The organism is Mesorhizobium sp. CNPSo 4688 (assembly GCF_057784295.1).
In genome coordinates, this window is record NZ_JBWLUY010000006.1 from 55,840 (window position 1) to 110,363 (window position 54,524).

Genomic DNA, 54,524 nt, shown 5'->3' on the forward strand with positions numbered 1-54,524 from the left:
CTGCGAGGCATCGACCCGATCTCCCTCCGGCCACAGATCGCCCTTGGTGGTCGCCGACGCTTCGGCAGGGATTGTCGTGCGCCGTACCTTGCCGACATCGCCATCGGGAACCGAGGCGCAACCCAAGCCGTGGCGCGCGACGGCAACGCTCTTGCCGAGGAAGCCGAGCAGCCGGGCCGAGACGGTCCCCCTGTTCTTGTCGACTGACACTTTCATCAGCCTGAGCAGTGGATGGCCCGGTGCCTGCACGTCGACGGCAAGCACCTCGTTGGGCTCACGCCCGGCGATAAAAACATTCGAGCAGACGATCTTGGCTGAATAGCCCGAGCCAACGCGGATCAGTTCCGGCGGCGCGATGTAGAGCCAGGCAAACAAGGCGGCGACCGCCAGCACGACCAGGCCAAGCAGCCATTTGATGATCTTCACGACGACCCGCATCTTTTAGTCCCCGCTTTTCCGCTGCCCGGTGGCTTGCGGCTCGATCTATGTCATCGATTTGCCGCCATTGCTTCCGCAAAATCGGTGTTCTTGTTGAGCGCCGTCAACCTGTTATCAACCATGATCGGCGATCACTGGAGAATCGGGCGATGCTGTGGGGCGATCGTCTGGTCTGGTGGGGCCACCCGCAACAACAAAACCCAACAGCGACCGGCTGATTCCGGCTCGGGAAATGCGATGCGCCGTTTCGCGGCCCTCATCACGTTGACGCTGCTGGCCGCCTGCTCGACCGCCGGCGATCTCGTGCCGTCGATGTCGCCTTCGAGCAGCCCGACGGTTGCGGTGCGCGCACCGCGCTTCGAAGACTCCAAGCCGCATGAATGGGACAGCGGCGCGCCCTGGAATTACGCCGTGCACGGCACCGATGTCTCAAAGTACCAGACGTCGGTCGACTGGCCGACAGCCAAGGCCAACGGCATCTCCTTCGCCTTCATCAAGGCGACCGAGGGCGGCGATCGTTTCGACGAGTATTTCAACGAGCATTGGACCCGCACCAAAGCCAATGGCATTCCGCGCGCGGCCTACCATTTTTTCTATTTCTGCACGCCGGCCGCCACCCAGGCGCGCTGGTTCATCGAGAACGTGCCCGTCGACCGTTCGGCCATGCCGCCGGTGCTCGACATGGAATGGAACCCGAAATCGCCGACCTGCCGGCTGCGCCCGGATCCGGCGACGGTGCGCGCGGAGATGACCACCTTTCTCGAAATCGTCGAACGGCACTACGGCAAGAAGCCGATCATCTACACCTCGGTCGACTTCTTCGACGACAATGAGCTCGCGAATTTCCGCGGCTATCCCTACTGGCTGCGCTCGGTTGCCGGCCATCCCCGCCAGAAATACGGCAGCCACCCCTTCACCTTCTGGCAATACACCGGAACCGGCATCGTTCCCGGCATGACCGGCAAATCCGATATCAACGTTTTCAACGGCAGCGAAGCCGCCTGGAAAAAGTGGCTGCGGCAGAACACGCATTGACACCGGCGCTGCCGCCTGCTTTTCGACGGTCCATGCGAACCGATTTGCAACCACAGGGACATCAGGGCCGGAAACAGTCGAAGAACCGACTGCGCTCCGGGCTGCTCGCGGCCCTGCTGCTCAGCGCCGCGGCCATGCCGGCGGCGGCGCAGGAATGCGGCGGCGACTTCGAAGCCTGGAAACAAGGCGTGGCGGCGGAAGCCAAGGCAGCCGGTGTCGGCGCTGTCGGCCTCAGCGCCCTGGAAGCCGCTTCCATAGACGACAAGGTGCTGGCGCGCGATCGCGCCCAGGGCGTCTTCGCCCAGACCTTCATCCAGTTCTCCAACCGCATGATCTCGGCCTACCGGCTGAAGCAGGGCGCGGCCAATCTGAAGAAGTACGCCGACGTCTTTGCCCGCGCCGACCAGCAGTTCGGCGTCCAGGCGCCGATCATCGCCGCCTTCTGGGGGCTGGAGACCGATTTCGGCGCCGTGCAGGGCGATTTCCACACGCTGAGCGCCTTAGTGACGCTGTCGCATGACTGCCGCCGCCCGCAGCTGTTTAGGCCGCAGCTGGTGCCGCTGTTGATGCTGATCGATCGCGGCGTCGTGCCGGCCGACGTCACCGGCGCCTGGGCCGGCGAGGTTGGCCAGACGCAGATCCTGCCCTCCGACTATCTGGCGCGCGGCGTCGACGGCGACGGCGATGGCATCGTCGACCTCAGGCGCAGCGTGCCCGACGTGATCATGACCACGGCCAACAAGGTGCTGTCGCGCGGCTGGAAACGCGACCAACCCTGGATCGAGGAAGTGCGTGTGCCCGAGGATATGCCGTGGGAGCAGACCGGCCGCACCAACAAGCTGCCGCTGTCGCAATGGGCCGCCTGGGGCGTTACCAATCCCGACGGCACGCCGCTGATCGACAACGGCCTCAAGGCCGGCCTGGCGCTGCCGATGGGCCGCAAGGGCCCGGCCTTCCTCGCCTATGACAATTTCGACGTCTATCTCGAATGGAACCAGTCCTTCACCTACGCGCTGACTGCCGCCAACCTCGCGGCACGGCTGGCAGGGGCAAAGCAATTCGACCCGCGCAATCCTGAAACCGGGCTCAATGGCGACCAGATGAAGGAATTGCAGACCAAGCTCGAAGCGCGTGGCTACGATGTCGGCACGGTCGACGGCATTCTGGGCACCAACACCCGTGAGGCTATCCGCAAGGAACAGATGCGGCTTGGGCTACCGGTCGACGGCTGGCCGACGCCGGAGCTTTTGGGGAAATTGTGAAGTGAGTAGGCAGTAGAATCTCCCCAAGCTGCATTCCCTATTCCCTACTCCTTGCCCGAACGAAATCGATAAATGCCCGCAAAGCCGGCGGGACGTGTCTTGAACTTGGGTGATACAGGAAGAAGCCTGGGAAGCTGGGCGACCAGAGCTCAAGAAATCTCACCAGCCTGCCAGCCGCGATCGACGGCTGGACCTGATAGTCGATCATGTAGGCGACACCTGCTCCACCCAGCGCCGCATTCAGCATCAGCTCGGTGTCGTTGACCGTCAGGCTGCCCTGGACCGCGATTTCAAGAACCCGTTTGCCGCGCGAAAACTCCCACCGGTAGATGTTGCCGCCGCCCGGCCACTGAAAATTGATGCATTGGTGCTGGTGCAGATCCTGGGGATGACGGGGAATTGCGCGGCCTTCAAGGTATGCCGGGGCAGCCACCGCCGCCATTTGCAGATCCTCGCTGAGCTTGACTGCCACCATGTCCTTCTGCAGCCGCTCGCCGAGACGGATTCCGGCGTCGAACCGGCCCTCGACAATATCGGTCAGCATGTCGTCGACGATCACCGTCAGCGCGATCTCGGGATAGGCGCGCTGAAAGTCGCCCAGGATAGGCGCGATGAAACGCATCGCCGCGACGCGCGACACATTGATGCGCAGCGAACCCGCCGGCCGGTCTCGTCCGGCCTGAACGTCGGCAACTGCACCGTCCAGTTCGACGAATGCGGCGGCCAGCCGGGCAAACAGCGTATCGCCCGCAGCGGTCGGTGAAACACTGCGGGTCGTCCGGTTAAGCAGCCTGACCCCGATACGAGCCTCCAACTGCCGGATCGACTGGCTGAGCGCAGGCGGCGATACACGCAGCCGGGCGGCGGCGCGGACGAAGCTACGCTCTTCCACGATTGCCGCGAATGCCTTGAGCTCGGTGAATTCGGAGCCGCGCATTATGTATCCTTGGATTAACAAGCCAATCAGATAATAGGCCATTATCTGATCAGTTGCATGACCCTATTTCTCGACTATCGGCGCCGACAGATGAAACCGGCGCGGGCCTGAATGATTGAAGGAAACGTATCATGTCCAAGTCCTTGCAAGGCAAAACCGCACTCGTCACCGGCAGTTCGCGCGGCATCGGGCGAGCCATCGCCGAAGGGCTCGCGGCCAAGGGCGCTGCCGTCATCGTCAACTATGTCGGCAACCACGAAGCCGCTCACGAGGTCGTGGCCGCCATCGCCGGCAAGGGAGGAAAAGCGGTCGCCATCCAAGCCGACATGTCCAGCGTTTCGGATATCCGCCGTCTGTTTGACGAGACCGAGAGTGAGTTCGGCGCGATCGATATCGTGGTTGCCAATGTCGGCGTCGCCGTAATCAAACTTCTGACCGAGGCAACCGAAGCCGATTTCGACCATGTCTTCGGCACCAATGCCAAGGGCACCTTCTTCGTACTTCAGGAAGCAGCGCGTCGCGTGCGAGACGGCGGCCGCATCATCGCAATCTCCACCGGCGGCACCAAGATGTTCTTCACGCAGACGGCGCTCTATCTCGGAAGCAAGGGCGCCGTCGAACAGTTCGTACGCGTGCTCTCGCGTGAACTCGGGCCGCGCGGCATCACTGTGAATGCGGTGTCGCCGGGCTTCACCGATACGGACCTGCTTCCCGAGCGCGATCGCGCCGTGGCGGCCGGTATGTCGCCATTCGGCAGGATCGGTGCGCCACGCGACGTTGCCGATATCGCGGTCTTCCTGGCCAGCGACGAGGCCCGCTGGCTGACCGGCGAGAATATCCAGGCCGGTGGCGGGGTGGCCTAATCCGCCATCGTCTCCAGGCTGGCAAACCCTTGCGGCGCGTCGCCTTCGTCGAAGGGTGTCGTCACCTCGACGAAGGTGTCGGGATAAAAGCCGTTGAAGCGGGTTCGCAGCGATAGCGAGTAGGCGCCGATATGGCCGATCTCGATCCAGTCGCCGGTGTCGACGGTTTCCGGCAGCCAGAATGGCCTGGACAGAATGTCGACGGAATCGCAGGTCGCGCCGCAGACCTTGAACGGCACGATGTTCTTTTCCTCGCCATTGCGCGAGCGGATCGCCGGGTCGGGGATGAATCGCGCCGGCAGCGTGATCTTTCCGGTCCATGAATCCGACAGCGACGCCCAGATGCCGTCATTGATGTAGAGTCGCTTGCCCTTGCGCAACAGCACGCGCACGATCAGTGACAGGCAGCGCGCCACGATCACCCGGCCGGGCTCGGCCACCAGCGGCATCTGGTCGAACTGATATTCCCTGAGGTCGCCCGACAGCCGCGACATGATCTGACCGAGCGACGGCATCTCGATCTGCTTGCGGTTGGGGTCATGGCCATATTCGGCGGGAAAACCGCCGCCGACATCGAGGCCGGCAACGTCGAAGGTCAGCCGGTTGCGCACCCAGTCGGCCGAGGCCAGCGCCCGCTCATAGGTGTCGGGATCCTCGATCTGGCTGCCGACATGGAAGCAAAGCCCAACCTTGTAGCCGGTGCGGTTGAGCCGCTCGGCAAGCTCCACCGCATAGGCCGGCCCGGCGCCGAATTTCTTCGACAGTTCATAAGCCGCCGAGCCCTTGGTCTGGATGCGCACGAAGACGCTGATGGCGCCCGGATCGATGTCGAGCGCCCGCACCACACGCGTCAGCTTGGTGATCTCGTCCTCATGGTCGAGCGAAATGACGCGGATGGCGTATTTCTCCAGCGCCAACTTGATGTCCGACTGCGCCTTGACCGGATGCATGTAGAGCATCTCGGCATCGGGTGAGACCGCGCGCACGGCAGCGAACTCGCCGGGCGAGGCGACGTCGAAGGCGGTGACGCCGGCTTCGACCAGCGCGTTCAGCACGATCTGCTCGCCATTGGTCTTGACCGCATAGGCGGTCTTGCCGGGAAACATGCCCATGAATTGTTTGGCGTCCGCCTTCAGCACCTGCGGGCGAAAGCAGTAGACCGGGTCGTCAGGACGAAGCGCCAGCGCCGCCTCGCGGGCATTCTCGAATCGCTGCATGGACGAATCCCCTGACTTCTCGGCTGCGCACAATTAATCCAAGCTAGCGGCTAAAGAAAACAATTCTGTGTCTGGCGGGCACTGACGCTTCGACTAGCGTCGGATCGAGCGTTTGCCAACGATCAGGTTTCGGGTGGCCCTTGTCGCCGAACCCGATATGCCTTCTGCCTGAGCGGCTGGCATTCATGCCGTCTTGGGGAGGACCTGTCACGATGGCAATTGCCACGACATCCGTGCAGCGCGGACCGATGACGCTCAGGGACTGGGGCCAGCTTCTGTTGCTCGGCGCGATCTGGGGCGGTTCATTCTTCTTTGCCCGCATCGCCGTTGCCGAGATGCACCCGCTGGTGCTGGTGCTGTTTCGCGTCGCCATCGCGGCGATCGCCATTCGCGGCCCGTCCTTCCGCCTCGCCTCTCCGCATGCCGGCCTGTTTTTCCTCCTGGCGCTCGCCAACAATGTCGTGCCGTTCTCGCTGATCTTCGCCGGCCAGACCGCGCTTGGCGCCGGCGTCGCCTCGGTGCTCAATGCAACGACGCCGTTCTGGACGCTGATCCTCGCCAATGCGTTAACATCGGACGAAAAGCTGTCGTGGAACAAGCTTGCCGGCATCGGGCTCGGCATCGCCGGCACCGCGGTCATGATCGGCCCCGGCCTGCTGGCCGGGCTCGGCGGCCCGGTCTGGGCGAAGTTCGCGCTGATCGGCGCCTCGCTGTCCTACGCTGTCGCGCTGATGATCGCCCGCCGCTTCAAGGGCGTGCCCTCGCCCGTCATCGCCACCGGACAATTGACGGCGTCGACCATCATCATGATCCCGGTGGTGCTGTTCACCTACGGCCCGGCCGGCCTGTTCTCGGCCTCGCCGCCGGTCTGGGCGGCGGTGTTGGCGCTGGCACTGCTCTCCACCGCCTTCGCCTACATTCTCTATTTCAATCTCGTCGCCTCTGCCGGCGCCACCAACGCTTCGCTGGTCACGCTCATCGTCCCGGCCAGCGCCATTCTGCTGGGCCTGCTATTCCTCGGCGAGCGGCTCGCTCTGTTCGAGTTCTGCGGCATGGCCTTGATTGCCTTCGGCCTGGTGACGATCGACGGACGGCTGTTCGGTCGGCGCTAAAACTGGGATGGTAGCGCTGCCATGCCACGCTTCTGCCACAGACCCGTCACAATTTATTCACAGCCCGCCAGCGGGCATTTGCCGAAGAGTTTCAATGCCTAACGCCAAATGGCAGGTCGCAAATTCCACAATCGCGTCGCATTGCAGCATATTTTCCGCTTGCCTGTGGCACAAATGACCCTAGACTCCACCCATAGCTCTTTCATAGAGGAGGCTATGACATGGGACTTACGAGGCCAATCAACGCATTGATGATCTGTGCTGCATTTGCCTTCATTGGCGCCCTTATCATAGGCGTTCTTCCGTAACCGCCAGAGCGGAAGAAGATAGCAGCAACTAGCCCACAAATTCGAAAGGCCGGGTTTTTCGCCCGGCCTTTTGCATTTCAGATTTCATACCACGAACCTCAGGCTGCCGCCGATCCGGCTGCCTCTGTTTCGTGGGAGCGGATGCCGATCATGTGGCAGATCGCGAACACCAGGTCGGCCCGGTTCATGGTGTAGAAGTGGAAATCGCTGACGCCGCGCTCGACAAGGTCGAGCACCTGCTCTGCGGCCACGGCCGATGCCACCAAAGCATGCGTCTGCGGGTCGTTTTGTAGTCCCTCGAAGCGCTCGGCCAGCCATGCCGGCACCAGCGCACCGCAGCGTGCCGAGAAATTGGCGACCTGAGTGAAATTGTGCACCGGCAGGATGCCGGGCACGATCGGGATGTAGATGCCGGCGCGGCGCGCCTTCTCGACGTAACGCTCGTAGAGATCGTTGTCGAAGAAGAACTGGGTGATCGCCCGGGTCGCGCCATTGTCGGCCTTGCGCTTGAGCATGTCGAAGTCGGTGGCGAAGTCAGGGCTTTCCGGATGCTTTTCCGGATAGGCCGAGACCGAAATGTCGAAATCGCCGGCGCTCTTCAGCGCGCCGACCAGTTCGGCGCCATTGGCATAGCCATCGGGATGCGGCCGGTAGGCCGTGCCGACGCCCGCCGCCGGATCGCCGCGCAAGGCGACGAAGCGTTTTACGCCCATCTCGGCGAATTCGCGAACCACGGCGTCGACCTCATGGCGCGCGGCGTCAACGCAGGTCATGTGCGCCGCCGGCGTCAGCGTCGTCTCGTTGAGGATGCGCTTGACCGTGCGGGCCGTGCGCTCGCGCGTCGAGCCGCCGGCGCCATAGGTCACCGAAACGAATTTCGGCTTCAGCGGCTCCAGCCGCGTGACGGTGTCCCACAGCCGCGCCTCCATCTCATCGGTCTTCGGCGGGAAGAACTCGAAGGAGACGCGGACCTTGTCGCCAATATCGGGACGGCGGGAAAATCGGAACTGGTTCATCAGGCGGTTTCCCCAATTTGGTATGCTTTGGCCGGCAGTGTGTCGTTTGAGGGTTCGGCGATCAGCAAGCGGCGGTCGCGGCCGAGCCACAGCTTGACGGTGAGCCTGGCTTCGTTGCCGCCGCGCGGCTCGAATTCCTGGCTGTCTTCAAGGTCGAGCCCGGCCTCGGCGAACCATTCAGAGATCTGCCGGTCGGAAAAGCCCAGCCTGACATGCGCATGCTGGTCGCGCAGAAATTCCAGCGCATGCGGCGCGAAGTCGACGATCACCAGCCGGCCCGAAGGCCGCAGCAGCCTCGCCGCCTCGCGGATGGCACGGGCGGGGTCATCGAGATAGTGCAGCACCTGATGGATGGTGACGAGGTCGAAGGCATCGCGCTCGACCGGCGGCGCAAAGATGTCGCCCTGGCGAACCTGCGCATTGGCAATGCCGGCCTTGTCGAGATTGGCGCGCGCCACCGTCAGCATCTCGCGCGACATGTCGATGCCGACGCCGCGTCGGTAGAGCGGCGAAAAGATTTCGAGCAGCCGCCCGGTGCCGGTGCCGAGGTCGAGCATCGACTGGAACGGCCGCTTGCCGACCAGCTTGAGCAGTGCTGCTTCCACGGCGCGGTCCGGCACATGCAGCGAGCGGATGTGATCCCAGCTGGCAGCGTTTTCAGAGAAGTATTCGGCGGCGCGGTCCTGCCGCTTGCGCTTGACGGCAGCCAGCCGCTCGAGATCGCGCTCGACCTGCGGGTCGGCGCCGCGAATGCCGGAGACCAGCCCCATGACGAAGTCGCGGGCAGAATCGGTATCCGACAACCGGAAGAACGCCCAGGAGCCCTCCTGGTAGCGGCCGATGAGCCCTGCTTCCATCAGCAGCTTCAGATGGCGCGACACGCGCGGCTGCGACTGGCTGAGGATCTCGGTGAGATCGGACACGGTAAGGTCGCCACGCGACAACAGCGCCAGGATGCGCAGACGGCTGGATTCGGCCGCCGCCTTCAACGTATCCACCATCGTATCGAGCGAGACATGCATTGGCGTATTCTCGTTGAAAAGATATAAACATATGTTTATGTCAGCTTTGACGACATGGCAAGGCCTATGTCGCTTCCTGACAAGAAAATGCCGCACGGGTGATCCCCGCGCCCGAGAAACGCTTTTCCGTCACGATCGACTGGAAACTTGTGCTAGAGGCGAAAGCCATGTTCGAGACGCGCGACGGCGAAAAGCTCCTGCAGTCAGACCCGGCCGACATGCCGCCCGATGGCCACGTCGTGTTCATCGGCCGCGTCGCCTCGCCATGGACATCCAGGGAAAGCTGCCCGAAGAACATGCGAGCGGCCCGCGAGACCGGACAGGCGGCGACGGTTTTCATCGACCCACCCTATCGCGAGGGCCTGCTTGCGCTGGAGCGCGCCAGCCACATCGTCATCCTATCCTGGCTGCATCACGCACTGCGGCGACTGATTGTCCAGAAACCCCGCCATGCGGCTGAACCGAAAGGCGTTTTCTCGCTACGCTCCCCTGCCCGGCCGAACCCGATCGGACTGCACGTCGCCGGGCTGATCGCGGTCGACATGTCCACTGGCCGCATCGATATCGACGCCATCGATGTGCTCGACGGCACGCCCGTCATCGACATCAAACCCTATTTCGCCTCGACCGACGCCTTCGCCGAGGCGACCATTGCCGGGCGCGAGGAGACATGAGCGCGCCCACCGGCCGCCGCCGCGCCATCGCCAAGGCGCTGACCGCGCTGCTGCCGCTGGCGCCCTATGCCGACATGGAGAAAATCCGTGCCGACGCCGGGGCTGTGCACATGAAGACGCTGCCGCCGGGCATTGCCGTATGGCTGGCAACGATCGCCCATATCAGGCACGGCCATACCGACTATGAGAAACTGCTGGCCGAGGGCTACGACCGCGACTCGGCGCGGTTCTTCGTCATCGAGCAGACCAACATGGTGCTGACCCGCTGGCGCGCCACACGCCTGCTCGACGCCGACGATGAAGAGGAGTGACTGTTTTTGTGCATGTCGTTCTCTCAAAACCGGGACCACTTTTGAGCGACATGCATTAGGCTACTGCCGGCTCAGCACGGCAACGGCGTTGTAGGGCTGGCCGTCGGCCTGGCCAACCCAGGTCCAGGAGAGGTTTCCCTTGAAGAACCGGACCGTGATGCCGCCACCATCCATGCACTTGTCCTGGCCGTAGGTGATGTTTTCCCTGTATTCCGCCGAACTCTCGTCCCGGGAAATCTGGGTCAGGGATCCTCCACAGCCGAGCGAAGGATAATCGATCGACGCAGCGCCATCGCCGATGGTCATGGCGATCGCCCAGTCGGCGCCGGCAGCTCCGGCCGGGCTTTGGTGACCGCTGCCGGTCCAGATGCCGTTGAGCCCCGTCGCGTCGACCACGCAAGGCACATTCTGGAAGATCGGCGTCAGTTCGCTGCCCGTCTTCTCGCAGCGATAGGTCTGGCCGTTCTGGCACAGCTCCTCTCCCTCGCGAGCGCACTGAGCAGACGCGTTTCCCGTTGTGGCGAAAATGACTGTCGCAAAAATGATGGCGCCGAGCCGCTTGCCCATGGTCCCCTCCCGGCAAGATGTCCGCAGGCAGCATAAGGCAAGTCTAATGAGGCAGCCAGCATGCATCGACAGGCCGAGGCTTTGTCCAAGCCGAATTGAGGGGAATCCTTGCATGACATCGTCACCTGTCCGGCTGACCGGCACACCGCTGAGCGCGCGCGACATCGCCGCCATTGCCCGCCGCAACGCGCGGGTCGAAATCTCGCCGGAGGTCGACGCCTTGGTCCGCGCCAGCCGCGCGGTGATCGAGCGCCATGCGGCTGAAAATCGTCCGGTCTACGGGCTGACCACCGCACTGGGTGCCGCCGTCGATACGCCGCTCAGCGACGCGGATCTGGTCGCCTATCAAAGGCGGGTTTCGCTGGGTCATTCCGTCGGCTTCGGACCGGCTTTGCCGCAGGAGGCCGTGCGCGCCATGATGGCGGTGCGGATCGCCGGTATGGCCGCCGGCGGCACCGGTATTTCGCCTGCCGTCTTCGAAGGGCTGGTTACGGCGCTCAACGCCGGCGTGCATCCCGTCGTGCCGTCGCTTGGCTCGCTGGGTGCAGCCGATCTGGCGCCACTCGCGCATCTGACGCTGGGCCTGCTTGGTCAGGGTGAGGCCGACTATGGCGGTGAGACCATACCGGCGGCCGAGGCGCTCAGGCGCGCCGGGCTAAAACCGCTCGACATCCGCGCCAAGGATGGCCATGCCATCATCGTCGCCAACAGCCTGTCGGTCGCACAAGCCTGTCTGGCGCTCGAAGACATACAGCGCGCATTTTCCTGGTCGCTGAAAGCGGTCGCCCTGAACTTCGAGGCGTTCCGCGCCAATCTCGGCGCGCTCGACGACGCGGCCATGGCGGCACGGCCCGCCTTTGGCCAGCGGGCGATGGCGGCGCAACTGCGCGACCTCTTGGCAGGCAGCGCGCTGTTTGCGCAAGGTGCTGCCCGGCGCATCCAGGACCCGCTCAGCTATCGCTGCGTTCCGCAGGTCTGGGGCGCGCTGACCCACGCGATCGACGAAGCCCGCACGGCCACCGAAATCGAGCTCGCCAGTTCCGGCGACAATCCGGTCGTGCTGACCAGCGAGGACAGGATCGTGTCGCAAGGCAATTTCGACATGACCGCCTTCGCCCTCGCCTGGGAGCGGCTCGGCCAGGCTATGGCGCACGCCGCGGCAGGTATTGCCAACCGGACGATCAAGCTGATGTCCCCCACCGTGTCGGAACTGCCGCGTTTCCTGGCGGCGCAGGGCCAGAACCGCATCGGCTTTGCCATTTTGCAAAAACCCGTTGCCGCCATGGAAGCCGAAATCCGCTTCCTGGCCAACCCGGTCTCGCTGACCCCGATCGCGGTGTCCGACTGGATCGAGGACCAGTCCTCGATGGCGCCGGCGGTGATTGCCAAGACGAGCCAGATCGTCGAACGCTTGCGCTACCTCATCGCCATGGAGCTGATCGCTTCGGCCTACGCCGTGGAGATCCGCGGCGTGACGGACGGACTGGGCCGTGGCGCGGATGAGGCCTACAAGGCGGTGCGCGAGCGCGTTCCCCCGCTTGAGGAGGACCGGGAACTGGGAAGCGATGTCGCTGGCATCGCCGCAATGATCGCCGGCAGCGACAGCGCTGGACAAAAGGAGGCCAGATGAGCAGCACCACCGACCCGCAACCCAAAGGACTGCCTTCCGTTTCAGCCCGCCATATCGATCCGCATTCCTATCCCGACGGCATCGCCTTCCTCGACGGCCAGTATCTGCCGATGTCGCAGGCAAAAATCTCGGTGCTGGACTGGGGCTTTCTGCATTCCGACGCCACCTACGACACCGTGCATGTCTGGGACGGCAGCTTCTTCCGCCTCGACCTGCATCTCGACCGCTTCTTCGCCAGCTTGCAGAAATTGCGCATGACGGTCCCGTTCGACCGCGATGGCGTCAGCGAGATCCTGCACAATTGCGTGGCGCTCTCGGGCCACCGCGCCGCCTACGTCGAGATGCTGTGCACGCGCGGCGCTTCGCCGACCTTCAGCCGCGATCCGCGCCAGGCGATCAACCGCTTCATGGCATTTGCCGTGCCGTTCGGTTCGGTCGCCAATGCCGAGCAGTTGCGGCGCGGACTGCATGTCGCCATCAGCGACAAGGTGCGCATTCCGCCGGCCTCGATCGACCCGGCGATCAAGAACTACCACTGGCTGGATCTGGTGCGCGGACTCTACGACGCCTATGACTGCGGCGCCGAGACGGCGCTCATTCTCGACTTCAACGGCAATGTCGCCGAAGGCCCCGGCTTCAACGTGTTCTGCGTCAAGGATGGCAGCCTGACGACGCCGGCCATTGGCGTGCTGCCCGGCATCACCAGGCGCACTGTCTTCGATCTCTGCACCGAAGCCGGCCTTGCCGCCACCCCGGCCGATGTCAGCGTTGCCGCGCTGAAGGGAGCCGACGAAGTCTTCATCACCTCCACCGCCGGCGGCATCATGCCGGTGACGGTGATCGACGGCACGCCTGTCGCTGACGGCAAGATAGGCGCAATCACCAGCCGGCTGATGGCGCTCTACTGGCAAAAGCATGACGACCCGGCCTGGTCGAGCCCGGTGCGCTACCCCTGACCAGCCGAGCGCCTTGCTCAGCCGGACCGTCGGGGCAAAAAGATTCGTCTCGCCTCTGGAAAATCGCGCGATGCGCCGTATATGGCAGAAACGGAGAAGCCTCCGTTTCCATCCCCAATTCACGGCCCGCATGGGCAAGGATTCCACATCATGACAAGCAAGGTTTGGTTCATCACCGGATCGTCGAAAGGTTTTGGCCGCGTCTGGGCCGAGGCAGCGCTCGCTCGTGGCGACCGTGTCGCCGCAACCGCCCGCGATGCCGGCACGCTCGCCGATCTCGTCGCAAAATACGGCGACAACATCGCCGCGATAAAGCTCGACGTCACCGACAAGAAAGCCGTCGATGCGGCAATAGCCGAGGCGCACAAGCGCTTTGGCCGGCTCGACGTCGTCATCAACAATGCCGGCTATGGCCATTTCGGCGCCATCGAGGAAGTCAGCGAGCAGGAAGCCCGCGACCAGATCGAGACCAACGTCTTCGGCGCGCTCTGGGTCACCCAGGCGGCGCTGCCGATCATGCGGGCGCAGCGTTCCGGCCACATCATCCAGATCTCGTCGATCGGCGGCGTCAACGCCTTTGCCTCGCTCGGCCTCTACCACGCCTCGAAATGGGCGCTGGAAGCGTTCAGCCAGTCGCTCAGCCTGGAAGTAGCCGAGTTCGGCATCCATGTGACGCTGGTCGAGCCGGGCGGATTCTCGACCGACTGGTCCGGCGCCTCTGCCAAGACCTCGAAGGCCATCGAGGCCTATGCACCCGCCCGCGCCGCGATGGCCGAGCGTCGCAGCCGCGCCGTTGCCGGCGATCCCGATGCCACCGGACCGGCAATGCTCGAAATCGTCGATGCCGCCGAGCCGCCGCTGCGCGTGTTCTTCGGCGATGGCGGCCTGCCGATGATCAAGCAGGAGTACGCCAACCGCATCGCGCTTTGGGAAAAGTGGGACCACGTTTCCATCGAGGCGCAGGGCGCGAAGAAGAACCGCAAGGCGGCCTGAACATTTCTGTTAAATCCGGCTGCGCCGTCCCGGCGGCGCAGCCGGCTCTCGTCTCGCAGCGCTACGGTCGATAAATCCACTGCTCCGGCACGCGCACCGAGATCTCTTCGCCGACCGTGATGCTGCCCGGTTTCTCGACCCAGGCAACCAGGCCGCGCAACCGCTTCGCCGCCTTCGGAAAGGCCAGCGCGCCGGCTTCGTGATCGGCCATCCCCGCATTTTCGGCAACCGAACGCCCGGCGATCCGGCAAGGCCCATTCTGCGCATCGACCTTGATCGTCACGCCGTTCTTGAAGAACAGCAGGGTGCCGGAAGGCAGCATCGACAGATGCGGCACGCCTTCGATCACCAGGTTGGCGCCTATCCATTCCGGCTTGATCTCGGCTAGTCCCATCCGCTTAGCGACGACGGCGAGCTCGTCCGCCGCGACAATCGATATTTGCCTCTCGTTGCGCATTTCGGTGCCGCGCGGATACCAGGGTTCGCGCCCGCCGGAGCGGCGCGTGGCGCCGGCGTGGAAGTCGCCTGATATGCCGTCGAAGCCGAGCTGCAATGCTTCCACCTGGCGCGTCTGGAAGTGATCGGATGGCGCGACGTAGAGTGCCGCCACTTTGGCGGCCAGCTTCCTGGCCGGGATGATTTCGACCGGCTTCTCAGCTTCGGGGAAAAGGTCCAGCGTGGTGTCCTGTCTCTGAATCATGCCCTTGGGTTTTGCCTCCCGAGCGGCAAGGCCGCAAGAGCGGTTTCGGCCAAAGCCCGCAGCTCTTCGACCGAAGCGCCGTCTCGCGCCTGGATCGACATGCCATTCATGGTCCCGGCCAGAAATTTGGCGAAGCCCTCGACGGACATTCCTTCCGGCACGTCACCTTTTGTCTTGCCCTCCGCCAGCCGTCCAGCGATCGCCGCTTCGCTCGCCTTGCGATATGTCTTGAGTTCATCGGCAATGGCTTGCGCCTGCCGCGAAGTCGCCAGCGCACCGCTGACGAACAGGCAGCCACCGGGCTTGCCGGGCCTGGAATAGGCCTCCGCTGCCCCGAGCAGCAACCGCCGGATGGCCTCCCCCGTCGACACCGGTGCGCTCAGCGCCTCCAGCGCAAAGCCGATCTCTGTCTGGTGGTAGCGCTCGAGCGCCTTGCGGAACAAAGTCTCCTTGTCGGTGAAGGCATTGTAGATCTGCGGCGGCGTCAGCCCCATCGCCTCGCGCAGCATGGTGAGCGACGTCGCCTCGTAGCCATGCTCCCAGAACAGATGCATTGCCGCATCCAGTGCCCGGTCGGGGTCGAAGGCACGCGGCCGGCCGCCACGCGGCTTTTCCAAATTATCCATAGCGATCGTTACGAAACCTGTTGACTCGCTCTCCCTCCATAACGTAGCAATCGATACGAAACATGGCAAGCAGCAACTGCAGTCCATGCGATCTCCAGGAGAGGATAGAAAAATGCCCATCACCGTGACCGCACCGCAAGGCGTACTGACCCCGGCCGGAGAGCGCGAAATCCTGCCACGTCTCAGCGCCGCCCTGATCGAAGCCTCCGGCGCCACCGGCAATGCGTTCTTTACCGCCATCGTCGGCGGCACGGTCCACATCCTGCCGCCGCACCACATCTATGCCGGCGGTGCCAATCGGCCCGTCGTCATGGTCGAGTTGAAATTGCCCAACATCGGCCTCGGCTCGCTTGAAGCCCGCAGCGCCTTCATCACCACTGCCGCCAGCATTGTCGCCGATCTCTGCGTGCCCGGTCACAGGCCCGAAAACACCTGGGTCAACATCGTCAACGCGCCCGACGGCGGCTGGGGCATCGGTGACAGGCAATACACCGGCGACGCGCTCATCGCGGCCGCAACCGCGGCTGCGCAGTGATGCGGCAAGCGCACCGAGCAGGACCCAACTAGATGCGGCTCTCCCCTTCGCTGTTCTTCACCACCAATTGCGAGCCAGCGCTGGCCTTCTACGAAGAGAGCGGCCTCGGTCGGGCAACCATCCTGCTGCGCTGGGGCGACAACGGCATGCCCGTGCGAACCGAAGCCATGCGGGGAAAGGTGCTGCATGCGCGCTTCGAAGGTCCGGGCGTGCTGTTTCATGCCTCGGACAATGACGATGCGGAGCCGATGAAGGGCTCCGCGATGATGCTGGAGTTCGACGATCCGGCCAAAATGCGGGAGCTTTTCGACCGCATGGCCGCAGGCGGCCGGATCACTGTACCGCTGGCAGGGCAAATTTGGGGAACCAGCTTCGGCATGCTGGTCGACGCCTTTGGCGTGCAGTGGATGTTTTCCGGCCCATGAGCGCGGATCACGATCTTCTTACCTGAAAGCAGCACCGGTCCCGTATTGCGCCGCATTGCCGCCGTGCTGCGCCGGCTTCATGGTGAGACAGTCGGTGGAGGTCTCCCATGCGTCCCGGTACGGCAATCGCATTGCTCTGGCTGATCTGGGTCGTGTCCTGGTTCGTAGCCGCCTTTTGGTCCGACCCCGCGCAAAAGCGCGCCGGCATCCAGGCGGAGTTTCGCTATCGCGCTTTGTGGATGATCGGCGCGGTGCTGTTGTTCATTCCCGCGCATGGCTATGCCGGCCGGCTGCGGTTCTGGTTTCCGACCCTTGCCGAAGCGTGGATCTGCGTCGGGCTCATTGCCGTTGGCCTGTTATTCGCATGGTGGGCGCGGCTGCATCTCGGCCGCCTCTGGTCGGCTTCGGTGACGGCCAAGGCCCAACACCGTGTCGTCGACACCGGCCCCTACCGGCTGGTCCGCCACCCGATCTATACCGGGCTGCTGCTGGCCATCCTGGCCACCATGGCGGCCAAAGGCACGGTCTGGGGCATCGCCGGCGCGGTTTTTCTCACCGTCGGCATCGTCGTGAAGGCAAGGCTCGAGGAGCGCTTTTTGCGCGGCGAACTCGGCAGCGCCTATGACGACTATGCCCGCCGCGTGCCGATGTTGGTGCCGTTCACGCCAGCCTGACTACAGCATTCTGAGCAGCGCGCCGCCGATCGAATAGCCGGCGCCGAAGGCGCACAGCACGCCGAAATCGCCGGGCTTCATGTCGGCATGGTTTTCCGAAAGCGCAATGATGGCGCCGGCGCCGGCGGTGTTGCCGAGCCGCTCCAGCACCATCGGCGCGCGGTCATGGTCGACCTCGTGGCCGAAGGCCAGCTTCAGGATCATGGCGTTCATTCGCGCATTGGCCTGATGCAGCCAGAAGCGGCGGACGGCCTGCGGCGTCAGCCCGTGTTCGGCGAGGAACTCGACGATGAATTTGTGGCCGGCGACGGTGACTTCCTTGAACACCTTGTTGCCGACCTGTTTGATCAGATTGCCCTCGAGGCTGATCATGTAGGGATCGTCCTGCGCGGTGCGGGTGTGGTAGCCCAGATTGGTGCGGATGTTGTTCGACATCTGCGTCCAGGTGCGGGTGTCCAGCACCTCGAAGCGCCCCGGCCGTTTCTCGCCCTTGGCCAGCCCCTCGACCACCATCGCCACGGACGCGTCGCCGAAGATAAAATGCGTCTGCCGGTCGCGGAAATTGAGATGGCCGGTGATGATCTCCGGGGTAACCACCAGCACGCGTTTGTGCGCGCCCGTCCGCACCAGATTGACCGCGATGTGCAAGGCGGCCGCGGCGGACGAACAGCCAAGGCCCATGTCGAAGCCGGCGCCCTTGGTGCCCAGTGCCTCCTGCATTTCGATGGCGATCGCCGGATAGGGCCGCTGCTGGTGCGAGGCCGAGCAGATCACCAGGTCGACATCGGACGGATTCAGGCCGGCATGGTCGAGCGCTTTTTTGGCCGAGGCGACGCCGAACTCGGCCTGCAGCGACAGCGCATCGTCGGGCCGCGCCGGAATGCGCGGCGCCATCCGGGTCGGATCGAGAATGCCTTCCCGCTCGATCACATGGCGGGTCTGGACGCCCGAGGCGTGGACGATGAAGGCGCTGTCGGATTTCTGCAGCAGCGTCTCATCCGTGCCTTGACGACGCGCATTCTCCGTGTCGACCCAGGCATTGAAGCTGGCGACCAGTTCTTCATTGGTGATCTTGGCTTCAGGGATTTCAACGCCGATGCCGCTGATGATGACGCGATGCATATCCAGTCCGTTCATGCGCAGGCGTTGTCGTCCTCATGTGGGCGACGAAGAGGCGCGACGCAACACTTTTCTCACCCGGCCGGTTTACGCCGGCTTAAGCCGAGGACATTGGTCGGCATTCTCCAGAGTGCTAGCCGGCCCGCTTGGCGACGATGAAGATGCGCGGAAAGCGCAGCAGCACCTTGCCGTTTGCGGTCTTCGGATAGGCCTTGGCAATCTTGGCCGTGTAGCTGTCGAGGAACATCTCGCGCTCGCCGGCGTCCAGCGGATCGAGGAAAGGCTTCAGCCCCGTCGACTTCACCCATTCGACGATCGCTTCGGCGTCGGCCAGCGGATGGTTATAGGCCGTATGCCAGATATCCACCCGGTCGGAGAGTGGCGACAGCAGGTCATAGTAGAACGACACCGGTGGCAACGGCCCGCGCGCGGCACCCGCCATCTTGGCGGCGAACGGCATTTCGGCCGCGGTCTCGCGCATCAGCTGATGCGAGGGCTCAAGCAGATTGTCGGGCATCTGGACAGCGAGCGCGCCGCCGGGCGCGAGAAAGCCCATCAGCCGCTGAAACACAGCCGGATGCGCGGGCAGCCACTGGAACACCGCATTGGCAAAGATGACGTTGACCGGCTCGGGCGGCTGCCATGTCGACGCATCGGCGAGATCGAAATTGACGCTGGGCAGGCGTGCCCTCGCCTTCTCGATCATGTCGGGAGAGGAGTCGAAACCGCTGACCTCGGCATCCGGCCAGCGCTCGACCAATAGTTCGGTCGAGTTGCCCGGCCCGCAGCCTATGTCGACGACCCGGCGCGGGAAATCGACCGGTACCTGCGCCACGAGATCGCGCGCGGGCCGCGTGCGCTCATCCTCGAATTTCAGATATTGGGCGGCGGACCAATCAGCCATTTCAGCTCCTCATATCGTCTTGAGAATTCGCCGCCCGGTTGTCCTCTTACCGCGTCAGCCTCTTGTAGGTCATGCGGTGCGGGTTGACGGCTTCGGGCCCGAGCCGGCGGATCTTGTCCTGCTCGTAATCCTCGAAATTGCCTTCGAACCACTCGACATGGCTGTCGCCCTCGAAGGCGAGGATATGCGTGGCCAGACGATCGAGGAACATGCGATCGTGCGAGATGATGACGGCGCAGCCGCCGAAGTTTTCCAGCGCGTCTTCGAGCGCCGCCAGCGTTTCCGTATCGAGATCGTTGGTCGGTTCGTCGAGCAGCAGCACATTGCCGCCGGTCTTCAGCATTTTTGCCAGGTGCACGCGGTTGCGCTGGCCGCCTGACAGGTTGCCGACCTTCTGCTGCTGGTCGCCGCCACGGAAGTTGAACGACGCACAATAGGCGCGCGTGTTGGCCTCGAACTTTCCGAGCTTGACCACTTCGGCGCCGCCCGAGATTTCTTCCCAGACGGTCTTTGACGGATCGAGCGCGTCACGGCTCTGGTCGACATAGCCGAGCTTGACCGTCTCGCCGATGCGGACCGTGCCGGCATCGGGCTTTTCCTGGCCGGTGATCATGCGAAACAGCGTCGTCTTGCCGGCGCCGTTGGGTCCGATGACGCCGACAATGCCGCCCGGCGGCAGCTTGAATTCCAGGCCTTCGATCAGCAGCGTGTCGCCAAAGCCCTTCGACAGGCCGTCGACCTCGATCACCACATTGCCGAGGCGCTCGCCATGCGGGATGACGATCTGCGTATCTGTCGGACGCCGCTTGTCGGCTGCATCCAAGAGATCCTGGAAGGCCTGGATACGCGCCTTGGATTTGGTCTGGCGGGCCTTGGGGCTCGACTGGATCCACTCGCGCTCGCGGCCGATGGCGCGCTGGCGGGCGTCGTCCTCGCGACCTTCCTGCTTGAGGCGCTTGGCCTTGGCTTCCAGGTATTTGGTGTAGTTGCCCTCATAGGGAATGCCGCGGCCGCGATCGAGCTCGAGGATCCAGCCGGTAACATTGTCGAGGAAGTAGCGATCGTGGGTGATGATCATCACCGCGCCTGGATAGGCGCGCAGATGCTTTTCCAGCCACGCCGTGGTCTCGGCGTCGAGATGGTTGGTCGGTTCGTCGAGCAGCAGAAGGTCGGGCTGGCGCAGCAGCAGCTGGCAGAGCGCGACGCGGCGGCGCTCGCCGCCCGAAAGCTTGGTGACGTCGGCCTCCTTGGGCGGGCAGCCCAGCGCTTCCATCGCCATCTCGACCTGCTGTTCAAGATCCCACAGGTTCAGCCGGTCCATCTCGTCCTGGAGCTTGGCGGACTCGTCCGCCGTCTCGTCGGAATAGTTCATCATCAGCTCGTTGTAGCGTTCGATGATGGCGGTCTTGGCGGCGACGCCTTCCATGATGTTCTCGAACACCGTCTTGTTCGGGTCGAGCGCCGGCTCCTGCGCCAGATAGCCGACGGTGGCGCCTTCGGCGAGCCAGGCTTCGCCGTTCCACTCCTTGTCGATGCCGGCCATGATCTTGAGGATCGTCGACTTGCCGGCGCCGTTGGGGCCGAGAATGCCGATCTTGGCGTCCGGGTAGAAGGACAGATGAATGTTTTCGAGCACCTTCTTGGTGCCATAGGCCTTGTTGAGGCCGGCCATGTGATAGATGAACTGGCGTGCCACGCGCGCTTTCCCTGACAGTTGACCGAAAATGTCGGATTGAATGGAGGTTGGGCGCTATGTAGGCGATGCCGGGCCGAACGGCAATCGCTTTTGCCATTTCAAGCCAGGTGTACACCGAAGCCCTGTCGAAATTCCCGAAGATCGCCGGGTCGATCAGCTCCGCTTGCGCTGCTGCAACGCGCCGACCGCAACTGAGACGGCCATCAGCACGATCGCCAGCCATTTCAGCGTGGTGATGATCGGGCAGGCATCTATGTCGTAGGCGATGAACAGCAGGATGCCGGGCACGAGCAGGCCGCACATGATGAGCGTGATGCGGTTGATCTGCCAGGATACCTTTGCCGCCAGTGCCTCGTCACCGGCCTCAGCGAGGAGCCCCGCGCGCATCTCCCTGGAGGCCATCAGCGCACTGGACAGGCGCATCGAGATCGGCAGGCCAATACCGATGATAAGGAACGCATAAGCCGCCAGCAGAGCCGAGAATTTGAGCGCGCTGGTTTCGGCCGGCACCGGAAACAAAAGGTTTGCCAGCGGCAGGAAGACACAGACGACGCCGAGCGCGGCAATGGCGATGAAGATCACCGCATTGACCATCGTGAACAGCTGGTAGCGGCCGGCCCCGATCGGCGCGGCGAGCACGCGCATGCGCGCCCATTCCGCGTCCGTATAGGAAAAGCCCGGCCATTCCATGCGAGCGTCCTGGATTGCGATCATCCCCCGGGCCCAGAAAGCCAGCCGGGCCAGCGCGCCTGACGTCATGCCACTCATCGCCACCCCGCCGAATGAAATGCGTCAGACCGTATCACCGCGTCACTGCCCAGCAACAGACGGATATCCTACTGGAACCCCGCCGCATCGACCGAGCCCTTCGGGCAGCCGGCCTTGGTCGTCGGCGCCGAGGCTAGCATCAGATTGCCCAGCGAACTGTCCGGGCCGATCGGGCCGGTCAGGCCGAGCGTCAACTCGCCGATCAGCCGCCTGCCGCTCGATGGATCGACCAGGCAAGAGACGCGCACCCGCGCGCCGGCCCCATTGCCGAAGGCGCTGTCGAAGGCGCTGCGGATCTGGTCCGAGGTGAGCTGCTTGCCGACATTCTTGGTGAAAAGATCGCGCACCGGCGAGGCATTTACCGCCCGCATCAGGTTCAACGCCTCGGCAAAATACTCCTGCTGGCTCTTGCCGTAGCAGGTGCCATGCTTGATCCATTCGTGCCGTTCGAGCTTGGACGCCGTGCCCGGCATCACCTGGTCAAGCTCGGCGCGCGTGTTGGCATCGAGATCGACCGGCGGCAGGTCGCCCCAGTGGGCCGGATTGTCATTGGCCTTGTCACTCGCCGGCACCTGGCAATAAAAGTTGCCGTTCGGCTGTGGCCACAGGCCGTGCAGCGTGAAATGCGACGCGTCGAAACCGCCTGCTGTCTGCGCCTGGCATTCGGGCTTACTCGACTTGGTTTCGCAGAAGGCCGGCTGCCAGCTCAGCGCAAAGACATATTCGGGCTTTCCCGAAGCCGCAGACTTGCCCTGATCGGCAGGTCCAGCCGGTTGGGTCGACGCGCTGCCGCCGGTAACATGGCCACAGCTGATCTTGACCCAGCGGCGTTCCGGATCGGCCCCCGGCACACGGATGAGATAATGCGTCGGCGCATCCTTGTTGCCGGCCAGGAGATCGTAGCTTTGCCCGGCAGTCGTCGAGACATTGCCCGGATTCTTGCCGCTCTTGATCGCCTGCGTTGCCGGACAGGCAGCGTCTGCGACGAAAGAGCCGCTCATCTTGACGTCGGCTCGCGCCATGCCTGCGCTGGCCAGCGCCACCAACACCGCAGCCCATATCGCCGATATCCGCATTCGAGAACTCCTAGCGTTTCATGCCGCAAGCTAGAAACGTACGACATGTCAGAATTACGATTTCTTTCGTCTGCCGCAAAAAACAATCTCCACCAGGTGCGGCTGGCGCTTCCCGACCTCCCCTTGACGTCGGTCGCGCCGTCGCCCAACAGTCGCTGAGGGAGCGAGACATGGCATTTGACAGGCAGACGACGCTGGCCTCACCGACCGGGGCCACGCTCAACCTTTATGTGAAGCACGCGAGCGGCACTCCGCGTGCGGTCGTCCAGATCAATCACGGCCTGGCCGAGCATGCCGCGCGCTATGCCCGCTTTGCCGATTACCTCGCGCCGCGCGGCTTTCATGTCTACGTCCACGACCACCGCGGCCACGGCGCGACCAAGGCGCCTAATGCGCCGCTCGGCAGGTTCGCCGGCACCGACGGCGCCGCCAAGGTGATTGCCGATGTCGACGCCGTCCACGACCTGATCGCCAAGGAGCAGCCGGGGGTACCGGTCATCCTGTTCGGCCATTCGATGGGCGCGTCGGTGGCATTGAACTATCTGTTGGCGCACTCGCCACGCGTTCACGCCGCCGCGATCTGGAACGGCAATTTCTCGCAAGGCCTGCTTGGCCAGTTGGCGCTCGCCATCCTGGCCTATGAGCGCTTCAGGCTCGGCTCCGATGTCCCCTCGCGTATCTTGCCCCGACTAACCTTCCAGGCCTGGGGCAAGGCGGTGCCCAACCACAAGACGCTGTTCGACTGGCTGTCGCGCGACGAGGCGGAAGTGGCCAAGTACGTCGCCGATCCGCTCTGCGGCTGGGATGCCTCGATCTCGATGTGGCGCGACGTCGTCCAGATGGCGCAGAATGGCGGCAAGGATTCCGGCTTTGCCGGCATAAGGCGCGACCTCCCAGTCAGCATCGTCGGCGGCGAGAAAGACCCGGCTTCCGACTACGGCAAAGCCATCGATCATCTCGCCAAACGCATGAGCGCGATGGGCTTTTCGGATCTGCTTTCAAAGGTTTACGCCGACACCCGCCACGAAAGCCTGAACGAAGTGAACCGCGACACCGTCATGGACGATTTTGCCGCCTGGGCCGACAGCGTGCTGGAACGGTGACATCGCTGGCCCAGCGCAAGGCCCGTGACAGCGGCATCCCGGATTGATAGAGGCTGCGGTTCCGACCCGTTTTTGGTGATTTATGGCTGAACCTCCGCTGAAAGGCGTCCGCGTCGTCGAACTCGCCCGCATCCTGGCCGGGCCATGGGCCGGACAGTTGCTGGCCGATCTCGGCGCCGACGTCATCAAGGTCGAGAGTCCCGACGGTGGCGACGACACCCGCAAATGGGGTCCGCCCTTCGTCATGAGCCATGACGGCGAGAACCTGTCGGCCGCCTATTACCATTCCTGCAATCGCGGCAAGCGCTCCATCGCCATCGACTTCTCGACGCCTGAGGGTGCTGAAACGATACGCCGGCTGGTCGCTACCTCGGATGTGCTGATCGAGAACTTCAAGCTCGGCGGGCTGAAAAAATACGGCCTCGATTACGAGAGCCTGCGCAAGCTCAATCCAAAGCTCGTCTACTGTTCCATCACCGGCTTCGGCCAGGATGGGCCTTACGCACCCCGCGCGGGCTACGATTTCATCATCCAGGCCATGGCCGGCATGATGTCGATCACCGGCGAGGCCGGGCGCGAGCCGCAAAAGGCCGGCGTCGCCATTTCCGACATCTTCACCGGCCTCTATTCGGTGATCGCCATCCAGGCAGCGCTTCGCCATGCCGAAAAGACCGGCGAAGGCCAGCACATCGACATGGCGCTGTTCGACACCCAGATCTCCGCACTCGGCAACCAGAACCTCAACTATCTCGTCTCCGGCAAATCGCCGGTGCAGATGGGCAATGCGCATATGAACATCGCGCCCTATGAGGTCGTACCGGTCAGGGATGGCCACATCATCCTCGCAGTCGGCAATGACGGCCAGTTCGGCAAATTCTGCGCCGCTGTCGGGCTCGACCATCTCGCAGCGGATCCCGATTTCGCCACCAACCCTGCCCGTGTCGCCAACCGGGTGAAATTGCGCGAGCACATGATCGAGACGCTGAAGAACTGGGATCGCGACCCGCTGCTGGCGAAACTCGAAGCGGCAAGCGTGCCGGCGAGCCCGATCAACAATATCGGCCAGATGTTCGCCGATCCGCAGACCATTGCGCGCGGCATGCGCCTCGACCTCGACGATGGCCACGGCAACCGTCTGCCCTCGGTGCGCGCGCCTATGGTGATGTCGGGCACGCCGCTGGTCTACGAGCGCCCCTCGCCGCGCCTTGGCGAACACACCGAAGAAATCCTTGCCGAACTGGAGAAATCTGGAAAATGAAGACCGGCGGACAATTGATTGTCGACGCACTCGAGGCCAACGGCACCGATCGCATCTTTTGCGTGCCGGGCGAATCCTATCTCGCCGTTCTCGACGCGCTGCATGACTCGTCGATCCGCACCATTGTCTGCCGCCAGGAAGGCGGCGCTGCCATGATGGCCGACTGCCAGGGGCGGCTGACCGGCAAGCCCGGCATCTGCTTCGTCACCCGCGGCCCCGGCGCCACCAATGCGTCCGCCGGCATTCACATCGCCATGCAAGATTCGGTGCCCGTCATCCTGTTCATCGGTCAGGTCGCCAGCCACGCCAAGGAGCGCGAGGCCTTCCAGGAAGTCGACTACAAGCGCTTCTTCGGCGACATCGCCAAATGGGTCGTCGAGATCGACGATGCCGCGCGCATCCCGGAATTCGTCACCCGCGCCTTCGCGGTGGCAACCTCAGGCCGCCCCGGTCCTGCCGTGATCTCGCTGCCCGAGGACATGCTGACCAGTCTGGTCGAAGCGCCCGCAGCCTTGCCGCACACGCCAGTCGAAACGCGGCCCGGCGAAGCCGAGCTCGACGCTCTGGAGAAACTGCTTGGAAAGGCCAAGCGTCCCTTCGTCATCCTCGGCGGCACGCGCTGGGACGAGGAAGCGGTGGCACGCATGCGCACCATCGCCGAGGCCTGGTCGCTGCCGGTCGGCTGCTCCTTCCGCCGCCAGATGCTGTTCGATCATCTCCACCCGAACTATGCCGGCGATGTCGGCATCGGCATCAACCCGAAGCTGGCAACGGCGATCAAACAGGCCGATCTGGTGCTGCTGATCGGCGGCCGCATGGGCGAGATGCCGTCCTCCGATTATACGCTGCTGAAGAGCCCCTACCCCGACCAGACGCTGGTGCATGTCCACGCCGATGCCGGCGAGCTTGGCCGCGTCTACCGGCCGACGCTGGCGATCAACGCCTCGCCCTCGGCTTTCGTCGAGGCGTTCGCCAAGCGCAAACCGGCTCGCACGCCGTCCTGGGCGGACGAGACAGCGAAGGCGCATGCCGCCTATCTCGACTGGTCGACGCCGCCTGAAAGCGGCCCTGGCCCGGTCCAGATGGGACCGATCATGAACTACCTGGAAAAGGTGCTGCCAGACGACGCCATTCTGACCAACGGCGCCGGCAACTACGCCACCTGGGTGCATCGCTTCCACCGCTTCCGCCGCTTCGCCACGCAAGGCGCTCCCACCTCCGGTTCGATGGGCTACGGCACGCCTGCTGCGGTCGCCGCCAAGGCGCTGCACCCGGACCGCACCGTGATCGCCTTTGCCGGCGACGGCTGCTTCCTGATGAACGGGCAGGAATTCGCCACCGCCGTCCAGTATGACCTGCCGATCATCGTCATCGTCGTCAACAACGGCATCTACGGCACCATCCGCATGCATCAGGAGCGTGACTATCCGGGCCGCGTCGTCGCCACCGACCTGAAGAATCCGGACTTTGCCGCCCTTGCCCGCGCCTATGGCGGCCACGGCGAAACGGTCGAGAAGACGGCCGATTTCGCCCCCGCCTTCGAGCGCGCCCGGGCCAGCGGCAAGCCGGCGATCGTCGAGATCAGGCTCGATCCCGAGGCGATCACCCCGACCCGGACGATGACCCAGATCCGCGACAAGGCCTGATTGGCGAGGCAGTCGCGAAATCCGATCTCCCCCCTTGTGGGGAGGAGTGCTCCGCGCAGCGGACGGAAAGCCAATTGCTTGGCTTTCCGAACGACGAGCGGCCGGCAGGACAGAGGGTGGCGCTGTCCCGCCGACTTCCAAAGCAATCGCTATTCTGTCCGTCCCTACTTCGCCGCCTCGATCTGCCCGCGGATCTCGCCATCCTTGTTCGCGGCGGTGTGGACATTGACGTAATAGTTGCCGGCAGCCAGGTCGGCGGCCTGCGCGTCGGTTAGCTCCGCCGAACCCTTGATCGGGCTCTTGAGCTTGCCTTTGAACGGGATCACGGGCGCTGCACTCGCGCCCATCGCTGCCGGGCCGTGAATGTGCGCGGCGGTCGCCGGTCCGCTGAGGCCGGAATATTTGACGTTCCAGCTGAGCTTCTTCTTGGTGGTGTCGAACGTCAAGGTAGCAGTGCCTTTGCCCTTGGTGGTGACGGGCGGGCTCTGTTGGCTGCCGTCGAGCGTCGCCTTGTACTTCACCACCTCCGCCATGGCCGGCGACGCGAACAGGAAAGCGGGCGAGATGGCCAGAGCCGAAAGCACTGGCAGGACGGATTGAGTGCGCATGAAGAACCTCCGATTGCGTGTCACATGCGTCGCGGCTCCCGCGGCGCGCGCATGCCTCAACCGGAACGTCTGAACGACGCAATGTTTCCCGACACACGGTTTTGTGACTGGGAAACAAAAAAGGGAGCGATCGCTCGCCCCCTTTCCAGTTCCAGAAGAGCTGCCGTCAGACGCCGGCCAGCGCCTGCGTCAGGTCGGCGATCAGATCGTCCGGGTGTTCGACCCCGATCGAAAGCCTGACCGTGGTCTCCAGCACGCCGATGCGCTGGCGCACGTCGAAGGGAATGCCGGAATGGGTCATCGCCGCCGGGTGGCTGGCAAGTGATTCCGTGCCACCGAGGCTCACCGCGAGCTTGAAGATCTGCAGCCCGTTGAGGAAAGCGAAGGCCGCCTTCTCCCCGCCTTTGATATCGAACGAGAAGGTCGAGCCGGCGCCGCTGCACTGCGCCTTGTAGGCGCGGCCCGCGGCCGTATCCTCGCCGAGGAACGGCAGGTAGTGCACCTTCTCGACCTTGGCATGGTCGCGCAGGAATTCGGCCACTAGGCGCGCATTGTCGTTGGCCCGCTCCATGCGGATCGATAGCGTCTCCAGCGAGCGGCCGAGCATCCAGCAGGAATGCGGATCGAGCTGCGTGCCGATGGCGCCGCGCAGAGCCTTGATCGGCTTGGTCACCGCCTTGCTGCCCATGGCCGCACCGGCGATCAGGTCGGAATGGCCGCCGACATATTTGGTCAGCGAATAGACCGAGACATCAGCGCCATGTTCGATCGGTCGCTGAAACACCGGACCGAGCAACGTGTTGTCGCAGACGATGATCGGCGTCGAACCCTGCTTGCCGCCGATCTCGTCGGCGATCTTCCGGGTCAGCGCGATGTCGACCAGGCTGTTGGTTGGGTTGGACGGCGTCTCGATCAGGATGACCGAGACGCGGCCCTTCGCAACTGCCGCGTCTGCAGCCGCCCGCACCGCCGTCTCGTCGACGCCATCGGCAAAACCGACAGCGCCGATGCCGAAACCGGACAGCGTGCGCGTCAAAAGCGTCTCGGTGCCGCCGTAAAGCGGCTGCGAATGCAGGATGACATCGCCTGGGCGGGCATAGGCGAGCAGCGTGGTCGCGATCGCCGACATGCCCGACGAAAACAGGATGCAGGCGTCCGTTCCCTCATAGACCGCCAGCCGGTCCTCGACGATCTCTGAGTTGGGATGGTTGAAGCGCGAATAGACCAGGCCGGACGCCGTGCCGCTCGGCGGCTCCTTGCGGCCGGAGGTGTAGTCGAAGAAGTCGCGCCCCTCTTCCGCCGACTTGAACACGAAGGTCGAGGTCAAAAACACCGGCGGCTTGACGGCGCCTTCCGACAGTTGCGGATCGAAGCCATAGCTCAACATCAGCGTCTCGGGGTGGAGCTTGTGGTTGCCGATATGGGTTTTCGACGGGCGTGGCGCGGTCATGGCTTTTCCTGCATTTGGAGGAGTCTCGCGCGGCAATTTATGCGATCTCCTTCACGCAGTCCTTGCTATTTTCGGCCTCGCATGGCTGCATTCCAGCAACAAACTGCCAGGAGCGAGCAAAATTGCAGCAGAAGATAGCCGACGATTTCGACCTTAAAATCCTGCGCGAATTGCAGGCCGACGCCCGCATCACCAACAATGAGCTGGCCGAACGCATCGGCCTGTCGCCGTCACCTTGCCTGCGGCGGGTGCGGCGGCTGGAGGAAGCCGGCACCATCAGGGGCTACACCACGCTGGTCGATCCGGCCGCCTTCGGCTGGAGCATGGTCGCCATCGCCACCGTCAGGCTCAGCCGGCAGAACGAGGACGAGATCGTCATGTTCGAGGAGGCGATCCGCGGTTGGGAAGAGGTGCTGGAATGCCACCTCGTCACCGGGTCGCGCGACTATGTGCTGAAGGTGGTGACCGGCAGCCTCGACCAGTACGAGCGCTTCATCAAGGAAAAGATCGCGCGGCTGAAATGCGTCGCCTCGATCGAGACCAGCTTCGTCATGAACACCATAAAGGAACGGCGCCTCTGAACCCGAGGCGCCGTTCTCACTATCGGACTATCACTACAGCCGGTCAGGCTTATTTGATAGCCTTGTCGGTGATGGCCGTGGTGTAAGCGCCGGTCGGCGCCTTGGTGATGATCTTCTGGTCGAGCAGCGCCTTGGCGGTGCGCTCGTAGGTCGCCGGATCGAGCTTGCCGTCGGCATTGTCGATCAGCTTGGCGATTTCGCTCATCATCCGCTTCTGGTGGTTCTCGTCCTGGCCCCCATTGTCCATGACGATACCAGCGGCTTCGTCATTGTTGTCGATGGCGTATTTCCAGCCCTTCATCGAAGCGCGCACGAAACGCACCATCTTGTCTTCGAAGGCAGGATCCTTGAGCTTGTCTTCCGAGGCATAGAGCCCGTCTTCGAGCAGGTCGTTGCCCATCGCCGAGTAGTTGAACACGGTCAGCTGTTCCGGCTTGTAGCCGGCGTCGATCAGCTGCCAGTACTCGTTATAGGTCATGACCGAGATGCAATCGGCCTGCTTCTGGATCAGCGGCTGCACGTCAAAGCTCTGCTTGAGGACGGTGACACCGTCCGGGCCGCCTTCGGTCTTGAGGCCGAGCTTGTTCATCCAGGCGTAGAACGGATATTCGTTGCCGAAGAACCAGACGCCGAGCGTATGGCCCTTGAAGTCGGCTTCGGTCTTGATCGGGCCGTCCTTCGGGCAGACCAGTTCCATGCCGGCCTTCTTGAACGGCTGGGCGATGTTGACCAGTGGCACGCCCTTTTCGCGCGCGGCCAGCGCCCCGCCCATCCAGTCGACGATGACATCGGCGCCACCGCCGGCAATCACCTGCTCCGGCGCGATATCGGGACCGCCCGGCTTGATGTCGACGTCGAGGCCTTCGGCCTCATAGAAACCCTTGGCCTTGGCGACGTAGTAGCCGGCAAACTGGGCCTGCGTGACCCATTTCAGCTGCAAGGTCACCTTGTCGGCGGCCATGGCCTGGAACGCGGCCAGCGACATCGCGCCGGCCAGCAACGGAATGATCAGTCTTTTCATGTTTTTACCCTCTGAAGTTAACACCCAAAACCCACCGCCCTATCCACCACGGACAGAGGGATGCCAAAACGTGACGGCTCTCTCGACAAGAGCGACCACGCCATAAAAGACCGAACCCGCAAGGGCTGCAACTGCGATTTCGGCCCAGACCATGTCGATGTTCATCCGCCCGACCTCGGTCGAGATGCGAAAGCCCATGCCGACGACTGGCGTACCGAAGAACTCGGCGACGATGGCGCCGATCAGTGCCAGCGTCGAGTTGATCTTCAGCGCGTTGAAAATGAAGGGCGCCGCGGCCGGCAACCGGAGCTTCAAGAGCGTCGGCCAGTAACCCGACGCGTAGGTGCGCATCAGGTCGCGCTCCATATGACCGGAGGCGGCAAGACCTGCGACCGTATTCACCAACATCGGGAAGAAGGTCATGATGATGACCACCGCTGCCTTGGACGGCCAGTCGAAGCCGAACCACATGACCATGATCGGTGCTACGCCGATGATCGGCAGCGCCGAGACCATATTGCCGATCGGCAGCAGGCCACGGCGCAGGAACGGCACGCGGTCGGCCGCGATGGCCACGAGGAACCCGGCGCCGCTGCCGACGACATAGCCGAAGATCACCGCCTTGAAGATGGTCTGCCGGACATCGGCGCCGAGCACCGGCAGGGAACTCGCAATGCGCGCGCCGATGGCGCTCGGCGGCGGCAAAAGGATGAAGGGGATGCCGGCGCCGCGCGTCACCGCTTCCCAGATGATCAGGATCCAGGCGCCGAAGATCGCCGGGATGATCAGGCGCAGCGCCATCCGCGCCCCTTTTGCCATCGGCAGAAGTCCCGACAGCACCGCGACGCAGCGCCAGGCCAGCAGCCAGGCAGCGGTGAGAAGCAGGAAATACGGCGCCAATGCCGTGCCTTCGAAACCGGCAATGCCCGAGATCAGCAGCCAGGCGACGAGGTGAGCGCCGATGAACAGCACCGCGGCTTCGGCCAGCGACGGAATTTTGGCCATGGAGATCAGCCCCGCCAGCACGGCCAGGCCGATCATCGGGGTCTTTAGTCCGAAATAGGGGTAGTCGAAGCTGGCGGCCGGATCTGCGAGTGCAGCCGCTTCCGGCTTCGACATCGCGCCGAGCGCCAGAGCGACAAGGCACAGCACAATGGCCAGCAGCGCTTGCCAGGATGGCTTCAGCCAGTTCATGCCGGCCTCCCGCCCATGGCGCGGTCGACGAGGCGCCCGGCCATGCCGACCACCATGACCAGCAGCGCCGCCACCACCGAGCCGGCAACCAGAGTCGACCAGATGTCGATGGACTGGCTGTAATAGGCGCCGGCGAGCAGTTTCGCGCCGATGCCGGCGACGGCTCCGGTCGGCAGTTCGCCGACGATGGCGCCGACCAGGCTTGCCGCCACTGCCACCTTCATCGAGGTGAACAGGAACGGCACCGACGCCGGCACGCGCAGCTTCCAGAAGGTCTGCGAGGCGCTGGCATTGTAAGTGTGCATCAGGTCGAGATGCATGATCTCGGGTGAACGCAGGCCTTTCACCATGCCCACCGTCACCGGGAAGAACGACAGATAGGTCGAAATCATCGCCTTCGGGATGAGACCAGTCACGCCAATCGCCGCCAGAACGACGATGATCATCGGCGCCACCGCCAGGATGGGAATCGTCTGCGAGGCGATGATCCACGGCATAAGGCTGCGGTCGAGCGTTGCCACATGGACGATGCCGACGGCGATGATGATGCCGAGCGCGGTGCCGAAGGCAAAGCCGAGCAGCGTCGACGACAGCGTCACCCAGGCATTGTAGACGAGGCTGCGGGTCGAGGTGATCGGCCGCAGAAACGTGTTCTCGAAGAAATTCACCGCCACCTGATGCGGCGCCGGCAATGTCGGCTTGGGCTGCGACAGCGTCTTGCCGATGAACTCGACGGTGCCGTGGGTTTCGTTGGCGCGGCGGTCGAGATCGCGTTGGAACGGCGCGTTGAGGATGACGGCAAAGATGTACCAGAGCACGACCACGCCCAGGAGGATCGAGGTGACGGGGATGAGTTTGTCGCGGAAGGTGTCCATTTAGCGCTCCCCTTCTCCTCTCCTCACCGGGGAGAGGGTGGCCGGAGCGAAGCGAAGGCCGAGCGCCTTCGCCTTCGTCATCCTAGGGCGGAGCGACGCGAAGCGTCGCGCAGACCCTAGGATCCATTCCGTGACGTGGGCCGAGGGGTATAAGCGGTCGAGAATGTTTGCCTTCGAAGGCGCGGCGAAGGGTGCGCCGTTCTGCACCGTTGCGGTGCATAGAAGCAACGGCATGGATCCTAGGGTCTGCGCCGCGTCGCTTCGCTCCTTGCTTCGCCCTAGGATGACGAAGTCGTTGTTGCCGGTTCGCCTGGGACAGCCCTCAATCATCATAGCTGTGCCCCGCCCTCAGACCATCCCTCACCCGAGCCGCGATCGCCAGAAACTCCGGCGTCTCGCGAATATCCAGCGGCCTTTTCTTCGGCAGCGTCGATTCGATGATGTCGGTGACCCGGCCGGGGCGTGGCGACATGACGACGATGCGCGTCGACAGGTACACCGCCTCGGGGATGGAATGGGTGACGAAGCAGATCGTCTTGTTGGTCCGCGCCCACAATTCCAGCAATTGCTCATTGAGGTGGTCGCGCACAATCTCGTCCAGCGCCCCGAACGGTTCGTCCATCAGCAAAAGATCGGCGTCGAAGGCGAGCGCGCGGGCGATCGAGGCGCGCTGCTGCATGCCGCCGGAAAGTTGCCAGGGGTATTTCTTCTCGAATCCTGAGAGGTTGACGAGCTCCATCGTGCGCTTGATGCGCTCGGCCTGCTCGGCCCTGGACAGGCCGATGATCTCCAACGGCAGCGCCACATTGCGCTCGATGGTACGCCACGGGAAAAGGGCGGCCGCCTGGAAGACATAGCCATAGGCGCGTTTCTCGCGCGCCTGTTCCGGCGTCATGCCGTTGACCGAGATCGTGCCCGACGTCGGCTTCTCCAGATCGGCGATGACGCGCAGCAAAGTGGTCTTGCCGCAGCCGGACGGGCCGATGAAGGAGACGAACTCGCCCTTGCCGATGGTGAGGTCGACATTGGAGAGCGCCTCTACTGGACCGTCATTGGTCTGGAAGGTGAGGCCAAGTTTGCTTGCCGAAACGACGGCTGGCGAGGTTCCCGTCATTGGCCGCAGCCTGCCTTTCGCAGCCGCTGCCGCGCAGGATGAAACGCCGTTGCATTTACGTTGATGTTGTTTTCCACTCGTCCAATCCCACTCAACCGACGCCCGGAGCCTTGCCGATGTCGCCCAAACCCACCTGTCACCTTATCCGTCCTGAAAGCACTTATGAAGGCAAGCAGGGATTGACCTATTTTGCCGGCATCGCCACGGAGTCGGTCGGTTCCTCCGGCATCTGCATGCACGTGCTCACCATGCCGCCCGGCGCCCGCGCCAAGGCGCACCTGCATGAAAGCCATGAAACGGCGATCTACGTGCTCTCCGGCGAGGTCCACACCTGGTATGGCGACCGGCTGGAGCACCACATCGTCGTCAAGGCCGGCGACCTCTTCTACATCCCGGCCGGTGTGCCGCATCTGCCGGCCAATCTGAGCAATGCCCCCTCTTCGGCCGTCATCGCCCGCACTGATCCCAACGAACAGGAAAGCGTCGTCCTGCTGCCGGAACTGGATGCGCTGGTCGCCTGACACTGACGGGATCGCCGTCATTTGCACCGCGCAACTTCCCCCATGACGTTGCCGTCCTCGTCAGTAACCGTCAGTCTCTTGGCGTTCTTGGCGCTGCGCTTGATGGTGAACTTGGTCGGCTCCGAGCCCTCCTCGCCTTCCGCCTCACAGGTTGCCGTCACCACCGAACCATCGGCCTGCGCCTGTTTCTCGGTGAAGGTGCAGGCGCTGGCGGCGGTGACCAATGCCTCGTCGGTCAAAAGCAGCATCCGATCGGCGGCGACTTCCTGGCCGTTGCGGTTGATGCAGCCATATTTGTCGCCATAGGGTTTCGACAGATCGATGCCTGCCGCGAAAGCCTGACCAGCGGCCAGAACGGCAAGCACCGCTACAGAGAGACCAAAACCACGCACGCTCATTCCCCCAAATCCAACGTCACGAACACGGTTGCAGCGGTCCCATTTCCTCAAGGCCGGGAATGGTCACGAAGAAACCATCATCGCCCTTGTTGGTGACCATAACGGTTTCAGCCGTCGTCCCCGCCTCGCCCTCGGCCGAACAGGTTGCTTCAAGCGATTGCGTACCCGAAGCCGAGGTCAATTGCTGCGCAAACCGACAGCCGCTGCCATAGGTCTCGATTCCTTCGGCAGTCAGCAGGATATAGTCATCACGGTCCTGATAACCGGCCTTTGCAAAGACACAGCCGGCATCGTTGCCCCAGGAGCCAACCAGTACGCTGGCCGCTTCTGCCGGACCGGCGATGACGGTCGCCACGACCAACGAGATGAGCGCTGCGAAGCTCCGCAACCTCAAACCCCTGTCGCCGGAATGCCGGTGCGTTCCACCTTGCGCGGCGCGGTGATGTCCTTCCAGGTCGACAGCGCCCGGTTGACCGCCGCGTTCGGCTCGCGGGCGACGAATTCGCCATGGCCGGGCTTGGCCTTGATCTCCGCTTCCTCGATCGAGAGTTCACCGCGCGAAAAGACGAAGCGCGGCAGGCCGGTCACTTCAAAACCTTCGAAGACATTGTAGTCGATCACCGACTGCTGCTTCTTCGACGTGATCTTCTTCTTGCGCTTCGGGTCCCAGACCACGATGTCGGCATCGGCGCCTTCGACGATGGCGCCCTTCTTCGGATACATGTTGAGGATCTTGGCGATGTTGGTCGAGGTCACGGCGACGAACTCGTTCATCGTCAGCCGGCCGGTGTTGACGCCGGTGGTCCACAGCACCGGCAAGCGGTCTTCGAGCCCGCCAGTGCCGTTCGGGATCTTGGTGAAATCGCCAACGCCGTTGCGCTTCTGCTTGGTGGTGAAGGCGCAGTGGTCGGTCGCCACCACTTGCAGCGAGCCGGCCTGCAGGCCTGCCCACAGCGAATCCTGGTGCAATTTGTTGCGGAAGGGCGGGCTCATGACACGGCGCGCCGCATGGTCCCAGTCCTTGTTGAAATACTCGCTCTCATCCAGCGTCAGATGCTGGATCAGCGGCTCGCCGAACACCCGCATGCCTTTCTGGCGCGCGCGGCGGATCGCTTCGTGCGCCTGCTCGCATGAGACATGCACGATATAGAGCGGCACGCCGGCCATGTCGGCGATCATGATGGCGCGGTTGGCCGCCTCGCCTTCCACCTCCGGCGGCCGCGAATAGGCATGTGCCTCCGGCCCGTTATTGCCGGCGGCCAAGAGCTTTTGCGACAGAGCGGCGACCACGTCACCATTTTCGGCATGCACCAGCGGCAGCGCGCCGAGGTCGGCGCAGCGCTGGAACGACGCATACATCTCGTCGTCGTCCACCATCAGCGCGCCCTTGTAGGCCATGAAGTGCTTGAACGACGTGATGCCCTTGTCGACGACGGTCGCCATCTCGTCGAACACCTGCTTGCCCCACCAGGTGATCGCCATGTGGAAGGAGTAGTCGCAGGAAGCCTTCGAGGTCTTGTTGTCCCACATCTGCAAGGCTTCCAGCAGCGACTGCTGCGGCGCCGGCAAGCAGAAATCGACCACCATCGTCGTGCCGCCGGAGAGGGCCGCGCGGGTGCCGGATTCGAAATCGTCGGCCGAATAGGTCCCCATGAACGGCATTTCGAGATGGGTGTGCGGATCGATGCCGCCCGGCATGATGTAGCAGCCGGTGGCGTCGAACTCATGGTCGCCATGCAGGTTGGAGCCGATGGCGACGATCTTGCCGTGCTGCATCAGCACATCGGCCTTCCACGTGCGGTCGGCGGTGACGATGGTGCCGTTTCGGATGACTTTGGTCATTGTCGTGTTCCCTTGTGCTGCCGCGCTTCTTGTGAGCGCTTTGCTCGATTCAGATCGGTCCAGTATTGAGTAACCTGTCGCTACATCACTCCAACTTCCCGCAATATCTCCTCGATGCAACCATCGAAAGAATCCGTCAGCTCTCCCGTGGAAAATCGCAGCACACGATAGCCCTCTCGGCCAAACCATGCATCGCGTATCCGATCCTTCTCCATTCCCTCCGGCGTAAAGTGATGCTCTCCGTCCACCTCGATGACGAGGTTCTTTTCATGCAGAACGAAGTCCGCAATGTAAGGTCCGATTGGCGCCTGCTTTCTCGCATGTAGACCGTAAAGTCGGCGGAACTCCTTCAACTCGGACCAAAGCTTGCGTTCGCCTTCCGTCATGTTTCGACGAAGGGCTCGGGCTCGCTTGATGGCTGCCGGGTTGATAGAAGTCGGTGCCAAGAGTACCCCCACCCTCAATCCCTCCCCACAAGGGGGAGGGAGGCTTGGCATCGCGCCATCACAGCTGAGCCCTTCAAGGCCTTCGCCACAAAGATAGGCGCCGGCGTTGCTGGTCCCCCTCCCCCTTGTGGGGAGGGGTTAGGGGTGGGGGTGCAGCGCCGACCTATCACGCCACGATCCCCGCCGTCTCCACCACCGCGTGGAACAGCACATCGGCGCCGGCGCCGGCCCATTCCTTGGTGATTTCTTCGGCCTCGTTGTGTGACAACCCGTCAACGCAGGGACACATCACCATGGCGGTCGGCGCAACGCGGTTGATCCAGCAGGCATCGTGGCCGGCGCCGGAGACGATATTGCGGTGCGAATAGCCGAGCCGATCGGCGGCGTCGCGGATTGCCTTGACGCAACCGGCGTCGAAGGTCACCGGGTCGAAAGCGCCGACCTGTTCGACCTTGTACTGGATGTCGAGCGCCTCGCAGATCGTTTCGATGCCTTCGCGGATCCGGCCGTCCATCGCGTCCAGCACTTCCTTCTCGGGCGAGCGAATGTCGATGGTGAAGACGGTGCGGCCGGCTATGATGTTTCGCGAATTGGGAAACACTTCCATATGGCCGACGGCGCCGACGGCGTCGGGCTGGTAGTCCATGGCGATCTCGTGCACCAGCTCGATCACCCGGGCCATGCCGAGCCCGGCATTGCGGCGCTTGGGCATCGGCGTCGAGCCAGTATGCGCCTCCTTGCCGGTCAGCGTCACCTGCAGCCATTTCAGCCCCTGGCCATGGGTGACGACGCCGATATCGATGCCTTCATCCTCGAGGATCGGCCCTTGCTCGATATGCAGTTCGAAGAAGGCGTGGATCTTGCGATCACCGACCTTCTCGGTGCCTTTCCATCCGATGCGCTCCAGCTCCTCGCCGAATTTTTTTCCCTGTTTATCAGTGTGCTGATACACGTCCGCCTGCTCCAGCACGCCGGCGAACACGCCGGACGCCATCATCGCCGGGGCAAAGCGCGAGCCTTCCTCGTTGGTCCAGTTGGTGACGACGATCGGATGCCTGGTGGTGATGCCGAGGTCGTTGAGCGAGCGGATGATCTCCAGCCCGCCGAGCACGCCAAGCACGCCGTCATATTTGCCGCCGGTCGGCTGCGTATCGAGATGGCTGCCGACATAGACCGGCGGCAGGCTGGGATCGGCGCCTTCCCGGCGCGCAAACATGGTGCCCATTTCATCGAGGCCCATTTCGAGTCCGGCCGCCTCGCACCAGCGCTTGAACAGATGCCGGCCTTCGCTGTCCTCGTCGGTCACGGTCTGGCGATTGTTGCCGCCGGCAATGCCGGGGCCGATCTTCGCCATCTCCATGATGGAATCCCACAAACGGTCTGAATTGATTCGCAGATTCTCGCCTGGGGCGGCCATTCAAAGTCTCTCCAATTGCACAGCGTCCCCCTCCCCCTCGAGGGGAGGGTGGCCGCGAAGCGGTCGGGTGGGGTCGCCCGCGACGCGCGCGACCTTCTCTTTGACCACCTGCGCCACATGCCAAGCGCTGTTTATGACATCGGGTTCGTCAACGCGAAAGATATCGTACCCGAGCGACCGCAGGTAATTATCGCGGACAGCGTCGTGCCGCTTGCCCTTCTCGTGTTCGTGCATGTCGCCATCGACCTCAACGATCAGCTTCACAGCCAAGCAGGCAAAGTCGACGATGTACGGCCCGATAGGGCACTGGCGGCGAAACTTGATGCCGACCGATTTGAAATCGCGCAATTCATACCAGAGCAGATTTTCGCCCTTGGTCGCGTGAACTCGAAGCGCACGCGCTTTTTGACGCATTTCGAAGCTCACGCGAGTGCGGGGCATCAGGGGCAGCCTCGTAGCAAAAGATCAGGCCGGCACGCTGCACCGCGGACCCCACCCGGCCGCTTCGCGGCCACCCTCCCCTCGAGGGGGAGGGGTATCCGCGCCCGGTTCGTCAATCGATCGCCCTCAGCACTTCACGCACATGGTCGATCAGTTCGTTGATCTGGCCCTTGGTGATGATCAGCGGCGGCGACAGCGCGATGATGTCGCCGGTGGTGCGGATCAGCGCGCCGCGCTCGAACGCCTTGACGAAGGCCGAGAAGGCCCGCTTGGTCGGTTGGCCGGCAATCGGTGCCAGTTCGATCGCGCCGATCAGGCCGATATTCCTGATGTCGATGACATGCGGCTCGCCCTTCAGCGAATGCAGCGCATCTTCCCAGTACGGCGCCAGTTCCTCGCCACGGGTGAGCAGGCCCTCTTCCTTGTAGGTGTCGAGCGTGCCGAGTGCCGCCGCACATGCGATCGGATTGCCCGAATAGGTGTAGCCGTGGAAGAACTCGATCATGTGCTCGGGGCCGGTCATGAAGGCGTCGTGGATCTCCTTCTTCACGAACACCGCGCCCATCGGGATGACGCCGTTGGAAACGCCCTTGGCGGTGGTCATGATGTCGGGCGTGACGCCAAAGTAGTCGGCGGCGAACGGCGCGCCGAGGCGGCCGAAACCGGTGATGACCTCGTCGAAGATCAACAGGATGCCGTGCTTGGTGCAGATTTCGCGAAGCTTCTGCAGATAGCCCTTCGGCGGCAGGATGACGCCGGTGGAACCGGCGACCGGCTCGACGATGACAGCGGCGATGGTCGAGGCGTCATGCAGCGCAACGATGCGCTCCAACTCGTTTGCAAGCTCCGCGCCATATTCCGGCACGCCCTTGGAGAAGGCGTTCTTCTCCGGCAGATGCGTATGCGGCATATGGTCGACGCCGCCGAGCAGCGTGCCGAACATCTTGCGGTTGCTGACGATGCCGCCGACCGAGATGCCGCCGAAATTGACGCCGTGATAACCGCGCTCGCGGCCGATCAGGCGGGTGCGCGCGCCCTCGCCCTTCACGCGGTGATAGGCGATCGCCATCTTCAGCGCCGTGTCGACCGATTCCGAACCGGAATTGGTGAAGAAGACATGATCCATGCCCTTGGGCGCGAGATCGACCAGGCGGTTGGCCAGCTCGAACACGATCGGGTGGCCCATCTGGAAGGCGGGCGCATAGTCGAGTTCAGCGGCCTGATGCTGGATCGCCTCAGTGATTTTGGGACGGCAATGGCCGGCATTGACGCACCAGAGGCCGGCGGTGCCGTCGAGCACCTTGCGGCCATCGCTGGTGGTGTAATGCATGTCCTTGGCGGACACGAACATGCGTGGCGCCTGTTTGAACTGCCGGTTTGCCGTGAACGGCATCCAGAATGCGCTGAGATCGTTCGGCGTGACTTTCAGCCGGTTGGACATGACCAAGACTTCCCCTTGTAACCTGTTTCGGTGCGGCTAACGCTTGGTCTTTCCAACACTTGGTCTTTGCGACGTTTTCATGCTACGCAAATTTTGACCGATTGGACAAACGTTAGCACCGCCTTGTCGGCGGTCAAGGGATTACTAGCGGAAATGCGGCCTCCGAAGTGCGCTCCACGGGTAAGAGAAAAACTGGTCCAGAGAATTGGTCCAGATGACCCGCGCGACCAAGGCTTGGCCGTATGACCGACGCCATGGAAGGCTCCGCTCCTCGCCGCACCCGCATCCAGCAGGAAAAGCGCGAACTGATCCTGGAAGCGGCGCTCGAAGTCTTCTCCACCAACGGCTTTCGCGGCTCAACGATCGACCAGATCGCCGAAGCCGCGGGAATGTCGAAGCCGAACCTGCTCTATTATTTCCGCCGCAAGGAAGATATTCACGAAACGCTGATGGAGCGGCTGCTGGCGACATGGCTGGCGCCACTGCGCGAACTCGACGATATCGGCGATCCCCTGACCGAACTCAGGAGCTACATCAGGCGCAAGCTTGAAATGGCGCGCGATTTTCCCAGGGAAAGCCGGCTGTTCGCCAACGAGATTTTGCAGGGCGCGCCACGCATCATGCCGCTTTTGGAAGGCGAACTGAAAACGCTGGTCGACGAAAAGGCCAATGTCATCAAGGGCTGGATGCGGGCGGGCAAGATCGCCCGCACCGATCCCTGGCACCTCATCTTTTCGATCTGGGCTACGACGCAGCATTATGCGGATTTCGACGTCCAGGTCCGCGCCGTGCTCGGCGCCGACCGCGGCGGCGACGGCCGCTTCGAGGATGCGGCGCGGTTCCTGGAGCAGCTGTTCATCGACGGGCTGAAGCCGAAGGGCTGAGGCGCGAGCCGATTAGGCGCTGCGCAGCTCTTGCGGCTGCGCCTTGAGTAGTTCTTCCAATTTGGCGATCGAATTCTGCTCGGCGAGTGGCGTGTAGACAATCAGCTTCATGTCCGAGCCGTCGTCGATCGACAGGCTCATATGCTCAAACGCCATCGCGCCGGCGATCGGGTGGCGCAGATACTTCTTGCCGGACAGACGATGCACCACATCGCGCTGCGGCCACCATTCGCGGAATTCCGGGCTGGAACGCATCATCAGCGCAATCAGCCGCTCGAAGTCCGGATCGCCCGTGTATTTCGCGCTCTCGGCCCGAAACGCGGCAAGGGTGGCGCGCGCCAGCTGTTCCCAATCGACCAGCAGGTGGCGCCGGTGCGGATCGGTGAACACGCCATGGAGGATGTTGCGGGCATCACCCTCCAACAAACCGTAGTCGCCGAAAATGGCAACGGCCCCGGCATTCCAGGCCAGCACATCCCAGCGCGGCCCGACAATATAGGCCGGCTGCAGAACCAGGCTCTGCAGCATGTGCAGCAAAGGCCCCTCGATCTTGACCGGGGTGATGCGCCGCCGCTCGGGCTGCTGGCGGCCAGCCAGCGTGAACAAATGCCGCTTCTCGGCAGCGTCGAGGCGCAAGGCCTCGCAAAGCGCCGTCAGCACCTCGACGGAAGGCCGCACGTCCCTGCCCTGTTCCAGCCAGGTGTACCAGGTCGTGCCGACGCCGGCGATCATCGCCACCTCTTCGCGGCGCAGACCGGGCGTGCGCCGCCTGGCACCGGCCGCGATGCCGGTGGCCGACGGCGAAAGCCTTTCGCGGCGCGAACGCAGGAAGGCGCCTAGCTCGCGCCGGCGGCTGTCTTCGGGTGATGGTGCAGAAACGTCCATGGGGCGCAATATAGCAGTACCGATACCAGGATAAAGTTTGAACTGTTTGCGGCGCGCCGATCGCCCCATCTTGTCACCCAGAGCGAATATGGAGGCTCTCCGACATGGACCTAAAAGACAAGACAATCCTCATCACCGGCTCAACCGACGGCGTCGGCCGCGTCGTCGCGCAACGGCTTGGCGCCGGCGGCGCACGCGTACTGGTGCATGGCCGCGATGCGGCGCGCGGCAAGGCGACAGTCGCCGAAATCGAAACCGCCGGCGGCAAGGCCGAATTTCTCGCCGCCGACCTCGCCTCGCTGGCCGAGGTCCGCCGCCTCGCTGAGGCCGTGCATGCGAGAACCAACCGGCTCGATATCCTCATCAACAATGCCGGCATCGGTACCGCCGGCGCCAAGCGGCAGCTCAGCGCCGACGGCTTCGAACTGCGCTTTGCCGTCAATTATCTCGCCGGTTTCCTGCTGACGTCGGAGCTACTGCCGCTGCTCAAGGCGAGTTCGCCATCGCGCATCGTCAATGTCGCCTCGGCCGGCCAGCAGGCGATCGATTTCGACGATGTCATGCTGACGCGCTCCTATGACGGCGTGCGCGCTTACTGCCAGAGCAAGCTGGCGCAGATCCTGTTCACCATCGATCTGACCGGAGAGCTGAAGGGCAGCGGCGTCACCGCCAACGCCCTGCATCCGGCGAGCTACATGAACACGACCATGGTGCGCCGGGCCGGTGTGACACCGTGGAGTTCGGTCGGGACAGGCGCCGACGCCATCCTCAACCTCGCGACCTCACCGGCCCTTGAGGGCCGCAGCGGCCTCTATTTCGACGGCCAAAAGGAATCCCGCGCCGATGCGCAGGCTTACGACGCCAAGGCCAGACAGCAATTGCAAGCTCTGAGCCTCGACCTCGTCGGCCAGGCTTCCTCAAAATCGAAGGAACAGCATTCATGACCAGCAAGATCGAACATACAGTCATCATAGGCGGCTCCTCAGGCATCGGCCTGGCGACCGCGCGCAAACTGCTCGGCCCGGGCATGAAGGTCACCATCACCGGCCGCAATCAGGACAAGCTGAACAGCGCCTGGAAGAGCCTTGGCGGCGCGGCCGGCAAGGCTGCCTTCGATGCTTCGAAGCCGGACGAGGTCCGTCGGTTCTTCGATGACCTCGGACCCTTCGATCACCTCGTTCTGGCAGCCAGCGGCGGCAAGGGGCTTGGCCCGTTCGCGAGCCTCGACCTAGGCGACATCGCCGGTGGCGTCGACGAGAAAGTCCGGCCGCAATTGTCCTGCCTGCAGGCAGCCTTGCCGACACTCAACAAATCGGGATCGGTGACCTTCATATCGGCGGTATCGGCGCAACTGACCGCGCCCGGCGTTGCCGGCATCGCCGCCGTCAACGGCATGCTGCTGACGGTGGTGCCAATCCTCGCGGTCGAGCTGAAGCCGCTGCGCGTCAATGTCGTCGCGCCCGGCGTCATCGACACGCCCTGGTGGGACTTTTTGCCCGACGACCAACGGCAGGCGATCTTTGCCGACTATGCCGGCAAGACCCCTGTCGGCAGGATCGGCCACGCCGAAGACGTCGCCGGCGCAATCGCTTTCCTCGTCTCCAACGGTTTCATGACCGGCCAGGTTCTGACCTGCGATGGCGGTTTGCGCTTCGCGGCGTAAACTTACAGCGACTGCGCGATCAGCGTCAGAAAACCGCCGGCGAGCGCGACATTGCCGACGAAGCCGTTGATGCGCGATGCCCGGTCCGGACCCTGATGGTCCCAGAAATTATGGAACATCGGCGTGGCGGCGATGAGGAACAGCACCAGCACAGCACTTGCGATCGCGGTCCACACACCTGCCATCACCAGCGCGCCGGCAATGGTCTGCAGGACGATGCCGGCCCACAGCGCCAGCTTGGCCTGCGGCACGCCGCGCGCGGCCATCAGCCCGGTAAGGAAGGTCTCGTTCTGAACATTGCGCAGGCCGGCGACGACGAAGGCGCCGCCGAGCAACAGGCGGCCGAGAAACAACAAGGTCAAAGGCAAATCGACAGGCATAAACTCTCCCCTTTAAAAACAGTTGGAGCGCCGCCCTCTCGACGGCGCTCCATTGCTAAACCGGACGGTCAGGCTGCTTTGGCGGCCGGCATCGGGTGAATGGCATGGAACGGGATGCAGAGCCGGTTCCAGGTGTTGATCATGCCGATCGCAACAGACAGCTTGACCAGTTCCTCTTCAGAGAAATGCGCGAGCGTGCGGGCATAGAGTTCGTCCGAAACGCCATTGTTGGCGATCAGGGTCGTCGCCTCGGTCCAGGCCAAGGCCGCACGTTCGCGCTCGGAAAACAGCGGCGATTCCTTCCAGGCTGCGACCAGGTAGAGCCGCGTCTCGGTCTCGCCGTCGCGCCGCGCCTCGCGGCTGTGCATCTCGACGCAGTAGGAACAGCCATTGATCTGCGAAGCCCTGAGCTTGATCAAATGCAGCAGGCCCACTTCCAGCCCGCATTCGTCGACCGCCTTGTTGAGCGCCGACACCGCCTTCATGATTTCCGGCGCCTTGGCGAAGAATTGCAGTCTCTGTTTCATCGTCTTTCCTTTCACGTCTCTCTGGCGAGGATTAAACTTGCTTGGTCGAAGCGGATTTCTGTGGCCGCTGATGGCGCGCCACAAAGGCACAGTTGGCGGCGATCGATCTCGGATCGCCTTCTGCCTGGTAAGTCGCCACGATGTCGGACAACCGGGTTTCCGCGAGAGCGGCGCAATAGGCGCGCTCCGCCTTCAGCATCGCGGCATTGATGCCGCAGAGTTTGACATAGGCGGACGCATCGAGCTTGACCGGCCCGTTGCGGCGGATCTCGCCGCAGCGAAACGCAGGCTCCCGCCCTTCGATCGCCAGCACGATATCGAGCAGCGTGATGCGCTCGGCCGGCCGCGCCAGCCGGTAGCCGCCCGCCGGCCCGGGTACCGATTCCAGGATGCGCTCCGCCGTCAGCATGTTGAGATGCTTCAAGAGATAGCTCGGCGACAGGCCGAAGGACTCTGCCAGGGCAGCGCCCGGCATGGTGCTGTTGCCTTCCACGCTGGCCAGCGTGGCCGCGCAATGGATGGCCGCTTCAACGCCTTCGCCCAGCTTCATAGTGACGATCTCCAATTCATGGATACATTTTATCGTGGATAAACCTTATCTGCAATAGGAAAATGAAAAACGGCGCCCGAAGGCGCCGCTTTTTCCTCGGTGGGCTCCCTACTCCGCGGCCACCTTGGCCATCGGGTTGTTCGGGTGCGTCGTCCAGTTGGCGTAGACGGGCGACACCGGCTTGCCGGTGCGCTGATCCATCACGCCGGCGGCCAGCGGCTCCATGGTGATGCAGTTTTCGACCGGGCAGACATTGACGCACAGATTGCAGCCGACGCATTCGGCCTCGATCACCTCAAAGTGCCTCTTGCCGTCGACCATGTTGGTGATCGCCTGATGCGAGGTGTCCTCGCAGGCGATGTGGCAGCGGCCGCATTTGATGCAGGCGTCCTGGTCGATACGAGCCTTGGCGACATAATTGAGGTTGAGATACTGCCAGTCGGTGACGTTGGGCGTGGCGCGGCCGATGATGTCGTCGAGCGAGGCATGGCCCTTCTCGTCCATCCAGTTTTCCAGACCGGCGATCATCTCCTGCACGATCTTGAAGCCGTAGGTCATGGCCGCCGTGCAGACCTGCACATTGCCGGCGCCCAGCGCCATGAATTCGGCGGCGTCGCGCCAGGTGGTGATGCCGCCAATGCCGGAAATCGGCAGGCCATGGGTTTCGGGATCGCGCGCGATCTCGGCCACCATGTTCATGGCGATAGGCTTCACCGCCGGGCCGCAATAGCCGCCATGCGAACCCTTGCCGTCAATGGTCGGCTGCGGCGCGAAACTGTCGAGATCGACGCCGGTGATCGAGTTGATGGTGTTGATCAGCGACACCGCGTCGGTGCCACCGGAAAGTGCGGCGCGCGCGGGCTTGCGCACGTCGGTTATGTTGGGTGTCAGCTTGGTGATGACGGGCATGCGGGTGTTGGCCTTGCACCAGCGCACCACCATTTCGATGTATTCCGGCACCTGGCCGACAGCCGCACCCATGCCGCGCTCCGACATGCCGTGCGGGCAACCGAAATTGAGCTCGATGCCGTCGGCCTCGGTCTCCTCGACCACAGGCAGGATCGCCTTCCAGCTTTCCTCGACGCACGGCACCATCAGCGAGACGACGATGGCGCGGTCGGGCCAGTCCTTCTTGACCTGCTTGATCTCGCGCAGATTGACCTGCAGATCGCGGTCGGTGATCAGCTCGATATTGTTGAGGCCGAGCAGGCGGCGGTCCGCACCCCAGATCGCGCCGTAGCGCGGGCCGTTGACGTTGACGACCGGCGGGCCTTCTTCGCCGAGCGTCTTCCAGACCACACCGCCCCAGCCAGCTTTGAAGGCGCGGATGACGTTATACGCCTTGTCAGTCGGCGGCGCCGAGGCCAGCCAGAACGGATTGGGCGATTTGATGCCGACGAAATTGTTGCGGATGTCAGCCATGACAGGTCCCTTTCAGCCGAGACGAAGAAGCAGTTCGACGGGTGCGAGAATGCCGCCTTCAAGCGCGGCGGTGATATTGGCGATCTTGGTGCGGGCGTTCTCGCCCATGATAAGATTAACGCCGGGCGGCGGTTTTTTGCCTTCCGCCTGCGCCGCAGCCATGCGCGCCCGTATCGTGGCGAAGAACTCGATGGCGAAGGTGCCGCGCGGCCGCTCGGCGGCTACGGAGAACCCTGCGGCCGCGGCAGCCGAGCGATAGTCGTCGGGCGTGGCGACGAAGGACATGCTCTCATCTGATGCCCATGGCAGCGGATAGGTCAGCGCACCGGACTTCAGCCGCATCACATCGTAGACGGCAAAGACGCCGCCCGGCTTGAGCACACGCGCCGCCTCGCTCATCAGCTTTTTCTTGTCGGGAAGATTCATGCCGACATGCAGGATCATGGCCGTATCAAAGCTTTTGTTGCTGAACGGCATGTCCAGCGCGCTTCCCTGCACGAACCGGACTTTGTCGGCCATTCCCACCCGCTTCGACAGGCTGGTCGCGATGTCGACATAGCTTTGCGTCAGATCAATGCCGGTGACATCGGCGCCGGCATTGTTGGCGACAAAGCGGGCTGGACCACCCACGCCGGAACCAATGTCGAGCAGCCTGGCCCCCGGCTTCAACCCCATCTGACCGATGAGTTCCCTGGTGGCGGCGATGCCGCCAATGTGGAACTCGTCGACCGCTTCGAGATCGCCGGCGCGCAGATGGGCAATGTCCACGCCGGTATCGGCGAGCACGGCAAGAATGTGCTGCTCAAGACCCGATACGTCGTAGTGACGGGCGATGCCCGATTCCACCGAGGCCATGATCTCTATCCCTGTGTCAGACTCCTGTTGATGCTCTCAGCCGCATCGCGCCCTTGGGCCACGGCCGAGACGGTCAGGTCGTCGCCGCCAAAGATACAGTCGCCGCCTGCCCAGACATTGGCGAGCGAGGTGCGGCCTTCCGCATCGACCTTGATGCGGCCGGCTTCGAGTTCGATCGCGGCACCGCTGCCGTTGAGTGCCACCGGCACGAAGCTCTGGCCGATCGCCTTGAACACCTGGTCGGCGGTGAGCGTCAGCCGCTCGCCGGTGCCGGCAAGCTTGTCGCCGTTCATGGCGGTGTATTCGAGCTCGATGCCCGACACTTTGCCGTTCTCGGCGATGACCCGCTTCGGCTGCAGCCAGTGGCGGATGGTGACGCCGTTGGCGGCGGCCAGATCCTGCTCGAACTCGGAGGCGTTCATATGCTCCTGGCCGCGCCGGTAGCAGATCGTCACCTCCTCGGCTCCGAGCAGCTTCGACTGTACCGCCGCGTCGATCGCCGTCATGCCGCCGCCGATGACGACGACGCGCCGGCCGACCGGCAGGCTTGCGAGATCGCTGGCCTGGCGCAGTTCGGCGATGAACTCTACCGCATTGGTGACGCCGTCCGCGTCTTCGCCATCGGCGCGCAGCGCATTGACGCCGCCAAGCCCCATGCCGAGGAAGACGGCATCGTAATTCCGGATCAGGTCCGACAGCTGGTAGTCGCGGCCGAGCGCCTTGCCGTTCTGGATGTCGATGCCGCCGATCCCCGTGACATAGTCGACCTCGGCCTGGGCGAAATTGTCGATGCTCTTGTAGGCGGCGATGCCATACTCGTTGAGGCCACCGGCCTTGGGGCGAGCTTCCAGAATGGTCACCTCATGACCATAACGAGCGAGCCGGTGCGCGGCGGCAAGACCGGCCGGGCCGGCGCCGACGACGGCGACCGACTTGCCGGTCGATTCCGCGCGCGGATAAAACTGCTTGTGCTCGGCCATGGCAACGTCGGTGGCATAGCGCTGCAGGCGGCCGATCTGCACCGGCTTGCCTTCCGCCACCTCGCGCACGCAGACCTCTTCGCACAGCGTCTCGGTCGGGCAGACGCGGGCGCACATGCCGCCCAGAATGTTCTGGTCGAAGATCGTCTTGGCCGAGCCGATCGGATTGCCCGTCGAGATCTGGCGGATGAACAGCGGGATGTCGATCGAGGTCGGGCATGCATTCATGCACGGCGCGTCGTAGCAGAAATAGCAGCGATCGGATTCGACCAGGGCCTCGTGGTGATCGAGCGGCGGATGCAGGTCGGAAAAATTCTCGGCGTACTGGTCGGCGGCAAGCCGGCCGCCGGCGATACCGTCCTTGAACTGGCCTTCTGGCATCGTCAGTTCCCCATGTTTTTGTTTTGGGGAAGGCTAGCACGTTTTATTTTTTTATCAATTGGTCAATTTTCGCCGCAAGCCTATGAAAAGGCTGGACAAAAACATGATTTTTTTACTCATGTTATAGGCTTTCGCTCTGTGCTGCCGGCGAAAGGCCAGAGGCTGGAGCGCCACCATGGATTGACCGGATCTCGTCGGCGACCAGTTGCTGCAGCCGCCACAGATTGCGGTCGCGAATGCCGAATTCCTCGAGGTGGCTGACGGTGTTGTAGAGATATTCCGCACCCGAGCCGACATGGCCGCAGGCCCGGGCCAGCACCCGCGCCACCCGATCCAGCGGCTGCCCGAGTGACGTGCCTCTGCCCGTCACCCCGACCCAGAAGCCGAGCGCCCGCACCACCCCTTGCGCAGTGCGCACCGGAACCCACCGGACCGAGCTGATACTCTCGTGATCGTCGATCTCGCGCCGCAAGAGTCTTTCGATCTGCTGTGGCTTGTCGCCGTCGGGCAGCCGGTAGATGACGCCATCGCATCGTCCGCCGCGTTCGAGCGCCATCATCAGCCCCGGCTGCGCCGCCGTGCCGCGCCAGCGCACCATGTCGAGGCAAAAGGAGCGGTGCCAGCCGAACGCGGTGGCGCGCTGGCGTTCGACGGATTCGAAAGCCGGCTTCCAGATCAGCGAGCCATAGGCGAACACCCATAACGGCCCCGCATCCGCTTCGTCGGACAGCTGCACGGAAAGGGCCCGGAAATCCTCATCGGCGAGCTGCGTCCAGCTGCCGTCGGGGCCGGGATCGACCTCCTGCCGGTGGCAGAGTGACACAAGCTCAGGCGTGAGCGACATCCGGCGCATGAAACGACTACCCCTCATTCCCTAAAGGAAAGTCGAAAACCGCCGCACGTGCAAGCCGCCGGGCGCGACGAAATGCGGAACGATGTGTCAACGCAGCCGTTGAATTTTCTCAGGCGCGCTGTCGGATTTGCACCGCTGAAATCGTCCTGTGATGGATCGGACAACGATCGATGCATGAAGGTGAGGAGACCGAAAAAATGCCGAAAAACCCAATGCCCTTCTTCTGGTACGAGCTGATGACCACCGATCTCGATGGCGCGCAAGCGTTCTACACCGCCGTCGTCGGCTGGCGGGCCGAGCCCTTCGACAAGGCTCCCGGCATGCCGCGCTACATCGTGGTGAACTCCGCCGAGCGTGGCGTCGGCGGGTTGATGACCGTGCCCGAGGACGCCGCCAAGATGGGCATGAAGCCGGCCTGGCTGGGCTATATCCACACCAAAGATACGGACGCCTCGACCAAGGCGCTGAGGGCCGCCGGCGGGGCTGTTCATCGCGAACCGGACGACATCCCCGGCGTCGGCCGCTTTTCCGTCGTCGCCGACCCACAGGGCGCCACCTTCATGTTCCTGCAGCCCAATGGTCCCGACCAGCCCGTCCTTCCGGCGACGACGCCCGGCCATGTCGGCTGGCATGAGCTCTATGCATCGGACCGGCAGGCGGCCTTCGATTTCTATTCAAGCCAGTTCGGCTGGACCGATGCCGGCAGCATGGACATCGGCGAGATGGGCATCTACCAGACCTTCTCGGCCGGCCCTGAATCCGGCGGCGGCATCATGAACAAGCCGCAGCAGCTTCCGGTGCCGGTGTGGCTGTTCTATTTCAATGTCGATGCCATCGACGCCGCCGCCAAACGCGTCACCGACAATGGCGGCAAGATCGTCATGGGTCCGATGCCGGTACCGACCGGCCAATGGATCGCCCAGTTCACCGATCCGCAGGGCGCTTATTTCGCGCTGATCGCGCCAGCGCGCTGATCCGGCCAGAGGCGCAACGAAACTGCCCTCATCGCACCGCGGTGCGATGAGGAAGCGCATCATTCCGGCGCCAGCACCGCGACCTTGATGCTCTCGTCCTTGGCGCCACTGAGCTGGATGGTGGCTGCACCCGGCGTCAGCTTGAAGCGCAGGCTCTTGCGAATGCCCGGACAGGTCTTCACACCGCTGAACGCTGCCGACTTCGTGGCATGGCCGTCTTGAATCACATCGATCCAGGCTTCGCCTGACAGGCTGATCTGGAGCTCGCCTTCCGGTGGGACGGTCACGCTCGCCGTCGCGCCAAACGTTCCGGCTGCCGGTGCACGTTCCGGCGGCACGGTGAAGCTGACCGCGTCGACCGGCTCGAGCGCCAGATCCGCGGCCTGGCCAGCCGCGAGGGCAGCGCCGGACTGCGTAGCATGCGCTGCCGCGAACAGCGCCTGCTCGCGCTCCACCGGCCATTTGAAGGTATCACAGCCGCCGTCTGCGGCCATGGCGAAGCTGGTGCCTGCAAGGATTGCGAACAGGCAGATGACGACTTTTTTCATGGCTAGGGGACCCATTTGGTTTGGAGCGTCTACGCGCAGATATACAACCATAGCGATATGAATGCAACCATAACGAGAACAAATATCGAAGGCGAGACAGGAAGCAATTTCCAGTCACCGATTGTTGATGGCGGGCCCCGGGGAAGTGAATGGTCCAACGCAAAGTGATCATCTATGGCCGGGCCGAAGGGTTGGAAAAATGGAGTTTTAGATGAAGCTTTTTGACGGTCTCGCCAGGTTTCAGCCGCAGGCCCTCGGCGTCCTGCGCATCATGACGGCCCTGCAGTTCATCGAGCATGGCTCGCAAAAACTGTTCAATTTCCCGGTAAGCAGCGGTGAGCCGCATGCCCTCACCGGCCTGACGCTGATGGCAGGCATTCTCGAATTCGCCGGCGGCATCCTGCTGGCGCTCGGTCTCCTCACTCGCCCCGTCGCCTTCCTGCTGGCCGGCGAAATGGCCATCGCCTATTTCATGGCGCACTACCCGCGCGACTTCTTCCCGATCAACAACAACGGCGACGCCGCCATCTCCTTCTGCTTCATCTTCCTCTATCTGGTGTTTGCAGGCGCCGGCGCCTTCGCGCTCGACAACCGCCGCAACGGCTGACCCGCTTCAAGGGCGAGACAAAGGGGGTGAGCCCTCATCCCCGCATCCGTTCGAAATTGGCATCGAACAGCGGCGCCGCTTGCATGCGCGCCGCGTGACGCTTGCCCAAAAGTTCGATCTCAAAGCCGTCGCTCTCGTCGGCGATCTCCTTCGGCACATAGCCGAGGGCGACGGATTTTTTCGGATGATGCGCATAGCCGCCTGATGTCACCCAGCCGCGCACCGCGCCGCCGAACCAGATCGGCTCGTCGCCGATGACATCGGCGTCGTCGGCGTCGAGGATGAAGGTGCGCAGCCGGAGCTTGCCGCCTTGCTTGCGCTCGGCGAGAGCGCCGGCCTTGCCGATGAAATCGGTATCCTTGCCATAGGCGACGAAACGGTCGAGCCCGGCCTCCAGCGGCCCGTAGATCGGCCGGTATTCGCGCGCCCACGAGCCGTAGTTCTTTTCGAGCCGAAGCGCGTTGAGCGCGCGCGAGCCGAACAGCCCGATGCCGAATTCCTCCCCCGCCGCCATCAGCGCCTGGAAGGCGGCGCGCTGGTATTCCGGCGCCACCCAGATCTCGTAGCCGAGATCGCCGGTGTAGCTGACGCGGCCGACCAGGCACGGCGCCATGCCGATATCCATTTTTGCCACCGCCATGAACGGAAACGCCGCATTGGAGACATCCGCGCGGCTGACCTTCGCCAGCACCTCCCGCGCCTTCGCCCCAGCGATTGCCAGGCCGGTCAGCTTCTGGCCGAGCGCCTCGACGCGCACCGAACCGTCTTGCGGCAAATGCGCCTCGAACCAGCGCATATGATACTGCTCGGCGACGCCGGAGCCGGCGATGAACCACTCGCCGTCACCGATGTTGGCCAACGTAAAATCGCCGATCAGCTTGCCGTCATCCTTCAGCATCGGCGCCAGCGTCATGCGGCCAGGCTTGGGCAGCTTGCAGGCAAAGATCCGGTCGAGCCAGGCGGCTGCCCCCTCGCCTGTCACTTTGTATTTGGCAAAGTTAGAAATCTCCGCCAGGCCGGCGCCTTCACGAACCGTCGCGACTTCCTTCGCGACATGGGTGAAGTCGCTCGAGCGCCGCCACGAGAACTCGTCCTCGACGCCCTCCGGAGCATACCAGAGCGGCACTTCGAGCCCATAGGACACGCCCCATTGCGCCCCCTTGGCCGCCAACAAATCGTAGATCGGCGTCGTCTTCAGCTGCCGCCCGGCGGGCAGTTCCTCATTGGGGAAACGGATCGAGAAGCGGCGCGAATAATTCTCGCGCACCTTGGCGCTGGTGTAGGCCATCGTCGCCCAATCGCCATAGCGCGCGACATCCATGGCCCAGATGTCGGCGCCGGGATCGCCTTCGATCATCCAGTTGGACAGCGCCAGCCCGACGCCGCCGCCCTGGCTGAAGCCTGCCATGACGCCGCAGGCGACCCAGAACCCCGGCAGGCCACGCACCGGCCCGACCAGCGGATTGCCGTCCGGCGCGAAGGTGAACGGGCCGTTGATGATCTGCTTGATGCCGGTCCTCTCGAAGGCAGGGAAATGCCGAAACCCTACCTCCAGCGACGGCGCGATGCGGTCGATGTCGGGCTCCAGCAATTCATGACCGAAGTTCCACGGTGTGGAGAACTCGGACCACACTTTGTTGGCCTTCTCATAAGTACCCATCAGCATGCCGCCGCGCTCCTGGCGCAGATAGAGCTCGCCGTCGAAGTCGACGGCATGGATGATCTCCGTCCCTGTCTTGGCGTTCCACGCGGCGACCTCCGGCATATCCTCGGTGATCAGGTACATGTGCTCCATCGCCAGCACCGGCAGTTCCAGCCCGACCATGCGGCCGACCTCGCGCGCCCACAGGCCGCCGGCATTGACGACATGCTCGGTCACCACCTCGCCCTTGTTGGTGATGACGCGCCATAGCCCGTCGGGCCGCCGGACGATGTCCTCCACCTTGGTGAAGCGTTCGACCTCGGCGCCGAGCTTGCGCGCGGCCTTGGCGTAGGCGTGGGTCACGCCGGAGGGATCGAGATGGCCGTCCTCCTTGTTGCGGACGGCGCCGACGAACTGTTTCGGGTCGAGCAGCGGCATCAGTTCGGCCGCCTCGTTGGCCGAGATTTCTTCGAGGTCGATGCCGAGATAGCGCCCCTTGGCGACGACGCCGCGCAGCCAGTCGAGCCGCGCCTCGGTCGCCGCCAGAAGCACGCCGCCGGTCAGATGCACGCCCGTCGCCTGTCCCGAAAGCTCCTCGATCTCCTTGTAGAGCGAGATCGTGTATTTCTGCAACTTGGCGACGTTGGGATCGCCATTGATGGTGTGCATGCCGCCGGCCGCATGCCAGGTCGAGCCGGACGTCAGTTCGTCGCGCTCCAGAAGCACGACATCGGTCCAGCCATGGCGCGCCAGATGGAACAGAACCGAGCATCCGACGACGCCACCGCCAATGACCACCACCTTTGCATGCGATTTCATGGATTCTTCTCTGATATCAGGGAGTTGGATAGGTATGATAAACCAGGATGGGAAGCATCACGGCTCGCCCTGCCCGATCGCTTCCTTGCGCCTGGCCACATATGCCTCCAGCGCCTCGCGCACGGCGATGTCCATCACCGGCTCGACATAATCCTCCAGCGCCTTCTTCCACAGCCGCGTCGCCCGCGCCGTTGCGTCGAGGCCGCCGGCTTCCTGCCATGCCTCGTAATTCTGCCAGTTGGACAGCATCGGCTGGTAGAAGGCGGTGGCATAGCGTTCCAGCGTATGGGGCTCGCCGAAGAAGTGGCCGCCGGTCGGCACAGCGCCCAGCGCC

The 54,524-nt window shown here is 63.5% G+C and carries 59 protein-coding genes (2 of these 59 only partly in view); 22 read left to right on the top strand and 37 right to left on the bottom strand.

The window, feature by feature from the left end:
• A protein-coding gene (locus AC04SH_RS12490) for a serine hydrolase domain-containing protein (protein WP_488575232.1) crosses the window boundary here: on the bottom strand, positions 1–438 show its beginning. It extends 942 nt beyond the left edge of the window; the window shows 438 of its 1,380 coding nt (coding positions 1–438); its start codon is at positions 436–438; the stop codon falls past the left edge of the window.
• Between the two features lie 237 nt (positions 439–675).
• Here AC04SH_RS12490 and AC04SH_RS12495 point away from each other — a divergent pair, with 237 nt between their 5' ends.
• Both AC04SH_RS12495 and AC04SH_RS12500 read left to right on the top strand, forming a co-directional pair.
• A complete protein-coding gene (locus AC04SH_RS12495; protein ID WP_488575233.1) occupies positions 676–1,473 on the top strand; it encodes a glycoside hydrolase family 25 protein in 798 nt (265 codons plus the stop codon).
• A 32-nt stretch (positions 1,474–1,505) separates the two neighbouring features.
• On the top strand, positions 1,506–2,735 hold the full coding sequence (locus tag AC04SH_RS12500; protein WP_488575234.1) for a lytic murein transglycosylase: 1,230 nt from the start codon (positions 1,506–1,508) through the stop codon (positions 2,733–2,735).
• 37 nt (positions 2,736–2,772) lie between these two features.
• Here AC04SH_RS12500 and AC04SH_RS12505 read toward each other — a convergent pair whose 3' ends face one another.
• Complete coding sequence (locus tag AC04SH_RS12505) at positions 2,773–3,714, bottom strand: LysR family transcriptional regulator (protein WP_488575235.1); 942 nt, start codon at positions 3,712–3,714, stop codon at positions 2,773–2,775.
• 89 nt (positions 3,715–3,803) lie between these two features.
• Here AC04SH_RS12505 and AC04SH_RS12510 point away from each other — a divergent pair, with 89 nt between their 5' ends.
• Entirely contained in the window at positions 3,804–4,535 is a 732-nt protein-coding gene (locus tag AC04SH_RS12510) for an SDR family oxidoreductase (protein WP_477231545.1), read from the top strand.
• Here AC04SH_RS12510 and AC04SH_RS12515 read toward each other — a convergent pair.
• Positions 4,532–5,752, bottom strand: a complete 1,221-nt coding sequence (locus AC04SH_RS12515; protein ID WP_488575236.1) for an alanine racemase — start codon at positions 5,750–5,752, stop codon at positions 4,532–4,534. The two genes, AC04SH_RS12510 and AC04SH_RS12515, sit on opposite strands and share 4 nt — an antisense overlap.
• A gap of 212 nt (positions 5,753–5,964) precedes the next feature.
• Between AC04SH_RS12515 and AC04SH_RS12520 the strand changes: the two genes are divergently transcribed.
• Positions 5,965–6,864, top strand: a complete 900-nt coding sequence (locus AC04SH_RS12520; RefSeq protein ID WP_488575237.1) for a DMT family transporter — start codon at positions 5,965–5,967, stop codon at positions 6,862–6,864.
• Between the two features lie 406 nt (positions 6,865–7,270).
• Here the strand turns inward: AC04SH_RS12520 and metF are convergent, their stop codons facing one another.
• Both metF and AC04SH_RS12530 read right to left on the bottom strand, forming a co-directional pair.
• On the bottom strand, positions 7,271–8,188 hold the full coding sequence (metF, locus tag AC04SH_RS12525; protein WP_488575238.1) for a methylenetetrahydrofolate reductase [NAD(P)H]: 918 nt from the start codon (positions 8,186–8,188) through the stop codon (positions 7,271–7,273).
• Positions 8,188–9,210, bottom strand: coding sequence for an ArsR/SmtB family transcription factor (locus AC04SH_RS12530; protein ID WP_477231549.1), 1,023 nt, complete (start codon positions 9,208–9,210; stop codon positions 8,188–8,190). The genes metF and AC04SH_RS12530 overlap by 1 nt, the downstream gene beginning before the upstream one ends.
• A 167-nt stretch (positions 9,211–9,377) precedes the next feature.
• Between AC04SH_RS12530 and tsaA the strand changes: the two genes are divergently transcribed.
• Both tsaA and AC04SH_RS12540 read left to right on the top strand, forming a co-directional pair.
• Positions 9,378–9,884 (top strand): tRNA (N6-threonylcarbamoyladenosine(37)-N6)-methyltransferase TrmO, encoded by a 507-nt coding sequence (gene tsaA / locus AC04SH_RS12535; protein ID WP_488575239.1) that lies wholly within the window; start codon positions 9,378–9,380, stop codon positions 9,882–9,884.
• Positions 9,881–10,195: a DUF2293 domain-containing protein gene (locus tag AC04SH_RS12540; protein ID WP_477231550.1), complete on the top strand. Its 315-nt coding sequence runs from the start codon at positions 9,881–9,883 to the stop codon at positions 10,193–10,195. Before tsaA ends, AC04SH_RS12540 begins: the two co-directional genes overlap by 4 nt.
• 60 nt (positions 10,196–10,255) lie before the next feature.
• Here the strand turns inward: AC04SH_RS12540 and AC04SH_RS12545 are convergent, their stop codons facing one another.
• Positions 10,256–10,762, bottom strand: coding sequence for a hypothetical protein (locus AC04SH_RS12545; RefSeq protein ID WP_488575240.1), 507 nt, complete (start codon positions 10,760–10,762; stop codon positions 10,256–10,258).
• 112 nt (positions 10,763–10,874) lie between these two features.
• Between AC04SH_RS12545 and AC04SH_RS12550 the strand changes: the two genes are divergently transcribed.
• The 3 genes from AC04SH_RS12550 to AC04SH_RS12560 all read left to right on the top strand — a co-directional run bounded on the left by AC04SH_RS12550 (position 10,875) and on the right by AC04SH_RS12560 (position 14,341).
• On the top strand, positions 10,875–12,392 hold the full coding sequence (locus AC04SH_RS12550) for an HAL/PAL/TAL family ammonia-lyase (RefSeq protein ID WP_488575241.1): 1,518 nt from the start codon (positions 10,875–10,877) through the stop codon (positions 12,390–12,392).
• Positions 12,389–13,348 carry a D-amino acid aminotransferase gene (locus AC04SH_RS12555; protein ID WP_488575242.1) on the top strand — a complete coding sequence of 320 codons (960 nt, stop codon included), beginning with the start codon at positions 12,389–12,391 and terminating at the stop codon, positions 13,346–13,348. The genes AC04SH_RS12550 and AC04SH_RS12555 overlap by 4 nt, the downstream gene beginning before the upstream one ends.
• 150 nt (positions 13,349–13,498) lie before the next feature.
• Entirely contained in the window at positions 13,499–14,341 is an 843-nt protein-coding gene (locus AC04SH_RS12560) for an SDR family oxidoreductase (RefSeq protein WP_488575243.1), read from the top strand.
• A gap of 61 nt (positions 14,342–14,402) precedes the next feature.
• On the opposite strand, the gene AC04SH_RS12565 is transcribed toward AC04SH_RS12560, so the two are convergent.
• Both AC04SH_RS12565 and AC04SH_RS12570 read right to left on the bottom strand, forming a co-directional pair.
• Positions 14,403–15,041 carry an MOSC domain-containing protein gene (locus tag AC04SH_RS12565; protein WP_488575244.1) on the bottom strand — a complete coding sequence of 213 codons (639 nt, stop codon included), beginning with the start codon at positions 15,039–15,041 and terminating at the stop codon, positions 14,403–14,405.
• Positions 15,038–15,667 (bottom strand): TetR/AcrR family transcriptional regulator, encoded by a 630-nt coding sequence (locus tag AC04SH_RS12570; protein WP_488575245.1) that lies wholly within the window; start codon positions 15,665–15,667, stop codon positions 15,038–15,040. The genes AC04SH_RS12565 and AC04SH_RS12570 overlap by 4 nt, the downstream gene beginning before the upstream one ends.
• 112 nt (positions 15,668–15,779) lie before the next feature.
• Here AC04SH_RS12570 and AC04SH_RS12575 point away from each other — a divergent pair, with 112 nt between their 5' ends.
• The 3 genes from AC04SH_RS12575 (at position 15,780) to AC04SH_RS12585 (ending at position 17,301) form a co-directional block, all read left to right on the top strand.
• Positions 15,780–16,202, top strand: coding sequence for a hypothetical protein (locus tag AC04SH_RS12575; protein ID WP_477231557.1), 423 nt, complete (start codon positions 15,780–15,782; stop codon positions 16,200–16,202).
• A gap of 32 nt (positions 16,203–16,234) precedes the next feature.
• Entirely contained in the window at positions 16,235–16,627 is a 393-nt protein-coding gene (locus AC04SH_RS12580) for a VOC family protein (protein ID WP_488575246.1), read from the top strand.
• Positions 16,628–16,734: 107 nt separating this feature from the next.
• Positions 16,735–17,301, top strand: coding sequence for a methyltransferase family protein (locus AC04SH_RS12585; protein ID WP_488575247.1), 567 nt, complete (start codon positions 16,735–16,737; stop codon positions 17,299–17,301).
• Here the strand turns inward: AC04SH_RS12585 and AC04SH_RS12590 are convergent, their stop codons facing one another.
• From AC04SH_RS12590 to AC04SH_RS12610, 5 genes are all read right to left on the bottom strand, one after another.
• Complete coding sequence (locus tag AC04SH_RS12590; protein ID WP_488575468.1) at positions 17,302–18,423, bottom strand: beta-ketoacyl-ACP synthase III; 1,122 nt, start codon at positions 18,421–18,423, stop codon at positions 17,302–17,304.
• 130 nt (positions 18,424–18,553) lie between these two features.
• The gene (tam, locus tag AC04SH_RS12595; protein ID WP_488575248.1) at positions 18,554–19,324 is read right to left on the bottom strand and encodes a trans-aconitate 2-methyltransferase; all 771 of its coding nucleotides are present in this window, start codon (positions 19,322–19,324) and stop codon (positions 18,554–18,556) included.
• 46 nt (positions 19,325–19,370) lie between these two features.
• On the bottom strand, positions 19,371–21,020 hold the full coding sequence (gene ettA / locus AC04SH_RS12600; RefSeq protein ID WP_488575249.1) for an energy-dependent translational throttle protein EttA: 1,650 nt from the start codon (positions 21,018–21,020) through the stop codon (positions 19,371–19,373).
• A 153-nt stretch (positions 21,021–21,173) separates the two neighbouring features.
• Positions 21,174–21,788 (bottom strand): hypothetical protein, encoded by a 615-nt coding sequence (locus AC04SH_RS12605; protein ID WP_488575250.1) that lies wholly within the window; start codon positions 21,786–21,788, stop codon positions 21,174–21,176.
• A 68-nt stretch (positions 21,789–21,856) separates the two neighbouring features.
• Positions 21,857–22,864, bottom strand: a complete 1,008-nt coding sequence (locus AC04SH_RS12610; RefSeq protein WP_488575251.1) for a ribonuclease T2 family protein — start codon at positions 22,862–22,864, stop codon at positions 21,857–21,859.
• Positions 22,865–23,034: 170 nt separating this feature from the next.
• Between AC04SH_RS12610 and AC04SH_RS12615 the strand changes: the two genes are divergently transcribed.
• From AC04SH_RS12615 to AC04SH_RS12625, 3 genes are all read left to right on the top strand, one after another.
• Entirely contained in the window at positions 23,035–23,967 is a 933-nt protein-coding gene (locus AC04SH_RS12615) for an alpha/beta fold hydrolase (protein ID WP_488575252.1), read from the top strand.
• Positions 23,968–24,049: 82 nt separating this feature from the next.
• A complete protein-coding gene (locus tag AC04SH_RS12620; protein ID WP_488575253.1) occupies positions 24,050–25,225 on the top strand; it encodes a CaiB/BaiF CoA transferase family protein in 1,176 nt (391 codons plus the stop codon).
• Complete coding sequence (locus tag AC04SH_RS12625) at positions 25,222–26,871, top strand: thiamine pyrophosphate-binding protein (RefSeq protein ID WP_488575254.1); 1,650 nt, start codon at positions 25,222–25,224, stop codon at positions 26,869–26,871. The genes AC04SH_RS12620 and AC04SH_RS12625 overlap by 4 nt, the downstream gene beginning before the upstream one ends.
• Before the next feature lie 164 nt (positions 26,872–27,035).
• Here the strand turns inward: AC04SH_RS12625 and AC04SH_RS12630 are convergent, their stop codons facing one another.
• Complete coding sequence (locus AC04SH_RS12630) at positions 27,036–27,479, bottom strand: CHRD domain-containing protein (protein WP_488575255.1); 444 nt, start codon at positions 27,477–27,479, stop codon at positions 27,036–27,038.
• Positions 27,480–27,645: 166 nt separating this feature from the next.
• Positions 27,646–28,929 carry a cystathionine gamma-synthase family protein gene (locus AC04SH_RS12635; RefSeq protein WP_488575256.1) on the bottom strand — a complete coding sequence of 428 codons (1,284 nt, stop codon included), beginning with the start codon at positions 28,927–28,929 and terminating at the stop codon, positions 27,646–27,648.
• 122 nt (positions 28,930–29,051) lie between these two features.
• Here AC04SH_RS12635 and AC04SH_RS12640 point away from each other — a divergent pair, with 122 nt between their 5' ends.
• Positions 29,052–29,510 carry an Lrp/AsnC family transcriptional regulator gene (locus AC04SH_RS12640; RefSeq protein WP_477231569.1) on the top strand — a complete coding sequence of 153 codons (459 nt, stop codon included), beginning with the start codon at positions 29,052–29,054 and terminating at the stop codon, positions 29,508–29,510.
• 49 nt (positions 29,511–29,559) lie between these two features.
• On the opposite strand, the gene AC04SH_RS12645 is transcribed toward AC04SH_RS12640, so the two are convergent.
• The 4 genes from AC04SH_RS12645 to AC04SH_RS12660 all read right to left on the bottom strand — a co-directional run bounded on the left by AC04SH_RS12645 (position 29,560) and on the right by AC04SH_RS12660 (position 33,714).
• Entirely contained in the window at positions 29,560–30,531 is a 972-nt protein-coding gene (locus tag AC04SH_RS12645) for an ABC transporter substrate-binding protein (RefSeq protein WP_192258496.1), read from the bottom strand.
• Positions 30,532–30,570: 39 nt separating this feature from the next.
• Complete coding sequence (locus AC04SH_RS12650; protein ID WP_488575257.1) at positions 30,571–31,725, bottom strand: ABC transporter permease; 1,155 nt, start codon at positions 31,723–31,725, stop codon at positions 30,571–30,573.
• The gene (locus tag AC04SH_RS12655) at positions 31,722–32,600 is read right to left on the bottom strand and encodes an ABC transporter permease (protein ID WP_488575258.1); all 879 of its coding nucleotides are present in this window, start codon (positions 32,598–32,600) and stop codon (positions 31,722–31,724) included. Before AC04SH_RS12655 ends, AC04SH_RS12650 begins: the two co-directional genes overlap by 4 nt.
• Positions 32,601–32,922: 322 nt before the next feature.
• A complete protein-coding gene (locus AC04SH_RS12660; RefSeq protein WP_488575259.1) occupies positions 32,923–33,714 on the bottom strand; it encodes an ABC transporter ATP-binding protein in 792 nt (263 codons plus the stop codon).
• Positions 33,715–33,830: 116 nt separating this feature from the next.
• Here AC04SH_RS12660 and AC04SH_RS12665 point away from each other — a divergent pair, with 116 nt between their 5' ends.
• Positions 33,831–34,235, top strand: coding sequence for a cupin domain-containing protein (locus tag AC04SH_RS12665; RefSeq protein WP_056571948.1), 405 nt, complete (start codon positions 33,831–33,833; stop codon positions 34,233–34,235).
• 17 nt (positions 34,236–34,252) lie between these two features.
• Here AC04SH_RS12665 and AC04SH_RS12670 read toward each other — a convergent pair whose 3' ends face one another.
• The 7 genes from AC04SH_RS12670 to aptA all read right to left on the bottom strand — a co-directional run bounded on the left by AC04SH_RS12670 (position 34,253) and on the right by aptA (position 40,220).
• Positions 34,253–34,633, bottom strand: coding sequence for a hypothetical protein (locus tag AC04SH_RS12670; protein ID WP_488575260.1), 381 nt, complete (start codon positions 34,631–34,633; stop codon positions 34,253–34,255).
• A 16-nt stretch (positions 34,634–34,649) separates the two neighbouring features.
• Positions 34,650–34,988 carry a hypothetical protein gene (locus AC04SH_RS12675; protein ID WP_488575261.1) on the bottom strand — a complete coding sequence of 113 codons (339 nt, stop codon included), beginning with the start codon at positions 34,986–34,988 and terminating at the stop codon, positions 34,650–34,652.
• A gap of 35 nt (positions 34,989–35,023) precedes the next feature.
• Positions 35,024–36,475 (bottom strand): dihydropyrimidinase, encoded by a 1,452-nt coding sequence (gene hydA, locus AC04SH_RS12680; protein ID WP_477231575.1) that lies wholly within the window; start codon positions 36,473–36,475, stop codon positions 35,024–35,026.
• Positions 36,476–36,555: 80 nt separating this feature from the next.
• A complete protein-coding gene (locus AC04SH_RS12685) occupies positions 36,556–36,972 on the bottom strand; it encodes an endonuclease domain-containing protein (RefSeq protein WP_488575262.1) in 417 nt (138 codons plus the stop codon).
• A 115-nt stretch (positions 36,973–37,087) separates the two neighbouring features.
• Positions 37,088–38,338 (bottom strand): Zn-dependent hydrolase, encoded by a 1,251-nt coding sequence (locus AC04SH_RS12690; RefSeq protein ID WP_488575263.1) that lies wholly within the window; start codon positions 38,336–38,338, stop codon positions 37,088–37,090.
• Positions 38,339–38,779 (bottom strand): endonuclease domain-containing protein, encoded by a 441-nt coding sequence (locus tag AC04SH_RS12695; protein ID WP_488575264.1) that lies wholly within the window; start codon positions 38,777–38,779, stop codon positions 38,339–38,341.
• Positions 38,780–38,891: 112 nt separating this feature from the next.
• Complete coding sequence (gene aptA / locus AC04SH_RS12700) at positions 38,892–40,220, bottom strand: omega-aminotransferase AptA (protein WP_488575265.1); 1,329 nt, start codon at positions 40,218–40,220, stop codon at positions 38,892–38,894.
• A gap of 254 nt (positions 40,221–40,474) precedes the next feature.
• Here aptA and AC04SH_RS12705 point away from each other — a divergent pair, with 254 nt between their 5' ends.
• A complete protein-coding gene (locus AC04SH_RS12705; protein WP_142868293.1) occupies positions 40,475–41,104 on the top strand; it encodes a TetR family transcriptional regulator C-terminal domain-containing protein in 630 nt (209 codons plus the stop codon).
• 12 nt (positions 41,105–41,116) lie between these two features.
• Here AC04SH_RS12705 and AC04SH_RS12710 read toward each other — a convergent pair whose 3' ends face one another.
• Complete coding sequence (locus AC04SH_RS12710; protein WP_488575266.1) at positions 41,117–41,989, bottom strand: helix-turn-helix transcriptional regulator; 873 nt, start codon at positions 41,987–41,989, stop codon at positions 41,117–41,119.
• A 104-nt stretch (positions 41,990–42,093) separates the two neighbouring features.
• Between AC04SH_RS12710 and AC04SH_RS12715 the strand changes: the two genes are divergently transcribed.
• Complete coding sequence (locus tag AC04SH_RS12715; protein WP_488575267.1) at positions 42,094–42,933, top strand: SDR family NAD(P)-dependent oxidoreductase; 840 nt, start codon at positions 42,094–42,096, stop codon at positions 42,931–42,933.
• Positions 42,930–43,652 (top strand): SDR family oxidoreductase, encoded by a 723-nt coding sequence (locus tag AC04SH_RS12720; RefSeq protein ID WP_477231580.1) that lies wholly within the window; start codon positions 42,930–42,932, stop codon positions 43,650–43,652. The genes AC04SH_RS12715 and AC04SH_RS12720 overlap by 4 nt, the downstream gene beginning before the upstream one ends.
• Positions 43,653–43,654: 2 nt before the next feature.
• On the opposite strand, the gene AC04SH_RS12725 is transcribed toward AC04SH_RS12720, so the two are convergent.
• The 7 genes from AC04SH_RS12725 to AC04SH_RS12755 form a co-directional block, all read right to left on the bottom strand.
• The gene (locus AC04SH_RS12725) at positions 43,655–44,032 is read right to left on the bottom strand and encodes a DoxX family protein (RefSeq protein WP_477348063.1); all 378 of its coding nucleotides are present in this window, start codon (positions 44,030–44,032) and stop codon (positions 43,655–43,657) included.
• 68 nt (positions 44,033–44,100) lie between these two features.
• Positions 44,101–44,559, bottom strand: coding sequence for a carboxymuconolactone decarboxylase family protein (locus tag AC04SH_RS12730; RefSeq protein ID WP_112560322.1), 459 nt, complete (start codon positions 44,557–44,559; stop codon positions 44,101–44,103).
• Between the two features lie 31 nt (positions 44,560–44,590).
• Complete coding sequence (locus AC04SH_RS12735; protein ID WP_488575268.1) at positions 44,591–45,109, bottom strand: RrF2 family transcriptional regulator; 519 nt, start codon at positions 45,107–45,109, stop codon at positions 44,591–44,593.
• 108 nt (positions 45,110–45,217) lie between these two features.
• On the bottom strand, positions 45,218–46,531 hold the full coding sequence (gene preA, locus AC04SH_RS12740) for an NAD-dependent dihydropyrimidine dehydrogenase subunit PreA (protein ID WP_477231583.1): 1,314 nt from the start codon (positions 46,529–46,531) through the stop codon (positions 45,218–45,220).
• A gap of 12 nt (positions 46,532–46,543) precedes the next feature.
• The gene (locus AC04SH_RS12745) at positions 46,544–47,386 is read right to left on the bottom strand and encodes a class I SAM-dependent methyltransferase (protein ID WP_488575269.1); all 843 of its coding nucleotides are present in this window, start codon (positions 47,384–47,386) and stop codon (positions 46,544–46,546) included.
• Positions 47,387–47,391: 5 nt separating this feature from the next.
• Positions 47,392–48,747 (bottom strand): NAD(P)-dependent oxidoreductase, encoded by a 1,356-nt coding sequence (locus tag AC04SH_RS12750; protein WP_488575270.1) that lies wholly within the window; start codon positions 48,745–48,747, stop codon positions 47,392–47,394.
• A 121-nt stretch (positions 48,748–48,868) separates the two neighbouring features.
• Positions 48,869–49,600, bottom strand: coding sequence for a gamma-glutamylcyclotransferase (locus AC04SH_RS12755; protein WP_488575271.1), 732 nt, complete (start codon positions 49,598–49,600; stop codon positions 48,869–48,871).
• A 197-nt stretch (positions 49,601–49,797) separates the two neighbouring features.
• Here AC04SH_RS12755 and AC04SH_RS12760 point away from each other — a divergent pair, with 197 nt between their 5' ends.
• Positions 49,798–50,574 (top strand): VOC family protein, encoded by a 777-nt coding sequence (locus AC04SH_RS12760; protein WP_488575272.1) that lies wholly within the window; start codon positions 49,798–49,800, stop codon positions 50,572–50,574.
• Between the two features lie 59 nt (positions 50,575–50,633).
• Here AC04SH_RS12760 and AC04SH_RS12765 read toward each other — a convergent pair whose 3' ends face one another.
• Positions 50,634–51,122: a hypothetical protein gene (locus tag AC04SH_RS12765; RefSeq protein ID WP_488575273.1), complete on the bottom strand. Its 489-nt coding sequence runs from the start codon at positions 51,120–51,122 to the stop codon at positions 50,634–50,636.
• A gap of 211 nt (positions 51,123–51,333) precedes the next feature.
• Here AC04SH_RS12765 and AC04SH_RS12770 point away from each other — a divergent pair, with 211 nt between their 5' ends.
• Entirely contained in the window at positions 51,334–51,729 is a 396-nt protein-coding gene (locus AC04SH_RS12770) for a DoxX family protein (protein ID WP_488575274.1), read from the top strand.
• Between the two features lie 34 nt (positions 51,730–51,763).
• Here the strand turns inward: AC04SH_RS12770 and AC04SH_RS12775 are convergent, their stop codons facing one another.
• Together AC04SH_RS12775 and AC04SH_RS12780 are read right to left on the bottom strand one after the other, a co-directional pair.
• On the bottom strand, positions 51,764–54,190 hold the full coding sequence (locus tag AC04SH_RS12775) for a GcvT family protein (RefSeq protein ID WP_488575275.1): 2,427 nt from the start codon (positions 54,188–54,190) through the stop codon (positions 51,764–51,766).
• A 57-nt stretch (positions 54,191–54,247) separates the two neighbouring features.
• Positions 54,248–54,524 carry the end of a trimethylamine methyltransferase family protein gene (locus AC04SH_RS12780; RefSeq protein ID WP_488575276.1) on the bottom strand. 1,262 nt of this gene lie beyond the right edge of the window, so the window shows 277 of its 1,539 coding nt (coding positions 1,263–1,539); the start codon falls outside the window, past its right edge — the gene reads right to left on this strand; its stop codon occupies positions 54,248–54,250.

Coding starts and splice junctions, on each gene's coding strand:
- AC04SH_RS12495 (WP_488575233.1), top strand. CDS start 676: ATGCGCCGTTTCGCGGCCCTCATCACGTTGACGCTGCTGGCCGCCTGC.
- AC04SH_RS12500 (WP_488575234.1), top strand. CDS start 1,506: ATGCGAACCGATTTGCAACCACAGGGACATCAGGGCCGGAAACAGTCG.
- AC04SH_RS12505 (WP_488575235.1), bottom strand. CDS start 3,714: ATGGCCTATTATCTGATTGGCTTGTTAATCCAAGGATACATAATGCGC.
- AC04SH_RS12510 (WP_477231545.1), top strand. CDS start 3,804: ATGTCCAAGTCCTTGCAAGGCAAAACCGCACTCGTCACCGGCAGTTCG.
- AC04SH_RS12515 (WP_488575236.1), bottom strand. CDS start 5,752: ATGCAGCGATTCGAGAATGCCCGCGAGGCGGCGCTGGCGCTTCGTCCT.
- AC04SH_RS12520 (WP_488575237.1), top strand. CDS start 5,965: ATGGCAATTGCCACGACATCCGTGCAGCGCGGACCGATGACGCTCAGG.
- metF (WP_488575238.1), bottom strand. CDS start 8,188: ATGAACCAGTTCCGATTTTCCCGCCGTCCCGATATTGGCGACAAGGTC.
- AC04SH_RS12530 (WP_477231549.1), bottom strand. CDS start 9,210: ATGCATGTCTCGCTCGATACGATGGTGGATACGTTGAAGGCGGCGGCC.
- tsaA (WP_488575239.1), top strand. CDS start 9,378: ATGTTCGAGACGCGCGACGGCGAAAAGCTCCTGCAGTCAGACCCGGCC.
- AC04SH_RS12540 (WP_477231550.1), top strand. CDS start 9,881: ATGAGCGCGCCCACCGGCCGCCGCCGCGCCATCGCCAAGGCGCTGACC.
- AC04SH_RS12545 (WP_488575240.1), bottom strand. CDS start 10,762: ATGGGCAAGCGGCTCGGCGCCATCATTTTTGCGACAGTCATTTTCGCC.
- AC04SH_RS12550 (WP_488575241.1), top strand. CDS start 10,875: ATGACATCGTCACCTGTCCGGCTGACCGGCACACCGCTGAGCGCGCGC.
- AC04SH_RS12555 (WP_488575242.1), top strand. CDS start 12,389: ATGAGCAGCACCACCGACCCGCAACCCAAAGGACTGCCTTCCGTTTCA.
- AC04SH_RS12560 (WP_488575243.1), top strand. CDS start 13,499: ATGACAAGCAAGGTTTGGTTCATCACCGGATCGTCGAAAGGTTTTGGC.
- AC04SH_RS12565 (WP_488575244.1), bottom strand. CDS start 15,041: ATGATTCAGAGACAGGACACCACGCTGGACCTTTTCCCCGAAGCTGAG.
- AC04SH_RS12570 (WP_488575245.1), bottom strand. CDS start 15,667: ATGGATAATTTGGAAAAGCCGCGTGGCGGCCGGCCGCGTGCCTTCGAC.
- AC04SH_RS12575 (WP_477231557.1), top strand. CDS start 15,780: ATGCCCATCACCGTGACCGCACCGCAAGGCGTACTGACCCCGGCCGGA.
- AC04SH_RS12580 (WP_488575246.1), top strand. CDS start 16,235: ATGCGGCTCTCCCCTTCGCTGTTCTTCACCACCAATTGCGAGCCAGCG.
- AC04SH_RS12585 (WP_488575247.1), top strand. CDS start 16,735: ATGCGTCCCGGTACGGCAATCGCATTGCTCTGGCTGATCTGGGTCGTG.
- AC04SH_RS12590 (WP_488575468.1), bottom strand. CDS start 18,423: ATGCATCGCGTCATCATCAGCGGCATCGGCGTTGAAATCCCTGAAGCC.
- tam (WP_488575248.1), bottom strand. CDS start 19,324: ATGGCTGATTGGTCCGCCGCCCAATATCTGAAATTCGAGGATGAGCGC.
- AC04SH_RS12605 (WP_488575250.1), bottom strand. CDS start 21,788: ATGAGTGGCATGACGTCAGGCGCGCTGGCCCGGCTGGCTTTCTGGGCC.
- AC04SH_RS12610 (WP_488575251.1), bottom strand. CDS start 22,864: ATGCGGATATCGGCGATATGGGCTGCGGTGTTGGTGGCGCTGGCCAGC.
- AC04SH_RS12615 (WP_488575252.1), top strand. CDS start 23,035: ATGGCATTTGACAGGCAGACGACGCTGGCCTCACCGACCGGGGCCACG.
- AC04SH_RS12620 (WP_488575253.1), top strand. CDS start 24,050: ATGGCTGAACCTCCGCTGAAAGGCGTCCGCGTCGTCGAACTCGCCCGC.
- AC04SH_RS12625 (WP_488575254.1), top strand. CDS start 25,222: ATGAAGACCGGCGGACAATTGATTGTCGACGCACTCGAGGCCAACGGC.
- AC04SH_RS12630 (WP_488575255.1), bottom strand. CDS start 27,479: ATGCGCACTCAATCCGTCCTGCCAGTGCTTTCGGCTCTGGCCATCTCG.
- AC04SH_RS12635 (WP_488575256.1), bottom strand. CDS start 28,929: ATGACCGCGCCACGCCCGTCGAAAACCCATATCGGCAACCACAAGCTC.
- AC04SH_RS12645 (WP_192258496.1), bottom strand. CDS start 30,531: ATGAAAAGACTGATCATTCCGTTGCTGGCCGGCGCGATGTCGCTGGCC.
- AC04SH_RS12650 (WP_488575257.1), bottom strand. CDS start 31,725: ATGAACTGGCTGAAGCCATCCTGGCAAGCGCTGCTGGCCATTGTGCTG.
- AC04SH_RS12655 (WP_488575258.1), bottom strand. CDS start 32,600: ATGGACACCTTCCGCGACAAACTCATCCCCGTCACCTCGATCCTCCTG.
- AC04SH_RS12660 (WP_488575259.1), bottom strand. CDS start 33,714: ATGACGGGAACCTCGCCAGCCGTCGTTTCGGCAAGCAAACTTGGCCTC.
- AC04SH_RS12665 (WP_056571948.1), top strand. CDS start 33,831: ATGTCGCCCAAACCCACCTGTCACCTTATCCGTCCTGAAAGCACTTAT.
- AC04SH_RS12670 (WP_488575260.1), bottom strand. CDS start 34,633: ATGAGCGTGCGTGGTTTTGGTCTCTCTGTAGCGGTGCTTGCCGTTCTG.
- hydA (WP_477231575.1), bottom strand. CDS start 36,475: ATGACCAAAGTCATCCGAAACGGCACCATCGTCACCGCCGACCGCACG.
- AC04SH_RS12685 (WP_488575262.1), bottom strand. CDS start 36,972: ATGCCAAGCCTCCCTCCCCCTTGTGGGGAGGGATTGAGGGTGGGGGTA.
- AC04SH_RS12690 (WP_488575263.1), bottom strand. CDS start 38,338: ATGGCCGCCCCAGGCGAGAATCTGCGAATCAATTCAGACCGTTTGTGG.
- AC04SH_RS12695 (WP_488575264.1), bottom strand. CDS start 38,779: ATGCCCCGCACTCGCGTGAGCTTCGAAATGCGTCAAAAAGCGCGTGCG.
- aptA (WP_488575265.1), bottom strand. CDS start 40,220: ATGTCCAACCGGCTGAAAGTCACGCCGAACGATCTCAGCGCATTCTGG.
- AC04SH_RS12705 (WP_142868293.1), top strand. CDS start 40,475: ATGGAAGGCTCCGCTCCTCGCCGCACCCGCATCCAGCAGGAAAAGCGC.
- AC04SH_RS12710 (WP_488575266.1), bottom strand. CDS start 41,989: ATGGACGTTTCTGCACCATCACCCGAAGACAGCCGCCGGCGCGAGCTA.
- AC04SH_RS12715 (WP_488575267.1), top strand. CDS start 42,094: ATGGACCTAAAAGACAAGACAATCCTCATCACCGGCTCAACCGACGGC.
- AC04SH_RS12720 (WP_477231580.1), top strand. CDS start 42,930: ATGACCAGCAAGATCGAACATACAGTCATCATAGGCGGCTCCTCAGGC.
- AC04SH_RS12725 (WP_477348063.1), bottom strand. CDS start 44,032: ATGCCTGTCGATTTGCCTTTGACCTTGTTGTTTCTCGGCCGCCTGTTG.
- AC04SH_RS12730 (WP_112560322.1), bottom strand. CDS start 44,559: ATGAAACAGAGACTGCAATTCTTCGCCAAGGCGCCGGAAATCATGAAG.
- AC04SH_RS12735 (WP_488575268.1), bottom strand. CDS start 45,109: ATGAAGCTGGGCGAAGGCGTTGAAGCGGCCATCCATTGCGCGGCCACG.
- preA (WP_477231583.1), bottom strand. CDS start 46,531: ATGGCTGACATCCGCAACAATTTCGTCGGCATCAAATCGCCCAATCCG.
- AC04SH_RS12745 (WP_488575269.1), bottom strand. CDS start 47,386: ATGGCCTCGGTGGAATCGGGCATCGCCCGTCACTACGACGTATCGGGT.
- AC04SH_RS12750 (WP_488575270.1), bottom strand. CDS start 48,747: ATGCCAGAAGGCCAGTTCAAGGACGGTATCGCCGGCGGCCGGCTTGCC.
- AC04SH_RS12755 (WP_488575271.1), bottom strand. CDS start 49,600: ATGCGCCGGATGTCGCTCACGCCTGAGCTTGTGTCACTCTGCCACCGG.
- AC04SH_RS12760 (WP_488575272.1), top strand. CDS start 49,798: ATGCCGAAAAACCCAATGCCCTTCTTCTGGTACGAGCTGATGACCACC.
- AC04SH_RS12765 (WP_488575273.1), bottom strand. CDS start 51,122: ATGAAAAAAGTCGTCATCTGCCTGTTCGCAATCCTTGCAGGCACCAGC.
- AC04SH_RS12770 (WP_488575274.1), top strand. CDS start 51,334: ATGAAGCTTTTTGACGGTCTCGCCAGGTTTCAGCCGCAGGCCCTCGGC.
- AC04SH_RS12775 (WP_488575275.1), bottom strand. CDS start 54,190: ATGAAATCGCATGCAAAGGTGGTGGTCATTGGCGGTGGCGTCGTCGGA.